The sequence below is a fragment of the Pseudomonas sp. MB-090624 genome (genome assembly GCF_003205245.1).
In the GTDB taxonomy this organism is placed as follows: domain Bacteria; phylum Pseudomonadota; class Gammaproteobacteria; order Pseudomonadales; family Pseudomonadaceae; genus Aquipseudomonas; species Aquipseudomonas juntendi.
The window spans coordinates 1-43,500 of sequence record NZ_QJRK01000058.1 but is presented as its reverse complement, the minus strand read 5'-3'; the positions used below and the strand labels follow the sequence as shown (position 1 = coordinate 43,500).

Genomic DNA, 43,500 nt, shown 5'->3' with positions numbered 1-43,500 from the left:
AAACAAACGTAGGAGCGAGCGCAGCTCGCGATTGCGCCGCGCGGGCGGCGCTCGATCTCACAGGCGCTGAAGATGCTGCGGCTACCCTTGCCAGAAACCATAGAATCTCCCACAGGGATCGTATCAGGGCTGACCAAGGCTGAAGCCTCACTGGCCAACCCCCGCCATCGACCGCTCGACAAAACGAATACTGTCCCGCCCACCCCGCTTGGACTGATACAACGCCACATCACCCTGCTCGATCAGTGCCGCCAGACTCGCCGGCGGCTGGTCGAACAGGTTGGCGCCAATACTGAGCGTCACCGCCTCCGGCGTCGGCACCGTCTTGCCCGCATACAGCTGGAACTGCTCCCGCAAGATCCCACCCAGGTCCAACACCCGCTCATTGCTGGTGCCACTGAGCAATATGACAAACTCGTCCCCGCCCAAACGCGCCGCCAACGAGCGCTCCGGCAGCACCGTACGGATCATCTCGCTCAGGGCGACCAGCAACCGATCCCCGGCAATATGCCCATGCAGGTCATTGACCAGCTTGAAATTGTCGATGTCGATCAGCAGCAATGCACCAGGCTGGGTTGGGCTGACGTCCTTGAAAAAAGGTGCTGCCCGCACTTCCAGGGCCCGCCGGTTGTACAGCGCGGTCAGCGGGTCGCGTGCCGCCAGCCGGGCAATTCGCTCCTCGCGTCGGTAACGCACGGTGCCAGTCATCGACAAGGCAATCAGCATGATCGCCATCGCCCCCTCCACTAGCGAAACCTGAATGATCAGCCCGCCAAACGTGGCCAGGTCGATCAAGGTACCCGGTGCAATCGCAATGATTGCCTTGACCACGTAGAACACACCATGGAGCAACAGCACGTAGCGCAGCTGCACCGCGCCAACGCTCAACGACTTGCCATGGGGCCGCAACAGGAAGCTCGCCTTGAGGGTCAGCGCCGCTACCAGCAACGAGTTGACCATCAACATCACCTTCGACCACTGCGGCCCCACGGGCAACAGCAGCAGGGCGAACCAGACCAGCACGATGACCAGCCAGGCCCGTGACAAACGCTCCTGGGTAAAGCGCAGCACACCCCACAAGAAGAACCCATGGGCCACTACCAGCAAGCCATTGGCGAACCAAATGCCGATGAACAGCAAACCGATCCCGCGCAGCAAGGCCAGCACGCAACCGACCGTGATGGTGGCGAAGCCTGCGCTCCAGAACAGTAGCGAGGACTCGCGGACACTGCGCCACTCAATTGCCAAATACAGGGCAGCCGCTGCTGCCAGGGCAACCGAAATGGTCAGCATCGTAGGTGGATCTAGCGCCATATACGCTTTGGCCTATCTGGTTAACAAGGAAAAGGGCGCGATTGTATGCGCTTGTGATGACTTTTCAGAGGGGCCCTGGTCGGGAGCCCGTAAATCATAGCTCAACCGCAGGAACGCCTGCGGCAGCACCGATATCATATTGATATCATCGCAAGCTGAACAGCTGACCTGACGATCAGTCAGCTTCCCTTCATGAGGCACTCGGTCAGGCCCAGGCAGCCATTTCCTTGCGCCAGATCGTTGCGCTACCGCGCCGTGCTTCAGCCGGTGTCACAACACCCGCTTGATCAACGGTTCCAGGCGGCTGTAGCGCAACCGCCGCAGGAACCGGCGCACTTCCTTGGGGTGTTCGGCCTTCACCCCCAGGGCCTCCAGCGAATCGATCGGCGGTGCGAAATGGCGCAACCCGTCGAGCTCCGCTTCACGCGGCGCCAACCATTGCCCATGCGGGTCGTCGATCAGCAAGCCGTTCTCCAGGTCCAGGTTGAACCCCCGCGGGTTCAGGTTGTTGCCGGTCAGCAGCGAATAACGCTGATCGACCCACACCCCCTTGGCATGAAACGTATGCCCCGGGTCGTTCCAGATGCGCACTTGTAGCTGCCCGCTGACTATCGCCGCCTGGCGGCGACGAACGAAGGCGCGCAAGGTGTCCTCGTACAGGTAAGGCAACGCGCCACTGGCGCTGAACGGTTCGCCTGGGGGGATATAGAAGTCGTTCGCTGTGCGGTCGCCGACAATCAACTCAACCCGCACTCCACGTGCCAACGCCTGGTCAAGCTCGCGCATCACGACACGTGGCGGGTTGAAATACGGCGTACTGATGATGATCTGCGCCTGCGCCGCCGCCAGCAGCGCGCACACGGCCCGGTTCAACCGGTTGCCTCGGCCCACGCCCAGCAGCGGTATGACCCGCAGGCCCTGCCCTGGCTCAGGGGCCGGGGCCTGATAGGCCATGCGCCGCAACCGCGCGCGCAGGCGCCGGATGTCACCGCGCAGGCTACGGGTAGAAGGTGGCGCCGGCAGATCGAGACGCGGCGTGGCGGCCGGATGCAGCAGGCGCTGCACCAGGTCGGCCATGGCGTCCGCCAGTGCCGGTGACTGGAACAGGTGATAGCGGTCCAGGCGGTAGCGATCGAAACGGTGCAGGTACACGTTGTTCAGGCTGGCACCGGTATAGATCACACAGTCGTCGATGATGCTGCCCTTGAGGTGCAACACCCCAAACAGCTCGCGGGTCTGCACCGGCACCCCATGGATGGCGATCTCCAGCCCGTGCAACTGGCGCTGGGCCTGGTACCAGGCCGCATTGCCCGGCTGACGCCCGGCCCCCAGCAGCCCGCGGCGGGCGCGGAACCAGTCGACCACGACGGTGATTTGCAGGCCTGGGCGCGCGGCCTTGGCCTGGTACAAGGCGTCCAGTACTTCCTGGCCTGCCTCGTCTTCCTGCAGGTACAGGGCCACGATGACAATGCGCCGGGTGGCCATGCCGATACGCTCGAGCAGGCAGGCACGGTAGGCCTTGGCATCGGGCAGCACCTGAATCGAGTCGGGTGCGATAGCGTAGCCTGGCAGGCTTGCCAGCAAGGTTTCGGGGTTCACTGACAATCACCTTCTCTATGCGATCACTGTCGGCCCTGCCAACGGGCAGAGCCATTCCTGGCCGCTGCGCCCTGGGTGTAAGATCGACCCGGCAACGACCTATAACAACAAGCACCACGCGAGGCCCTGTTTTCTCACTGCCCCTGACAAACCACGGCTCAGCTTGCACAGGTACAGCGCAATGGTCCACCCCGTTTCTGCAAACCCGCCGCTTTCAAGTGTAAAGCGTTGTTCGGTCAAGACCTTCGGCTTTCTGATTTTGCCCAATTTCACCACGATCGGCCTGGCATCGGCCGTCGAAACCCTGCGCATGGCCAACCTGGCCGCACATCAAGCGTTGTTTCGCAGTGTGTTGATTGCGGCGGATGAGGCACCGGTGGTGGCCAGCAACGGCATGCGCGTACTGCCCGACTACAGCATCGCCAACGCCCCAGCCCTGGACACGCTGCTGGTGGTAGGCGCCAACCCGATCGACCGTGGCCGCGGCAACCGCCCGCTGATCGAATGGCTGCGCCACCTGGCACGGCAACACCTGCCCCTGGGCGGTATCTGCACCGGCAGTTACCTGCTGGCCAGGGCCGAGCTGCTCACCGGCTACCGCTGTACCATCCACTGGGAAGACCTGCCAACCCTGCAAGCGCATTTTCCCGGCATCGTCATCTCCAGCCAGCTGTTCGAGCTGGACCGCGACCGTTACACCTGCTCGGGCGGGGTGGCGGCGATGGACATGATGCTGCAACTGGTAGCCCGCGAGCCCGGAGGCCAGGCTATCGCCGCCAAGGCCGCCGAACTGCTGCTGTGTGATCGCGTGCGTGGCGAGCGCGACCGCCAACGGGTGCCGTTGCGCACCCTGCTCGGCAGTGCCCAGCCCAAACTCAGCCAGGTGGTGGCGATCATGGAGGCCAACCTCGAGGAACCGCTGAAACTCGAAGAGCTGGCCAGCCTCAACGAGGTGACCGTGCGCCAGCTCGAAAGGCTGTTCCACAAATACCTGCAACGCACCCCCAGCCAGTACTACCTGGAACTGCGCCTGTCACACGCACGGGAGCTGCTGCTGCGCAGCGATGTGCAGGTGCGCGAAGTGGCGCTGGCGTGCGGGTTCAGTTCGCCAGCGCATTTCTCCAAGAGCTACAGCCGGTTCTTCGGGTTGTCACCACTGGGCGAGCGGCGGCAGGCCTCGTTGCACTGACCGGGGTCATGGGCTAGGTCAGGTTCGCACCCTTTGCGCGATGTGGGGGCCAGGTGATTCAATCTTCCAGCACAGCGTGGGCTGTTTCCCGGCACATCAGCATGGCCACCAGCGCCACCAGTGCCGCTGCCAGCAAGTAACCCGCCGGCGCCAGTTTGCTGCCGGTCACCTGGATCAGCCAAGTGGCAATGAACGGTGCAGTGCCGCCAAACAGCGCATTGGCCGCATTGAAGCTCAAAGCAAAACCGCTGAAGCGCACCCGCGTGGGAAACAGCTCTGCCAGCAAGCACGGCAAGGTCCCGTCGTTCATCGCCAGCATCGCACCGAACAGGATTTGTATCGCCAGGATCACCAGCAGCGGTTGCCCGTCCAGCAGGCTGAACAGCGGCACGGTCAGGCCCAGGAACAACAGCGATGCCACCACCAGCATGGTTTTGCGTCCAAACAGGTCAGACAGCCGCCCCATCAGGAAAACCAGGCCGATATAGGTGGCCAGCGACACCGTCGACGCAATGAATGAATCCCGCTCGCTCATGCCCATTTCAGTGGACAGATAGGTCGGCATGTAGCTGAGCAGCAAATAGAACGCCACCGCGTTCAGGCAGGTAACCCCCATGCCGATAGCCAGGCTGCGGCGATGCTGGCCGAGCAGTTCGCGCAAGGGCGCCGGAGCCATGCCGGCCTTGGCTTCCAGGCGCTGCTCCATTTCCAGGAACTTGGGCGTGTCCTGCAAACTGATGCGGATGTAGCGCCCCACCAGGCCAAACGGCGCCGCCAGCAGGAACGGCAGGCGCCAGCCCCAGCTGTGCAGGGCTTCATTGCTGAGCGCTTCATGCAACAGCGCGACGAACGCTGCCCCGAACAACAGGCCCGCCGCGATACTGGCCGGCACAATGCTGGTGTACAAGCCACGCCGGCCCGGCGGCGCGTACTCGGCCAGGAACGCTGCTGCACCGGCATACTCACCCGAAGCGGAAAACCCCTGCACCAGGCGAATCAGCAACAGCAGCGCCGGCGCCCATAGGCCGATCTGGGCGTAGCCGGGTAGCAAGCCTATGCAGAAGGTGGACAGCGACATGATCAGGATCGACCACGACAGCGCCGTGCGCCGGCCATACCGGTCGCCGAAATGGCCCCAGACGATGCCGCCCAATGGGCGTACCAGAAACGACAGGGCGAACACTGCAAAGGTTGCCAACAGGCTGGTGGCCTTGTCGGCCTGCGGGAAGAAGGTGGCGGCGATGATGGTGGCCAGGTAGCCATAGGCTGCGTAGTCGAACCATTCGACGAAGTTGCCCATGAAACTGGCCCGGGCAGCCCTGCGCAGGGCTTGGCGTTCGGCGCTGTGCGAAACGCCAGCGACGGCGGATGGGTCAAGGGTGGTGCTGGACATGACGGGTACCCCATGGTTGTTCTAATTGGAGGCAGGGTGTGGTGGTCATACGGGATATTGTTGTTGTGTGTAGTGGCTTTGGCGCCGACACACCGGCGCCCACAGGGCGCTGGCGTGCCGGCGATGAAGCCGGCATCAGTCTTATTTGCGAATGATGTTGTGCTCCGGCCCATACGGGAACCGGGTGATGTTTTCGGCACCGCTGTCGTTGACGATCAGGATGTCATGCTCGCGATAGCCACCGGCCCCAGGCCGGCCTTCGGGCAGCATGATCATCGGCTCGATCGACACCACCATGCCCGGTTCCAGCACTGTGTCGATGTCTTCACGCAGTTCAAGCCCGGCCTCGCGGCCGTAGTAATGGCTCAAGGTGCCGAATGAGTGGCCATAGCCGAAGGTGCGGTATTGCAGCAGGTCATGGCGCAGGAAAATGTCATTCAGTTCACGGGCAATGTCGCTGCAGCGCATGCCTGGGCGCACCAGTTTCAGCCCGGCTTCGTGCACCTCGACGTTGGCCTGCCATAACCGCAGGTGCGCGTCCGGGCAGTGGTCGAGGAACAGCGTACGCTCCAGGGCGGTGTAGTAGCCGGCGATCATCGGGAAGCAGTTGAGGCTCAGGATCTCCCCCTTGCCGACCCGGCGGCTGGTGACCGGGTTGTGTGCACCGTCGGTGTTGAGCCCGGACTGGAACCAGGTCCAGGTGTCCATCAGTTCGGCATCCGGAAAGCGTCGGGCAATCTCGCGCACCATCGCCTGGGTCGCGTGCAGCGCCACCTCGTACTCCGGCACCTGGTCACGCAGTGCCTCGACCACCGCAGCCCCGCCGATATCGGCTACCTGAGCACCGTGGCGGATCAGCGCCTGTTCCTCGGCCGACTTGATCATGCGCATGCGCATGCAGGGCGCGCCGATATCGACCAGTTCCGCTTTCGGATAGCAGGCCGCGAACTTGGCGTGGTTCTGCAGGTTGAGGTGGTCGTACTCCACCCCGATGCGCGAGGCCAGGGGCAACGCCTGCTGGATCGCGACGAAGTAGTTGTCACGTTGCCAGTCGGTGTAGACGATGTTGTCCGTACCGACCGTACGCCGCCACGGTTGCCCGCCATCGATATTGGCGCTGACTGAGACGACCTTGTCCTGGGTAACGACCAGCGCATAGGGGCGGCCGAACGAGCAATAGAGGAAGTCGCTGTAATAGTTGACGTTGTGGTACGAGGTGAAAATGGCCGCTTCGATGTCGTGTTCCGCCATGTAGGCCCGCAGCCGGGCGTGGCGGGCGGCATATTCCTGGGCAGAAAAGGTCGGCTGCACCTTGTTGCCGTTGCGGATGTTCAGGGTCTTGGGCATTTGCATGGTCGGGTTTCCTTGTCGTTGTGAGCACGCTGTTCAGGCCGGCCGCCTGAGAAGCATTGCAACAGAACCGACAAGGGCACTTTTGTATCTATCCGACCTGGAATTGGCGGGATCGCCAATGGCAACGGGGGCTGCCCAGCAGCCCCCGCAGGTTCCTCACTTCAGGTCAAAACGGTCCAGTTCCATGACCTTCTCCCAGGCGGCAACGAAATCGCGCGCGAACTTGGCGCCGCCATCACTGCTGCCGTACACCTCGCTCAACGCCCGCAATTGCGCATGCGACCCAAACACCAGGTCGACGCGGCTTGCGCTCCATTTCACTTGCCCGCTCTTGCGGTCGCGGCCTTCGAACGCTTCGTTGTCTGCCGAAGTTGGCTTCCACTCCACGCCCATGTCCAGCAGGTTGCGGAAGAAATCGTTGCTCAGGGTACCGACCTTGTCGGTGAACACGCCCTGTTGACTCCCCGCATGGTTGGCACCCAACACGCGCAGCCCGCCGATCAGTACGGTCATTTCCGGCGCGGTCAAGGTCAACAGCTGCGCCTTGTCCAGCAACAACTTCTCGGCTTTGACGCTGTAGCGGCCCTTGCTGAAATTTCGGAAGCCGTCTGCCAGCGGCTCCAGCACGGCGAACGATTCCACGTCGGTCTGTGCCTGCGTAGCATCGGCACGGCCCGGGCGAAACGCCACGCTCAGGTCATGACCGGCGTCCTTGGCGGCCTTCTCCACGGCAGCGGCACCGGCCAGCACGATCAAGTCGGCCAGGGAAATGTGCTTGCCGCTGGCAGCGAACTCGGCCTGGATGTGCTCAAGCGCGGCAACGACCTTGCCGGTGCCCTGGTTGGCCACCCAGTCTTTTTGCGGTGCCAGGCGCAAGCGACCACCGTTGGCACCGCCGCGCTTGTCAGAGCCCCGGAAGGTCGATGCTGCAGCCCAGGCCGTGGCCACCAGCTCGCCCACGCTCAGGCCCGTGGCCAGCACCTTGGCCTTGAGCGCGGCAATGTCCTGCTCGCCCACCAGCGGGTGGTCGACTGGCGGGATCGGGTCTTGCCACAGCAGCTCTTCATTGGGCATTTCCGGGCCCAGGTAGCGCGCCAGCGGGCCCATGTCGCGGTGGATCAGCTTGTACCAGGCGCGGGCGAAAGCATCTTCCAGTTGCTCAGGGTTGTCCTTGAAGCGCTTGGCGATAGGCCCATAGACCGGGTCGAAACGCAGCGCCAGGTCGGACGTGAGCATCGACGGCGCGTGGCGTTTGGCCGGGTCGTGGGCATCCGGTACGGTGCCCGCGCCTTTGCCTTCTTTCGGTGTCCACTGGTGGGCACCTGCGGGGCTTTTGGTCAGCTCCCACTCGAAGTCGAACAGGTTGTTCAGGTACTCGTTGCTCCACTTCGTCGGCGTCGAAGTCCAGGTCACTTCAAGGCCGCTGGTGATGGTGTCGCCGCCCTTGCCGGTACCCAACCTGTTGGCCCAGCCCAGGCCCTGCAGTTCCAGCCCAGCGGCTTCCGGCTCGGGGCCGACATTGTCGGCCGGGCCGGCACCGTGGGTCTTGCCGAAGGCATGGCCGCCGGCGATCAGCGCCACCGTTTCTTCATCGTTCATGGCCATGCGGCCAAAGGTTTCACGGATGTCCCTGCCCGAGGCGACCGGGTCGGGGTTGCCCTCCGGCCCTTCCGGGTTTACGTAGATCAGGCCCATCTGCACGGCCGCCAGCGGGTTCTCTAGGTTACGCTCGCCACCGAGGTCTCGGCTTTGTTCCTGCGGGTGCTTGGCGGGCTCTGCCACCAGGTCCCCTTGCCCGGGCGGCTGGGCCTTGACCTGCTCCTTGCCATAGCGGGTATCGCCACCCAGCCAGACCTTTTCCGAGCCCCAGTAGACATCTTCGTCCGGCTCCCACACATCGGCGCGGCCGCCAGAGAAGCCGAAGGTCTTGAAGCCCATCGACTCAAGCGCCACATTGCCCGTGAGCACGATCAGGTCGGCCCAGGAAATCTTGTTGCCATACTTTTGCTTGATCGGCCACAGCAGGCGCCGTGCCTTGTCCAGGCTGACGTTGTCTGGCCAGCTGTTGAGCGGTGCGAAGCGTTGCTGGCCAGAGCCTGCGCCACCGCGGCCATCGGCAATGCGGTAGGTGCCGGCGCTGTGCCAGGCCATGCGGATGAACAGCGGGCCGTAGTGGCCGAAATCGGCCGGCCACCAGTCCTGCGAATCGGTCATCAACGCGGTCAGGTCTTGCTTCAGGGCCTGGAAGTCCAGGCTTTTGAAGGCCTTGGCATAGTCGAAGTCCGGCTCCATCGGGTCAGACTTCGACGAGTGCTGGTGCAGGATTCTGAGGTTGAGCTGGTCAGGCCACCAGTCACGGTTGGTGGTGCCGCCACCTGCGGTTTGATGGAACGGGCATTTCGATTCGTTCGACATCTGCGGGTACCTTTAGGTCGATTATCCAGATTTCCGGTCTATGCCAGATGTTCGCTCAGCCGAGCAGGCGCGCGTGCCATGCCTGATCAGGTGGAAACGGGGGCTTGCGAAGCTGTCACACCAGGTGGGTGCGGTCTTGCACGGGGGTGCTGCCCCCACCGGTGCGCGGAATTCGCGGGGCCAGGAGAAAGACTAGCCGAGCCTGGGCGCAGGTCTAATAGAGCGGTTGTTTGGCCGCGATAGGTTGGCTCTTTCAGCGCCGCAGCTTCAGCCACCAGGCCGCCGGCACATCCATACAAGGCACGACGCGGCGGCCCATGCTTCAATACAGCGCAAATCCTTTAGCTCCGGAACCCAAGCCTCATGAACCGCAACGACCTGCGCCGCGTCGACATGAACCTGCTGGTGCTGTTCGAAGCCTTGATGATCGAACGCAACCTCACCCGCGTTGGTGAAAAGCTGTTCATCACCCAGTCCACCGTCAGCGCCGCCCTCGCCCGCCTGCGCGAACTGTTCGACGACCCCCTGCTGATCCGCAGCGGGCGCGCCATGGAGCCCACGCCACGGGCGATGCAGATCTTCGCGGAGCTGGGCCCGGCCATGGATGTGATTTCCGCGGCCATCAGCCGCGCCCGCGAGTTCGACCCGGCCAGCAGTTGCAACGTCTTCCGCCTCGGGCTGTCGGACGATGCCGAGTTCGGCCTGTTTCCAGCCTTGCTGCAAGCCCTGCGTGAAGAGGCGCCGGACATCAGCGTGGTGGTGCGGCGGGCCAACTTTCTGCTGATGCCAGGCTTGCTGGCCAGCGGTGAGATCTCGGTGGGCGTGAGCTACACCACTGACCTGCCGGCAACCGCCAAGCGCCGCAAGCTGCGCGATATCGGCGTGCGGGTGCTGCGCGCCGACGATCGCCCGGGGCCGCTGACACTCGACGAATACTGTGCCCGGCCGCATGTGATGGTGTCGTTCTCCGGTGACATGAGCGGCAACATCGACCTCGACCTGGCGCGGATCGGTCGATCCCGCAAAGTGGTGCTGGCGGTGCCGCAGTTCGGCAGCCTGCGCGCCCTGCTGCGCAACACCGAACTGATCGCCACGGTACCTGACTACGCTGCCAGTGCACTGGTCGAGGACAGTTGTCTACGCGCCGACCCTGCACCGTTCGAGATCACCGAGGCCGAGCTGTCGATGGTCTGGAGCGGTGCCCAGGACAACGACCCGGCCGAGCGCTGGCTGCGTGAGCGCATCATCCAATTCATGGCCAGCCAGCCTTGACGATGGCCAGGCTTACTTGCCCCGCTGCATCCACGCCGCCCCCAGGCCGCTGAGGCAGATCACCGCGATACCCACCAGGCTCAAGGTATCCGGTACCTGGCTGTACACCACCAGGCCAAGCAAGCCGGCGAACACGATCTGGCAATAGCTGAACGGTGCCAGCAACGCGGGTGCCGCATGGCGGAATGCCTGGGTCAGCAACAGGTGCGCGGTCATGCCGAAACCGCCCAGCGCCAACATCAGCAAGGCATGGTCCCAGCGCGGCACTTCCCAGAAGAACGGCACCAGCGCACTCATCGCCAGCGTATTGCACAGCCCCGCATAGAAGTTGCTGGTGGTGGGGCTGTCATGCGCGGCCAGAATACGCGTCAGCAACTGATAGAAGCAGAAGCCCAACGCCGAGCCGAACGGGTACAGAATCGCCGGGGTGAACATGGCCCCACCCGGGTGCACCACCACCAGCACGCCGATGAAACCCAGCACCACCGCCACCCACTGCGCCACGGTAACCCGCTCTTTGAGCAATGGCGCCGACAGTGCGGTGACCAGCACCGGGGCCAGGAAGTTGACCGCCGTTGCCTCGGCCAGTGGCAGGTACTGCAAGCCCGTGGTGAACAGCAGGCTGGTGCTCAGCAGGCTCAAGGCACGCAGGGTCTGCAACAGCGGGCGGCGGGTACGCAGCACGTTCAGGCCGGCCTTGGGCAGGAAAATGCCGGCCATCAGCAGGGTATGCACCACATAGCGCGCCCATACCACCATCACGATCGGGTACAGGCCGCCGAGGAATTTGGACAAGGCATCGTGGCTGGCGAACAGGAACGTCGCAACCACCACCAGGGCGATGCCACGCAAGGGTTTGTTGACGCCGGACAACGGTGTACTGGAACTCATGGCTCTCTCGATGACGACGCCGCCATAGGCCGCGCCAGGGGGATGACCGCGCAGGCGGAGCCTGGCGGATGCAACAGCTGGGATTCTAGAAGAGATGCCGCAACATAAGGAAGTTCATTTGCCGCAGGCCGGGGCCGAACGCATTTTCCGTTCGCTGATCGACCACTTTGCGCGCCGCGCGCATGGCCCGTGCCGCACTGATCATCGACCATGGAGCCTCACCCGGCACACTGTACAAGGAATTGACATGCAAAGGCTCACAACCCGTAACGGCCTGGAACTGCCTGCCCTGGGCCTGGGCACCTGGCCAATGACCGGCAGCGCGTGCACCCAGGCCGTGCGCCAGGCACTGGAGTTAGGCTACCGGCACATCGACACGGCCACCGCCTACGAGAACGAAGCCGCCGTCGGCCAGGCCCTGCGCGACAGCGACGTCCCGCGCGAGCAGGTCCACCTGACCACCAAGGTCTGGTGGGACCGGCTGCAACCCAAGGCCATGCGCGCGTCGCTGGAAGCCAGCCTGCGGGCACTGGGCACCGAGCAGGTGGACCTGTTCCATATTCACTGGCCCGGCCAGCATGAAGACCTGGCCCGCAGTATCGAGACCTTGGTGGCCCTGCGTGAAGAAGGCAAGGCACGCCACATTGGTGTGGCCAACTTCCCCTTGGGCTTGCTACGCGAGGTCGTGGAACAGCACGGGGCGCCGTTGTCGGCGATCCAGGTGGAGTACCACGTGCTGCTCTCCCAGCAGCCGCTGCTCGATTATGCCCGTAGGCATGATCTGCTGCTCACCGCCTATACCCCGCTGGCCCGCGGCCAGGCGGCGGCGCACCCGGTGATCCAGGCGATTGCCGGCAAGCACGGCGTACTGCCCAGCCAGGTGGCGCTCAAATGGCTACTGGACCAGGACGGTGTGGCGGCGATCCCCAAGGCCAGCAGCCGCGAAAACCAGTTGGCCAACCTGGCGGCGCTGAACGTGCAACTGGATGACGAGGACCGCGCTGCGATTGCCGAGCTGCCGAAAGACCAGCGAGTGGTCAGCCCGCCCTTTGCCCCGGACTGGAATAGCTGACCGGGGGCCGCGCCGGTGGCGCTCAGTGCCGGGCGCCACTCACCAGATAATTGAGCAATGCGGGCTCATCTGCCAGGTCAATGGCCCGCACTGGGCGGTGCCGTCAATCCTGCTCGGCAAACGCCTGCCCGGCATCCCAGCCACCGCCTAGCGCGGCCACCAGTTGCACACTGGCCACCAGGCGCCCTTGCAGCAGGTTCAGCACACTGCGCTCGTTACTCAGCGCCGTGGCCTGCACATTGACGACGTCCAGGTAACCGATCAAGCCTGCGCGGTACTGGTTTTCGGTCAGGCGCAGCGACTCACGGGCGGCATCCAGCGCCTCCTGGCGCACCACCGCTTCATCACCGTAGACCTTCAACTGCACCAGCAGGTTTTCCACTTCCTTGAAGCTGTCCAGCACGGTCTGCCGGTACTGCGCCACGGTCTGGTCATACACCGCCACGGTGCGGTCAACCTCGGCACTGCGCTTGCCGGCGTCGAACAGGGTCAGCGCCAGTTGCGGCCCCACCGACCAGTAGCGGTTGGGCAATTCGATCCAGTTGTTGAAACTGCTGCTGGAATACCCCCCATTCATGCTCAGGCTGAGGTCCGGGAAGTACGCCGCCCGCGCCACGCCGATATTGGCGTTGGCAGCCATTACATTGCGCTCGGCCGCAGCAATGTCTGGCCGACGCTCGAGCAATTGCGAAGGCAGTGACACCGGAATGCGCGGCAGCGCGGGGATAGCCTTGCTGTCGGCCAGGTTGAAGTCGGCCGGGGGCTTGCCCAGCAACACCGCAATGGCGTTCTCGAACTGCGCACGCTGCCAGATCAGGTCGATCAGGTCAGCCTGGGTGCTTTTCAGCTGGGTGCGCGCCTGGGCAACCGCATCGGGGCCGGCAACGCCGGCGCGGTACTGGTTTTCATTCATCCGCAACGAACGCTGGTAAGCGGCCACGGTCGCCTCGAGCAAGCGCTTCTGCTCGTCGATCACCCGCAGTTGCAGGTAGTTCTGCACCAGTTCCGACTGCTGGCTCAAGCGGATCGAGGCGAGGTCGGCGAGGCTGGCTTGGGCACTGGCCTGGTTGGCACTCAGGGTTTCCCGCAACTTGCCCCACAGGTCGATTTCCCAGCTCACGCCCAACTGCGCATTGTAGGTGTCGCGTATGCCGCTGCTGTTGTTGGACAGGCTGGAGCTGGAGCTGCCAGTACCCTGCGCCGAGCGGTTCTTGCTGGCACTCAGGTCAAGGCTGGGGAACAGCGACGCACGGCTGCTGCGCACCAGCGCCTGGGCCTGGCGGTACTGGGCTTCGGACTGCGCCACGGTCTGGTTGCTGCGGTTCAGTTCCTCGACCAGCGCATTGAGCCCGGCGTCGCCATAGATTTCCCACCAGGCGCCACGGGCGATGGCATCGGACGGTGTGGCCTGGGTCCAGCCCTCGGCGTGTTTGAACTGCGCCGCCGTGCTGTCCAGCGCCGGGCGCTGGTAGTCCGGGCTCAGGGTGCAGGCACTGAGCATGGCCACGCACAACCCGGCGCTGAGCAGGCGCGAGCCACGCCCGCGGGTCAACGCCTGCAGGCCACGGTGCAGTGGGGAGTGGGCAAATGTCATAGCGGGGTTTCCATGGCGGCGTCGGTGCGCACACCGCGCCAACGGTTGAAGCGGTGGCGCAGGCGGTCGAGGTACAGATAGACCACCGGCGTCGTGTAAAGGGTCAGGATCTGGCTGAACACCAGGCCACCGATGATGGTCAGGCCCAGCGGCTGGCGCATTTCGGCGCCTTCGGCCTGGCTCAGCAGCAGCGGCAAGGCACCGAGGATGGCCGCCAAGGTGGTCATCAGGATGGGCCGCAGGCGCAGCAGGCACGCGCGGCGAATCGACTCCTCCGGAGACAGGCCCTGATGACGCTCAAGCTGCAGGGCCAGGTCGATCATCAGGATGGCGTTCTTCTTCACCACACCAATCAGCAGGAACAACCCCAGCAGCGAGATCAGGCTGAACTCGCCACCGGTCAGGTACAGCGCCAGCAAGGCACCGACGCCGGCCGACGGCAACGTGGAGAGAATGGTCAGCGGGTGAATGTAGCTTTCATACAGAATACCCAGCACCAGGTACACCAGCAGCAATGCACCCAGGATCATGAACGGCTGGCCCTGCTGGGTCTTGGCAAAGGCATCGGCGCTGCCGCCGAGCTTGGCGATCACCCCCTCCGGCAGGCCCAGGGTCGCCACTGCTCGCTCCACGGCGGCCAGGGCCTGGTCGGGGCTATAGCCTTCGGCAATGTCGAAGGCGATGTCTTCGGCAGCGAACTGGCCTTCGTGGCTGACCCTGTCGTTGGCCAGGGTATTTTCGTAGTGGGCGATGGTCGACAACGGCACCCGGGCACCGTCCGCGGTGATCACCTGCACTTGTTCGAGGGTACTGGGGTCCCAGGCGTATTTCGGGTTGATTTCCAGCACCACCTGGTACTGGTTGAGGCTGTCGTAGATGGTGGAAATCTGGCGCTGGCTGTAGGCGTTGTTCAGCACCGTGGTGACCATGTCCATGTCGATCCCCAGCCGCTTGGCCTGGTCGCGGTCCACCACCAGCGTCACCTGCTGGGTGCCACCCCCATCGCGGGCGTCGATGGCAGTCAGCTGCGGCAGCGCGCGCAGCGCAGCGACCACCTTCGGGAACCACTCGCGCAACGCCGCCAGGTCGCCGCTTTGCAGGGTGTACAGGTACTGCGACGAGGTCTGGTCACGCCCGCCGCCCCCCAATTGCAAGTCCTGGTCGGCCATCAGGAACAGCCGCCCACCCGGCACCTTGGGCATCTCTTTGCGCAGGCGCTCGATCACTTTTTGCGCGTCCAGCTTGCGCTCGCTGATCGGCTTCAGGCGCACCAGTATCATGGCATTGTTGGTGCCGCTGTTGCCGCCGATGAAGCCGGCAACGCTCTGCACCGCAGGGTCGGCGAGCAAGGCGCGACGGTAGGTTTCCATCTTCGGCTGCATCACGCTGAACGACAGGCCATCGTCACCGCGGATAAAGCCCATCAGTTGGCCGGTGTCCTGCTGGGGCATCAGCGTCTTGGGCACCACCACGTACAACGCGATATTCAGGCCAATGGTCGCCAGCAGGCTGAACAGGGTCAGGCGCTTGTGGCGCAGGGCCCAACCCAGGCTGCGGTCATAGGCGTCGACCATGCGCAGGTGGAGCTTGTCGCTCCAGCGTTGCAGGCGGGTCTGCTCGGCGTTGTGCGGCCTGAGCCAGCGCGCGCAGAGCATCGGCGTAAGGGTCAACGACACCACCAGCGACACGATGATTGCCGCCGCCAAAGTGATGGAAAATTCCTGGAACAGGTTGCGCACGATGCCGCCCATGAACAGGATGGAAACGAACACCGCCACCAGCGAGACGTTCATCGACAGCAAGGTGAAGCCCACTTCCCTGGCGCCCAGGAAGGCCGCCTTCATGGGCGGCTGGCCGTCTTCAATGTGCCGGGAGATGTTCTCCAGCACCACGATGGCATCGTCCACCACCAGGCCGGTGGCAAGAATCAGCGCCATCAATGACAGGTTGTTGAGCGAAAAACCACACAGGTACATGACAGCGAAAGTACCCACCAGCGATACCGGCACCGCCAGGCTGGGGATCAGCGAGGCGCGCAGGCTGCCGAGGAACAGGTAGACCACCAGAATCACCAGCACCACCGCGATCAGCAGGGTGTGCTCGGCCTCCTTGAGGCTGGCATTGATGACCGGCGACCGGTCCATGGCCACGTTCAACTGCACGCTGGCGGGCAGCAGCGACTGCAGGGCCGGCAGCTGCGCCTTGATCTGCCCGACTGTCTCGATGATGTTGGCGCCAGCCTGGCGGTTGACCACCAGCAGCACCGCCGACTGGTCGTTGAAGAAGCCACTGTTATAGCGGTTCTCGACCCCGTCGGTAATCGCAGCCACGTCGGACAGACGCAGGATGGTCCCGTTCTGCTGGCGAATGACGATGGGCTCGTAGTCCTTGGCCTTCTCCAACTGGTCATTGGCGCGCACCTGCCAGTTGCGCTCGGCGTCTTCGACAAAGCCCATGGGCCGGCGCTGGTTGGCGTTGGCCACCGCGGTGCGCACTTCGTCCAGTGACAGGCCGTACTGGTTGAGCAATTGCGGTTCGACGGCAATGCGCACCGCCGGCAACGAGCTGCCGCCGATCTGCACCTCCCCTACCCCGGACACCTGGGCCAGGCTCTGCGACAGAATGGTGTCGGCCAGGTCGTACAGCTGCCCCTTCTGCAACACGTCCGAGGTCAGCGAAAGCACCATGACCGGCGCCTGCGACGGGTTGATCTTCTTGTAGGTAGGCATGCTGCGCATGCCGCTGGGCAGCAGGTTGCGGGTGGCATTGATGGCCGCCTGCACTTCACGCGCCGCACCGTCGATATCACGGCCTATCTCGAAACCGATGATCACCCGCGTCGAGCCCTGGTTGGAGCTGCTGGTCAGGGTGGTCACGCCGGCGATGCTGCCCAGCTTGCGCTCCAGTGGCGTGGCCACGGTAGAGGCCATGACCTCGGGGCTGGCACCGGACAGGTTGGCCGACACCACGATCACCGGGAAGTCCATTTCCGGCAGTGGCGCAACCGGCAGCAGCTTGAAGCTGACCCCGCCCAGCAGCATGATCGCCAGGCTCAGCAGCATCGTCGCCACCGGGCGACGAATGAACGGCCCCGACAGGTTCATGCTTCGGCCTGCTTCGCGCTATCGGCCGGGCGCCAGCGGCGCGCCAGGCGGTCGAAGTACAGGTAGATGACCGGGGTGGTGAACAACGTCAGCACCTGGCTGACCAGCAAGCCACCGACCATCACCAGGCCCAGCGGCTGTCGCAGCTCGGCGCCGGAGCCTGTGGCCAGCATCAGTGGCACGGCCCCGAACAGCGCCGCCAGGGTGGTCATCAGGATTGGCCGGAAGCGCAACAGCGCCGCCTGGTAGATGGCGTCCCGGGGGCTCATGCCTTGATGGCGTTCGGCTTCGAGGGCGAAATCGATCATCATGATCGCGTTCTTCTTGACGATGCCGATCAGCAGGATGATGCCGATGATCGCGATCATGCCCAGGTCGTTGCCGCTGATGAGCAAGGCCAGCAAGGCGCCGACGGCCGCCGACGGCAGCGTCGAGAGGATGGTCACCGGGTGGATGTAGCTCTCGTACAGCACGCCCAGCACGATGTACATGGTGACCACCGCTGCCAGAATCAGCAGCAAGGTGCTCGACAGCGAGGCCTGGAAGGCCTCCGCCGCCCCCTGGAAGCGGGTTTGCACCCCCAGCGGCATGCCGATGTCCTGCTGTACCTGCTCGATCACTTGCACCGCTTCACCCAGTGACGCGCCATGGGCCAGGTTGAAAGACAGGGTCACGGCCGGGAACTGGCCAATGTGCGAGATCGCCAATTGGGCCTGGCGCTGCTCGATGCGCGCCAATGCCGACAGGCGTACCTGGCCGCCATCGGCAGCCTTGACGTGGACCGATTCCAGCGCCTGCGGGCCGATGACCGCGGCATCTTTGGCCTGCAGCACCACGCGGTACTGGCTGGCCTGGGTGTAGATGGTCGAGATCTGCCGCTGGCCAAACGCGTCGTACAAGGCGTTGGTGACCTGCGACACGGTGATGCCCAAACGGCTGGCCATGTCGCGGTCGATGACCAGGTAGACCTGCAGGCCTTTGTCCTGCAGGTCACTGGCCACATCCGCCAGCTCGGGGCGCTGCTGCAGCGCCTGCACCAGTGTGCCGCTCCATTGCGCCAACAGGTCGGCATCGGGCGACGACAGGCTGAACTGGTACTGGGTGCGGCTGACGCGGTCTTCGATGCTCAGGTCCTGCACCGGTTGCATGAACAGGCGAATGCCCACCAGGCGGTCGACTTGCGGCTGCAGCCGGCTGATCACTTCGCTGGCCGTGACGTCGCGTTCGCCGTGGGGCTTGAGGTTGATCAGCAAGCGGCCGCTGTTGAGCGTGGCGTTGTCACCATCGACACCAATATAGGACGACAGGCTTTGTACGGCCGGGTCCTGCAGGATCACCTTGCTCAAGGCCTGCTGGCGCTCGCTCATGGCGGCGAACGAAGTGGACTGCGGCGCTTCGGAGATGCCTTGGATGACCCCGGTGTCCTGCACCGGGAAGAAGCCCTTGGGCACCACCATGTAGAGGAACACCGTTAACGCCAGGCTTGCCACCGCCACCAGCAACGTCAGCGGCTGGTGCCTGAGCACCCATTGCAGGGCGCTGCCGTAGTGTTTGATCAGCCAGTCGATCCAGGCGCCACTGGCACGGTAGAACCGGCCCTGCTCTTCTTCCTTGGGTTCACGTTTGAGCAGGCGCGCGCACATCATTGGCGTCAGGGTCAGCGACACCACCAGGGAAATCAGGATGGCCACCGCCAGGGTGATGGCGAACTCGCGGAACAGGCGGCCGACCACGTCGGCCATGAACAGCAGCGGGATCAGTACCGCAATCAGCGAGAAGGTCAGCGATATCAGGGTGAAGCCAATTTGCCGGGCGCCCTTGAGCGCGGCCTGCATGGGCGTTTCGCCCTCTTCGATATGGCGGGAAATGTTCTCCAGCATGACGATGGCGTCGTCGACCACGAAGCCGGTGGCGATGGTCAGCGCCATCAGCGTGAGGTTGTTGACCGAGAAGCCGGCCAGGTACATCACGCCGAAGGTGCCGATCAGCGACAGCGGTACCGCGATGGACGGAATGAGGGTGGCGCTGGCCCGGCGCAGGAAGACGAACGTGACCATGACCACCAGCACGATGGCGATCAGCAGTTCGTGCTGGACATCCTTGACCGCGGCACGAATGGTCTGGGTGCGATCGGTGAGCACCGACACATCCAGGCCCGCAGGCAGGTTGTCGGTGATCGACGGCAGCAGCGCCTTGATGCGGTCTACCACTTCGATCACGTTGGCACCCGGCTGGCGCTGGATGTTCAGCAGTACCGCATGGTTTTCGTTGGCCCAGGCTGCCAGGCGCTCGTTCTCGGCACCGTCGACGATTTCGGCCACGTCCTTCAGGCGCAGCGGCGCACCGTTGTTATAGGCCAGGATCAGGTTGGCGTATTCCTCGGGGGAGCGCAGCTGGTCGTTGGCGTCGAGCATCGACACGCGGGTGGGCCCGTCGAAGTTACCCTTGGGCTGGTTGACGTTGGACGCGCCGATCAGCGTGCGGACATCTTCAAGGTTCAGGCCATTGGCCGCCAAGGCATCGACATTGACCTTGATCCGCACCGCCTGGCGCTGGCCCCCGGCGATGCTCACCATGCCCACGCCGCTGATCTGCGCAAGCCTCTGCGCCACCCGGGTATCGACCAGGTCGTTGAGCTTGGGCAGCGGCATGGTCTTGCTGGAAATGGCCAAGGTCAGCACCGGCGTGTCGGCCGGGTTGACCTTGTTGTACACCGGCGGCGCCGGCAGGTCGCTGGGCAGCAGGTTGCTGGCGGCGTTGATCGCGGCCTGTACCTGCTGCTCGGCAACGTCCATGTTCATGTCCAGGTTGAAACGCAGGGTGAGCACCGATGCGCCGCCGGAGCTGGTCGAGGCCATTTGCTCAAGCCCGGGCATCTGGCCGAACTGGCGCTCCAGTGGCGCGGTCACCGCGCTGGTCATGACCTCCGGGCTGGCGCCGGGGTACAGGGTCATGACGCGGATGGTCGGGTAGTCCACCTGCGGCAAGGCAGAAACCGGCAGCAGCTTGTAGGCGATCAGGCCGGCCAGCACGATGGCCAGCATGCTCAGCGTGGTGGCGACCGGCCGCAGGATGAACAGGCGCGAGAGGTTCATGCGCCCGCCTTGCCTGCTGCGGCACCAGGCTGCGCTTGCCCTGGCTGGCCCTCACCGGCATGTGCCGACCCTTTGGCATCCTGGCCCTGCAGTTTCTGGCCTGGGGTCGTCGGCACCTGCGAGCTGTTTTCGACCACCTCGACCTTGGTGCCCTCGCGCAGGCGGTCGGTACCTTCCAGTACCAGGCGGTCGCCGGCCTTCAGGCCATCGAGGATGACGCTGTGCTCGCCATCACTGGCGCCGACCTTGAGCTTGCGTACATTGACCGTGCTCTGGTCGTTGACGACGTAGGCGAACGTGCCGTCGTTACCGAACTGAATGGCTGCCGCCGGGGCCATGACCACCTGCTTGAGGGTGTCGGCCAGCAGACGCACGTTGACGAACTGGTTGGGGAACAGGGCCAGGTCCTTGTTCTCGAAGCGGCCCTTGAATTTCAGGGTGCCGGTGGTGGTGTCGATCTGGTTGTCGATACTGGCCAGTACCCCCTTGGACTGCAGCTTGCTGTCACTGCGGTCCCAGGCCTCGACCGGCAGGCTGGCGCCGCTGCGGTAACGCTGCAGTACGGTGTCCAGTTCGGTTTCCGGCAAGGTGAAGGCAACGCTGATGGGCTCGGTCTGGGTGATGACCACCAGGGCATTGGTGTCGTTGGCCGCTACCAGGTTCCCCAGATCGAGCTGGCGCAGGCCCACCCGGCCGTTGATCGGGGCGCGGATCTGGGTGAACTCCAGGTTTAGCCGGGCATCGTTGACTTGCGCCTGGTTGGTCTTGACCAGGCCCTGAAACTGCGCCACCTGCGCCTCGGCCGTGTCGAGGGTCTGCTTGGCGATACTGTCTTCGGCGTACAAGCCTTTGTAGCGGGCCAGGTCGACCTGGGCGTTCTTCAACTGCGCCTGGTTCTGTGCCAGCGTGCCTTCGGCCTGCTGCAGCGCGATTCGGTAGGTGCGCGGGTCGATTTCGGCGAGCAGGTCGCCGGCCTTGACCTGCTGGCCTTCCTTGAAGTGGATTTTGACCAGCTCGCCTGCCACGCGGCTGCGTACGTTGACCGTGTTGGTCGCAGTCACTGTACCCAGCGCCTTGTAATACAGCGGGAAGTCACCCACGGTCACGGGTTCGACGCGCACAGGCACCGGGTCGGTTGAACCACCGAAGCCCGGGCGGCCGCCCATGCCCATGCCTTTGCCACCACGCCCGCCGCTGGCGTCCTTATGCCCAGGCGTTGCTGCAGGCCACAGCCACCAGGCCAGCGCAGCCACCAGCAGCAGGATCAGCAGGCCGAGCAGCCAGCGACGAGGGGAACGGGAATTGGACGCTTGCATGGGTTGAACGAACCTTGTTCGGAATGACGGCTTGGGGAGGGTGAACGATAAGCACTGGCATCGTTTTAGCAAAGGGCCTTTACCAGAGGTTTACCTTTGGCTGACGTTGCCAAGATGCGGAATTTTAAATGAAAACGGCCCGGAACGTGTTCCAGGCCGTTACAGGGTGTTGCTTGGAGCGCGCTGAGGGCTGCGGGGTTCCACAGAACGAGCGCCGCCCGCGCGGCGCATCGCGAGCTGCGCTCGCTCCTACGTTTGTTTCGGGCCAGTATTGCCTGGGCCAGGCGCGCGCGACCGCCTTGTTCGCACGGCGCTATATCGAGCCATGCCCCAAGGCGTTCGCGCGCAAATCACACAGGCATAATTGGCGCGAAACAAACGTAGGAGCTCGCGATGCGCCGCGCGGGCGGCGCTCGATCTCACAAGCGCTAAAGATGCCACGGCGAGCACTGACAACCCTGCAGAGCAGAGCTGCACTCTTTCCTACAGGGCTATCACGACATCAAAGCGCTCCGCGACAGGCGCGCTGCTTACTTCAGTACCGCCAGTGCAGCCTCGTAGTCCGGTTCTTCAGCGATTTCGCCGACCAGCTCGCTGTGCAGCACTTTATCGTTCTCGTCCAGCACCACCACGGCGCGGGCGGCCAGGCCAGCCAGCGGGCCATCGGCGATGGCCACGCCGTAGTTTTCGAGGAACTCGCGGCCGCGCAGGGTCGACAGGTTCTTCACGTTCTCCAGGCCCTCGGCGCCGCAGAAACGTGCCTGCGCAAACGGCAGGTCGGCGGAGATGCACAGCACCACGGTGTTGGCTACATCGTTGGCCTGGGCGTTGAACTTGCGCACCGAAGTGGCACAGGTTGGGGTGTCGACGCTCGGGAAGATGTTCAGCACCTTGCGCTTGCCGGCGTAGTCTTTCAGCGACTTGTCAGCCAGGCCTTCACCCACCAGGGAAAAAGCCGGAGCCTGGGCGCCGGCCTGTGGCAGGTTGCCGTTGACCTGAACCGGGTTGCCTTTGAGAGTCACTTGAGCCATGACGAAATCCTTATGCGGGGTTTGAAAAGGACACCGAGTTAAGCATGAAGGCGGCCTAGTGCCTATGGGGGCGGGTGAATTTGTTCTATTCCCGGATAATGTTTGTGAACAAACTTCCGGCTTTCTCGCCCCTTGCCGGGTGAGTTTCACGCGCAAAAAACCCGGGCGGCGCCAGCCAACCCGGGCTTGTTTCATAGCCAGCCGTGACTCAGCCCAGCAGGCCGTACACCACCGAAGTCAGCGCAACCAAGCCCACCACTACCACGAATACATTGGACGCCGCGCCGCTGTACTTGCGCATGGACGGTACACGGCGGATGGCGTACATCGGCATCAGGAACAGCAGCACCGCAAGGATCGGGCCGCCGAGCGATTCGATCATGCCGAGGATGCTCGGGTTGAGGGTGGCGACGATCCAGCACACTACCAGCATCAACCCTGCAACCACCCGGTCCAGGGCCTTGGCGCCCGGGCGTGCGCCGGTCTTGGCGATAATGCCCTTGAGGCCTTCACTGGCACCGATGTAGTGGCCGAGGAACGACTTGGCGATGGCCACGAAGGCAATCAGCGGCGCGGCAAACGCGATGGTGGGGTTGCTGAAGTGGTTGGCCAGGTACGACAGGATCGACAGGTTCTGCGCCTTGGCTTCAGCCAGCTGCGCGCTGCTCAGGGTCAGCACGCAGCTGAACACGAAGAACAGCACCATCACCACCATCAACAGGTGGGCACGGCGCAGAATCTGCCCGCTGCGCTCATCTGCGTGGTCGCCGTAGCGGCGTTTCTGGTCCACGGCGAAGGCCGAGATGATCGGCGAGTGGTTGAAGGAAAACACCATCACCGGAATGGCCAGCCACAAGGTGTGCAGGAAGGCCGAGGCCGGTGGCACCTGGGTGGCGCTATCGAGGATACCACCGGTCCAGTGCGGTACCAGGTACAGGCCCAGCAGCGCCAGGGCAACGATGAACGGGTACACCAGCAGGCTCATGACCTTGACCGTGGCCTGCTCGCCGCAGCGCACGATGGCCAGCAGGCCAAGAATCAGCACGAACGACAGCATGGCCCGTGGCGGTGGCTGCAGGTGCAACTGGTGCTCGATGAAGCTGGACACGGTGTTGGTCAGCGCCACGCTGTAGATCAGCAGGATCGGGAAGATGGCGAAGAAGTACAGCACGGTGATCGAGGTGCCCGCAGTGCTGCCGAAATGCTCCTTGACCACCTCGGTGATATCACCACCGGTGCGCCCGGAAAGCACGAAGCGGGTCAGCCCACGGTGGGCGAAATAGGTCATCGGGAATGCCAGCACGGCCAGGACCAGCAGCGGCCAGAAGCCGCCAAGGCCGGCGTTGATCGGCAGGAAAAGGGTGCCAGCACCGATGGCGGTGCCGAACAGGCCCAGCATCCAGGTGGTGTCGTGCCGCGCCCAGTTACCGAGGGTGGCGGGGGTCGATTCTGCAAAGCGTTGTTCAACGCTTGGGGCCTGCTCATTCATTCCGGGTGAAGCTCCACTCGCAAGACTGCAACAGGCTGAGAATGGCGAAACAGTGCGTTCGCCCAACTCAACCGGAAAAGAGGGGCGCGATTGTGCACGGAAAGGTTGCACTTGCGAAGCCCTTTTCCGAGGGGCGGCTGCACTTGTCTTTACAAGTGGCAGGCATCGCGGGTGTTGCGCGGTGGATGCAAGAGCGGCCTTGCAGCGCGAACGGGGTGCTCAGCACCCCGATGCAGGGTTACTTCTGCACGGCAGCAAACGCCTCGGCTACCCGTTGAAGGTTGGCCGGGCGCAGGCCGGACATGCACACGCGGCCGCTATCGATCAGGTACACGCCAAATTCGTCGCGCAGGCGGCGGACCTGCTCGACGCTGAAGCCGGTGTAGCTGAACATGCCACGCTGGCGCAGGAAGAACTGGAAGTCCTGGCCTGGAAGCAGCACGGCCAGGGCATCGACCAGCGCCTGGCGCATATCCAGAATGCGCTTGCGCATCACTTCGACTTCCTCGGCCCACTGGGCATTCAGGCCGGCATCGCCGAGCACCCCAGCCACCAGTTGGGCACCGAAGTTGGGCGGGCTGGAATAGTTGCGGCGCACGGTGGCCTTGAGCTGGCCCAGCACGCTCTGTGCGGTGGCCGCGTCGTCGCACACCACTGACAAGCCACCGACCCGCTCGCCATACAGCGAGAAGATTTTCGAGAACGAGTTGCTGACCAGGCACGGTACGCCGGCACGGGCCATTTCGCGGATGGCGTAGGCGTCTTCGACCAGGCCCTCGGCAAAGCCCTGGTAGGCGATGTCGAGGAACGGGATCAACTGGCGGGCCTTGACCACTTCGACCACCTGCTGCCACTGGTTCTGGGCCAGGTCGGCACCGGTCGGGTTATGGCAGCACGGGTGCAGCAGGACCACGCTATTGGCCGGCAGCGCTTGCAGGGTGGCCAGCATGCCGTCGAAGTCGACGCCGCGAGTGGCCTGATCGAAGTACGGGTAGGTGTGCACCTTGAAGCCGGCACCCTCGAAGATGGCGCGGTGGTTGTCCCAGGTCGGGTTGCTGACCCAGACTTCCGACTGCGGGAAGTAGCGCTTGAGGAAGTCGGCGCCGACCTTCAACGCGCCAGAGCCACCCACGGTCTGCACCGTGGCCACGCGCCCACCCGTCACGGCCGGGTGATCGGCGCCGAACAGCAGCGCCTGAATCGCCTGACGGTAGCTGGCCAGGCCTTCCATAGGCAGGTACAGGGACGCTTCATGGTCCTGGCCGGCGATGCGCTTTTCCACCGCATCCACCGCCGCCAATTGCGGCACCACGCCGGCCTCATCGTAATACAGGCCGATGCTCAGGTTGACCTTGTCGGCGCGCGGGTCGGCCTTGAAAGTTTCCATCAACGAGAGGATCGGGTCGCCGGCATAGGCATCGACATGTTTGAACACAGCGTGCAGCTCCTTGGATCAGGACAGTACGAAAAGTCAGCCCTGAGCATACCCGCACACACGGCTCAGGAACATCCACTAATGTGCAAGGTTGTCTATGCAACATTGCATGGCCAGGGTTTTATGCTGGCAGTGATGGCCTAATCGCCGGCAAGCCAGCTCCCACAGGGATCGCCTTAGGGCTGACAGGTGTTTGCCACAAGATATGCAGCGCCTGTGAGAGCGAGCGCCGCCCGCGCGGCGCAATCGCGAGCTGCGCTCGCTCCTACGTTTGTTTCGGGCCAATTATTCCTGTGGGATTCGCGCGCGAACGCCTTGGTGCATGCCTCAATATCGCGGCGTACAAACAAGGCGGCCGCGCGCGCCTGTCACAGGCGTTACTGGCCCGAAACAAACGTAGGAGCGAGCGCAGCTCGCGATTGCGCCGCGCGGGCGGCGCTCGATCTCACAGGCGCTGATGATGCTCCGGCTACCCTTGCCAGGAACCCTAGAATCTCCCACTGCGGGAGCTGGCCTGCCGGCGATTAGGCCGGATCAACCAAGCAACGCTTTCAGGTCTTGCAATTCCTGCTCGGTCAGCGCCACCCCCTCCTCGTCTGCCACCTCGCGCTCGCGGTAACGCCGTTCACCCGGCATGCGCGTCAACCCTGCCGCCTGCATCTGCTCCACCAGATCGCGACTGCGCTGGGCAAAACGCTCGCCCTCGGCCTTGCTCGGGTCGATGACGATGATCAGTTGCCCGGTCCATGGCGTTTTCGCCCCCGGGTGCTCCGACCAGTCGAACTCCCAGGAGAAATGCCCGCCTGTCAGCGCCGCCGCCAGCAATTCGACCATCATCGACAGCGCCGAGCCCTTGTGCCCGCCAAATGGCAGCAAGGCACCGCCCTCGAGAATCGCCTTGGGCTCGGTGGTTGGTTCGCCATTGGCATCGACACCCATGCCTTCGGGAAGCGGCTGGCCGGCACGCGCGGCAATCTGCACGTCGCCGTGGGCCATGGCGCTGGTGGCCATGTCGAAGACGATCGGGTCATGCTCGGCGCAGGGTGCTGCAAAGGCGATAGGGTTGGTGCCGAACAGAGGCTTGCGGGCCCCATGCGGCACCACACAGGTCATGCTGTTGACCACGCTGAGGGCCACCAGGCCCTCTTCAGCGAACGGCTCCACGTCTGGCCACAAGGCGGCGAAATGGTGCGAGTTGTGGATCGCCAGCACGGCAATGCCGGCGTTGCGCGCCTTGGCCACCAACAGGTCGCGGGCCGCCGCCAGTGCGGGCTGGGCGAACCCGCCAGCGGCATCGACGCTGACATAGCCGGCGGCAAGGTCACTGACCTTGGCCACGGCCCGCCCATCGACCCAGCCGCTGTTCAGCGTGGACACGTACCCCGGCATGCGGAACACCCCATGGCTATGGGCACCATCGCGCTGGGCGCTCGCACAATTGTGGGCCAGCACCCTGGCCACGCTGTCGCTGCAGCCATGGCGCTGGAAGATAGCCTGCAGCAGGCCTTGCAGCTCGGTAAACGGCACGCGCACGACGGTGCCGGTGGACGGTGCGGACATCTGAAGCTCCTTGTTGATTTTGGAGTGGCTACAGCGTTGCAACGGCAAAACTTTCCCGCGAGTGACAGCTATCTGTCAAATGTTGACTTAATGGCAGAAAACATTCATTTTCTTCCCAAGCCTTACCTTCTGGAGCCCCAGCATGAGCCAACCGATCAAGCAACGCCTGGAAGCCAGCCTCGACGGGGCCGCAGCGTCAGGCCGCAAGATCGCCACCTACATGCTCGCCAACCTGCACGAACTGCCGTTCCAGACCTCGGCCAGCATCGCCGCCAAGCTGGGCGTCAGCGAATCCAGTGTCGGGCGGTTTTGCCGCTCCCTGGGTTATGCCCACCTCAAGGCACTTAAGCAAGACCTGCAGAGCGACCTGGGCGATGGCCCGTGGCTGATGGGCGACCGCTTGCACGATTACCGCCAGCGCCAGGACGCCAGCGACAACGGCGGCAGCCTGGAACTGGAAATGGCCGCCCTGGTGCGCGTGCACGAGTACCGCCAAGGCCCGGCCTGGCACAACGTGGCCCAACGCCTGGCGAGCAAGCGCCGGGTCTTTGTTGCAGGTTTTCAGACCGAGCGCGGCCTGGCCATGTGCATGGGCCACTTGCTGCAATACCTGCGCGATGGGGTGCAACTGGTCGACCTCAGTGCCGGGCACTTTGCCGACGTGCTGCTCGGTAACGCCGCAGACAGCGCCCTGGTGGTGTTCGAGGCGCGCCGTTATTCCCGCCATGCCCTGTTGCTGTGCCAAAAGGCGCGCGAGGCGGGCATTGCGGTCACCTTGGTGACCGACACTTTCTGTGACTGGGCCGATGCCAACGCCGACGAGGTGTTCCGCATACCCACCGAATTCAATCTGTTCTGGGAATCCACCTCGGCCATGCTGTCGTGGGTACACCTGATGGTCAACGAGGTCTGCAAGAAACTCGGGCCGGATGTTGAAAAGCGCTTGGAAGCAACTGCCGCTCTACATAACGAGTTCGTCGGCTACACCACGTGGTCGGCGGGCAAACAACAATAGCAAGAGTGCAATGAGGTGCGAGATGAACAAGTCCATGGCCTTGCTGGGTGCGTGCGCCCTGCTGCTGGCGGGTGCTGCCAGTGCCGAAACCCTGCGCTTCGCCACCGAGGGTGCCTACCCGCCGTTCAACTATGTCGACGCCGATAACCAGTTGCATGGCTTCGACGTCGACATTACCCATGCCCTGTGCGAACAGATGAAGGTCGAGTGCACGCTGGTGGCTCAGGACTGGGAAGGCATCATCCCGGCGCTGATGGCGCGCAAGTACGACGCTGTGGTGGCCTCGATGATCGACACCGAGGAGCGGCGCAAGAAAATTGCCTTCACCGACCATTACTACCGTACCCCGTTGACCGTGGCCGTGGCCAAGGACAGCAAGATCACCGATGCCCAAACCCACTTCGACGGCTACACGGTTGGCGCCCAGTCGTCGTCTACCCAGGCCATTTATGCCGAGGACGTTTACGCCAAGGCCGGCGCTGACGTGAAGCTGTACCCGACCATGGACGAAGCCAACGCGGACCTGGCCGCCGGCCGCCTGGACGGGGTGATTGCCGACAAATTTCCGCTTCAGGAATGGATCAGCAAGAACGGCGGTGACTGCTGCAAGATTCTGGGTGATGTAGCCAACACCAAGGCCGATGCCGCCATTGCCGTGCGCAAGGATGATGAAGCCTTGCGCCAACGCTTGAACACCGCGTTGCAACAGATCGTGGCCAACGGCACCTATCAGAAGATCGCCAGTAAGTACTTTGCATTCGATATCTACAACTGATCTTCAAGCCATCATTGCCTGACCGGGCCCTATCGCCGGCAAGCCAGCTCCCACAGGTTGCCCACAGACCTGAAGAACAGCGGTTTACCTGTGCGAGCTGGCTTGCCGGCGATGAGGCCGGTGAGGTCAACACAAGGTGTTCGTCATGCTCGATCAATTGTCCTTGCTGTCCTTGGCCAGCGGTGGCTGGGGCCAGGCGCTGCTGGCCGGCGCGCTGGTCACTGTGTCACTGGCCCTGGCCTGCCTGCCCATCGGCCTGCCGCTGGGCCTGGTAGTCGCCCTGGCGGCCCGCTCGCGCAAACGCCTGCCACGGGCCTGGGCCACCACGTTTTCCACCGTGTTCCGCGGCTTGCCCGAGCTGCTGACACTGCTGATCATTTATTACGGCTGCCAGATCGCCGCGCAGAAGGTCCTTGCCGCCCTGGGCTATGAAGGTGAGTTCCTGATCAATACCTTCGTGGCCGCCATGATCGCGTTCAGTCTGGTGTTTGCCGCATTTTCCAGCGAGATCTGGCTGGCCGCTTTCAAGACCTTGCCCAAAGGCCAGTGGGAGGCCTGTTCGGCCTTGGGGCTGAGCAAACGCACCGGGTTCTTCAAGGTGCTGCTGCCGCAGTTGACCCGCATTGCCCTGCCCGGCTTGTCCAACAACTGGCTGTCGTTGCTCAAGGACACCTCGCTGGTGTCGACCATCTCGCTGGTCGACCTGATGCGCCAGACCAACCTGGCCGTCAGCGTGACCAAAGAGCCCATGTTCTTCTATGGCGTGGCGTGCCTGGGCTACTTGCTGTTCGCGGCATTGTCCGGGCGCGTGTTCGCCTACATCGAGCGGCGGAGCAACCGCCACCTGCAAGGAGCGCGCGCATGAGCCTCGACCAATTGCTGGCGCTGGTGCTCGACCCTGACCTGCTGCAGCGTTACGGCCCGCGCTTTGTCGACGGCCTGCTGGTCACTGCCAAGCTGGTCGCCATTTCCTTCAGCCTGGGCGCGCTGCTGGGCCTGCTGCTGGCGCTGGCGCGCCTGTCGCACAACCTGCTGTTGCAACGCCTGGCGGCAGGTTATGTGTACTTCTTCCGCGGCTCGCCATTGCTGGCCCAGTTGTTCCTGCTGTACTACGGCCTGGGCTCGTTCAAGAGCTTCTGGCAGGACGTGGGCCTGTGGTGGTTCTTCCGCGAGGCGTGGTTCTGCACCTTGCTGGCGTTCACCTTGAACACCGCCGCCTACCAGGCCGAGATCTTCCGCGGCAGCCTGATGGCCGTCGCCCCGGGCCAGTATGAGGCGGCGCGGGCCTTGAACCTGAAGCGCTCGACGACCTTCTTCAAGGTGATCCTGCCGCAGTCGCTGCTGGTTGCCATCGGCCCGCTGGGCAACGAATTGATCCTGATGATCAAAGCCAGCGCCATTGCCTCGCTGGTGACCATCTACGACCTGATGGGCGTGACCAAACTGGCCTTTTCGCGCAGCTTCGACTTCCAGATCTACCTGTGGGCCGCAGTGCTCTACCTGGTGATCGTCGAGGTGGTGCGGCGCCTGCTGAAACACCTGGAAGCCCGCCTGGGCCGCCACCTGAACTGACCGAAGGATACGTTCCATGCATTGCCAGACCTTAGTCCTGGGCGCCGGCATCGTCGGCGTCAGCACCGCCCTGCACTTGCAAGCCCGCGGGCGCCAGGTGGTACTGCTCGACCGCGACGAACCGGGCAGCGGTACCAGCCACGGCAACGCCGGGCTCATCGAGCGCTCCAGCGTCATCCCCTATGCCTTCCCACGGCAACTGGGCGCCCTGCTGCGCTACGGCCTGAACCGCCAGCCCGACGTGCGCTACAGCCTGGCGCATCTGCCCAAGGCGGCACCGTGGCTGTGGCGCTACTGGCGCCAGTCCGCCCCCGGGCGCCTGGCAGGTGCCGCCGCCGATATGCTGCCATTGGTGCAGCGCTGCGTGGAGGAACACGACGTGCTGATCGCAGCTGCCGGCCTGCAAGGGCTGGTGCAGGCCAAAGGCTGGATCGAGGTGTTCCGCGATCCGACGCTGTTCAGCCAGGCCAAGGCCGATGCCAAGGGCCTGAGCCGTTACGGCCTGCAGTTCGAAATACTGGAATGCGGCCAGTTGCAGGCCCGCGAACACCAGCTGGATGCCACCGTGGTCGGCGGTATCCACTGGCTTGACCCAAAAACCGTCATCAACCCCGGCGCCCTCACCCGTGGGTATGCAGCCTTGTTCCAGCAACGCGGCGGGCAGTTCCTGCATGGCGATGCGCGCAGCCTGCGTCAGCACCACGGCAAGTGGCAGGTCGACAGCCGCCGTGGCCCGATCACTGCCGACGAGGTTGTCGCCTGCCTGGGCCCCCAGTCGGCCGACCTGTTCAGCGGCCTGGGCTACCAGATACCGCTGGCGATCAAGCGCGGCTATCACATGCACTACGGCACCCGTGGCGGCGCGCAACTGGAGCACGCGATCTGCGACACCCAGGGCGGTTATGTGCTGGCACCGATGGCGCGCGGCGTGCGCTTGACCACCGGTATCGAGTTCGATGCCGCCAATGCGCCCGCCAACCAGATCCAGCTGGACCGTTGCGAAGCCCTGGCGCGCAAGCTGTTCCCCGCGCTGGGCGAGCGCCTGGACGACGCACCGTGGCTGGGACGGCGCCCGTGCCTGCCCGACATGCGCCCGGTCATTGGCCCGGCGCCACGCCACCCAGGGCTGTGGTTCAACTTTGGTCACGCCCACCATGGCCTCACCCTTGGCCCGGTCAGCGGCCGCCTGCTGGCCGAACTGGTGACCGGGGAACGCCCCTTCACCGACCCCGCGCCTTATAGCGCAACCCGTTTCGACTGACCCCCGCGGGAGCACAACACGATGACCGCACTCTTGAGCCATGCCACCGCTACCCCTGAAACCGACCCGCGCCCGGTGCTGATCCGCATTGAAGGCTTGAACAAGCACTACGGGGCGTTCCATGTCTTGCGCGACATCGACCTGCAGGTACGCGAAGGCGAACGTATCGTCCTGTGCGGGCCTTCCGGCTCGGGCAAGTCGACGCTGATCCGCTGCATCAACCGCCTGGAAATCGCCCAGCAGGGCACTATCGAGGTCGCCGGCGTCGACCTTGCGACCAACACCCGGGAGGCGGCGCAGGTACGCAGCGACATTGGCATGGTGTTCCAGCACTTCAACCTGTTCCCGCACATGAGCGTGCTCGACAACTGCCTGCTCGCCCCCACGAGCGTGCGTGGGCTATCGCGCAAGGATGCCGAGGAGCGGGCGCGCATGTACCTGACCAAAGTGGGCATCGTAAGCCAAGCGCACAAGTACCCCAGCCAGTTGTCCGGCGGGCAGCAGCAGCGCGTGGCAATTGCCCGCGCGCTGTGCATGAAACCGCGGATCATGCTGTTCGACGAGCCTACGTCGGCACTGGACCCTGAAATGGTCGCTGAAGTGCTGGATGTGCTGGTGCAACTGGCCGGCACGGGCATGACCATGCTTTGCGTCACCCACGAAATGGGCTTTGCCCGGCAGGTGGCCGAGCGGGTGCTGTTCCTGGAGGGTGGGCAGATCATCGAGGACAGCCCGCCGCAGGTGTTCTTCAACCACCCGCGCACCGAGCGGGCCAAGGGGTTCCTGGCGCAGATCCTGCACTGATTGCAGACCTGTCACTGAACTTGTGGGAGCGGCCTTGTGTCGCGAAAGGGCCGCAAAGCGGCCCCCGGTTTTTCAGCACTGCTGCATATATTGCCGGGGCTGCTGTGCAGCCCTTTCGCGACACAAGGCCGCTCCCACAACGACCGCGTTGACTTCAAGCCACCTATTTCATTGCACGGCTGCAAAGACCCGACTGCGTCGTTAAATATTATTGACCGAACCTCCCGCCAAACCCACGCCGCCACAGGCCCGCATCGGTTCAACCCACCCGAAACCGGCGCATTTCCCGCCTTGCAGCCCCTTTCAGTCGTTTGACATATCGAACGGCTCTGGCAAGCTATCTACAGGCCCCGACCGGCATCGTCAGCTCGACGAGCCGGCAGTGCTCGGGGCTCCAGGCGCCACTCAGAGCCCCGCGCCGTGCGCCTGCACAACAACGACAGGTCGAACCTGTCCCAAGGTGACATATGTCCAACAGCAACATTGGCAACAAGCAACCTTCCCTGCGCAAACCCGTCGTCCTGATGACCATGGGCAGCCAAGAGCGCAAAGGCCATGACTACCAGGTCATGACCCACAAATACATCACCCCGCTGGTCGAGTTCGCCGATTGTGTCCCGGTGCTGGTGCCCACCTGCTGCGGCATTGACGACCTCGAGACCTATCTGGACATGGCCGACGGCGTTTACCTGACCGGCGCTGGCAGCAACATCGACCCGGCGCTGTACGGCCAGGAAAACCAGACCCCAGGCAAAGGCCAGGACCAGAACCGCGACCTGTTCGACATTCCGCTGGTCAAGGCGGCGCTCAAGCGTGGCCTGCCCATCTTCGGCATCTGCCGGGGCATGCAGGAAATCAACGTGGCCCTGGGTGGCGACATCTACCAGAAGGTGTACGCCGAACCGGGTTTCAACGACCACCGGGAAAACCCGGAAGATCCGGTCGAAGTGCAGTACGCCCAGGTTCACAGCGTGAAAATCAAGCCAGGCAGCTGGCTGCGCGACACTTTGGGTTGCGACGAAATCCGCGTCAACTCGCTGCACGGCCAGGGCCTGCACACGCTCGGCGCCGGCATCGAGGCCATCGCGCATGCGGAAGACGGCCTGGTCGAGGCCATTCATGCGCCAAGCATTTCGCCGTTCCTGTTCGCCGTGCAATGGCACCCAGAATGGCAAGCCGCGCAGAACCCCGACTCGATCAAGATCTTCCAGGCGTTCGGTGACGCGTGCCGCGCCCAGGTTCGCAAGGCGCAGGTCAAGCGCGCTGCCTGACCTACAGTTTCCCCTGCTTTGATCGCGGGGCGGCGCAAGGCCGCCCCCGCCTCCCCCGGTCACCCTCTGCTGGTCCCAGAATATCTGCCGTGGAATCGGGCGGCGGGTTTTTGCCTGTCTTAGCGATCGTTTTTTCTTTAGGCCTTTAGAGATACGATGACTACCGGGTGGTGGTCGTCGGTTTTTCAGCGCCTGTGAGATCGAGCGCCGCCCGCGCGGCGCATCGCGAGCTGCGCTCGATCTGCAACCCACCACACATATCGAGGCGGGCACCTCGACGCGTACACCCTCGCGGAAAACAAAATTCCAAGAAAGCACTGGTCATTGCTGAGGTTGTACGATAACTTACCTCCAACGCAAAACAACACCTCCACCCAAGCGCCACAGGATGCCAACAACAATGAACCCACAAGAACTCAAATCCATCCTCTCCCACGGCCTGCTGTCTTTCCCGGTCACCGACTTCAACGCCCAGGGCGACTTCAACCCGGCGGGCTACATCAAGCGCCTGGAGTGGCTGGCCCCGTATGGCGCCAGTGCCCTGTTCGCCGCCGGTGGTACGGGTGAGTTCTTCTCCCTGGCTGCCAGCGAATACAGCCAGGTCATCAAGACCGCAGTCGATACCTGCGCCACTTCGGTACCGATCCTCGCCGGCGTGGGTGGCTCCACCCGCCAGGCCATCGAATATGCGCAAGAAGCCGAGCGCCTGGGCGCCAAGGGCCTGCTGCTGCTGCCGCACTACCTGACCGAAGCCAGCCAGGACGGTGTTGCCGCCCACGTGGAAGCCGTCTGCAAGTCGGTGAAGATCGGCGTGGTGGTGTACAACCGCAATGTCTGCCGCCTGAACGCCGACCTGCTGGAGAAACTGGCCGAACGCTGCCCTAACCTGATCGGCTACAAGGACGGCCTGGGTGATATCGAGCTGATGGTGTCGATCCGCCGCCGCCTGGGTGATCGCTTCAGCTACCTGGGCGGCCTGCCAACCGCCGAAGTGTATGCTGCTGCCTACAAGGCCCTGGGCGTACCGGTCTACTCCTCGGCAGTGTTCAACTTTGTGCCGAAGACTGCGATGGACTTCTACAACGCCATCGCCCGCGACGACCACGCTGCCGTGGCCAAGCTGATCGATGATTTCTTCCTGCCCTACCTGGACATCCGCAACCGCAAGGCTGGCTACGCCGTGAGCATCGTCAAGGCCGGCGCCAAGCTGGCCGGTTACGACGCAGGCCCGGTGCGTACCCCGCTGACCGACCTCACCGCCGAAGAGTACGAAATGCTCGCCGCGCTGATGGACAAGATGGGCCCGCAGTAAGCGCCGCCTGCGGCCTGCCATATGCCGCGCCCGGAGTGGGCCTGCCCCGCTCCGGTTACCATTCGTGAGCCCGCACAAAAATAACTAGTGGGAGTACAACCAGCATGCAAGCGACTAAAAAGACGCATGTGCGCTACCTGATCCTGTTCATGCTGTTCCTGGTGACCACGATCAACTATGCCGACCGCGCGACCATTGCAATCGCAGGCTCCAGCCTGCAGAAAGACCTCGGCATTGACGCCGTAACCCTCGGTTATATCTTCTCCGCCTTCGGATGGGCTTACGTGGCTGGCCAGATTCCTGGTGGCTGGCTGCTCGACCGCTTCGGTTCCAAGAACGTCTACGCCTTCAGCATCTTCACCTGGTCGCTGTTCACCCTGTTGCAGGGCTTTGTCGGCGGCCTGCCGGTTGCCTGGGCAGTCGTGACCCTGTTCACCTTGCGCTTCCTCGTCGGCTTTGCCGAAGCCCCTTCGTTCCCGGGTAACGCCCGTATCGTCGCGGCCTGGTTCCCGACCCAGGAACGCGGCACCGCCTCGGCCATCTTCAACTCCGCGCAGTACTTCGCCACCGCCCTGTTCGCACCGATCATGGGCTGGATCGTGTTCAGCTTCGGCTGGGAGCACGTGTTCGTGGTGATGGGGGCGCTGGGCATCATCTTCTCGATGGTGTGGCTGAAAACCATCTACAACCCGCGCCAGCATCCACGCATCAGCCCGGCCGAGCTCGAACACATCGAGCAGAACGGCGGCCTGGTCGACATGGACCACAAGCGCGGCAACGATGGCCCGAAATGGGGTTACATCAAGCAGCTGCTGACCAGCCGCATGCTGCTGGGCGTGTACCTGGGCCAGTATTGCATCAACGCCATCACCTACTTCTTCCTGACCTGGTTCCCGGTATACCTGGTGCAGGAACGCGGCATGACCATCCTCAAGGCCGGCTTCATCGCCTCGCTGCCGGCGGTCTGCGGCTTTATCGGCGGCGTGCTGGGCGGGGTGATCTCGGACTGGCTGCTGCGCCGTGGCAACTCGTTGACCTTCTCGCGCAAGCTGCCGATCGTCTGCGGCCTGATGCTGTCGACCACCATGGTGTTCTGCAATTACGTAGACGCCGAGTGGATGGTCGTCGGTTTCATGACCCTGGCCTTCTTCGGCAAAGGCATCGGCGCGCTGGGCTGGGCGGTAGTGGCAGACACCTCGCCGAAGCAGATCGCCGGCCTGTCGGGCGGCCTGTTCAACACCTTCGGCAACATCGCCTCGATCACTACGCCTATCGTCATCGGCTACATCATCAGCGCCACGGGGTCGTTCAAGTGGGCCCTGGTCTACGTAGGCGCCAACGCCCTGGTAGCGGTGTTCAGCTACCTGGTGATCGTTGGCCCGATCAAGCGTATCGAATTGCGCGACGACGCCCCGAAGCCACAGGCTGAGCCTGCTGCCAACGGCGAACTGGCCAGCTCGCGTCATTGAGTGACACGCCCGCCCCGGCTCGTTCGGTGCGGGCGGATGTACAAAAAAGCCTGAGAACCTGACAAGTAGGGCCCAAACATGCAGTTGATCGAACATTCCGACTCGCCCCGCTACGTGCGCCTGCACGACGATGACAACGTCGTGGTCGTGGTCAATGACGGCGGCCTGGGCGAAGGTGCCCGTTTTGCCGACGGCCTGACCCTGGTCGAGGGCGTACCGCAAAGCCACAAGGTTGCCACCGTGACCATCGCCAAGGGCGAGCCGGTGCGCCGCTACGGGCAAATCATCGGTTATGCGCTGGAAGACCTGCGCCAGGGCAGCTGGGTACAGGAAAGCCAGCTGGCCATGCCCGCTGCCCCGGAACTGGACAGCCTGCCACGCTGCGATGCCGTGCCACAGCCGCTGCCGCCACTGGAAGGTTTCACCTTCGAAGGCTACCGCAACGCCGACGGCACGGTCGGCACGCGCAATATCCTTGGCATCACCACCACCGTGCAGTGCGTGACCGGCGTGCTGGAGCACGCGGTCAAGCGCATCCGCAGCGAACTGCTGCCCCAATACCCCAACGTCGATGACGTGGTAGCCATCACCCACAGCTACGGCTGCGGCGTGGCCATCAACGCCCGCGACGCCTATATCCCGATCCGCACCGTGCGCAACTTGGCGCGCAACCCCAACCTGGGCGGCGAAGCGCTGGTCATCAGCCTGGGCTGCGAAAAGCTGCAGGCCGGCCAGGTGATGCACGACAACGACCCGTCGGTAGATCTCAGCGACCCGTGGCTGTACCGCCTGCAGGACGCCAGCCTGGGCTTTGTGGAAATGATCGAGCAGATCATGGCGCTGGCCGACACCCGCCTGAAGAAACTCGACCAGCGTCGACGCGAAAGCGTACCGGCCAGCGAGCTGATCCTGGGCATGCAGTGCGGTGGCAGCGACGCCTTTTCGGGCATTACCGCCAACCCGGCGCTGGGTTATGCCGCCGACCTGCTGGTACGTGCCGGTGCCACCGTGCTGTTCTCGGAAGTGACCGAGGTTCGCGACGCCATCTACATGCTGACTTCGCGCGCGCAAAACCAGGCGGTGGCCGACGCGCTGGTCAGCGAAATGGACTGGTATGACCGCTACCTGCAGCAAGGCGCCGCCGACCGCAGCGCCAATACCACACCCGGCAACAAGAAAGGCGGCCTGTCGAATATCGTCGAAAAGTCGCTGGGTTCGATCGTCAAGTCCGGCAGCGGGGCCATCCAGGGCGTGCTTGGCCCAGGCGAGCGGGTCAAGGGCAAGGGCCTGATCTTTTGCGCCACCCCGGCCAGCGACTTTGTCTGTGGCACCCTGCAACTGGCCGCAGGCATGAACCTTCATGTCTTCACCACGGGCCGCGGCACACCGTATGGCCTGGCCATGGCGCCCGTGGTCAAGGTGTGCACCCGCAGCGAGCTGGCGCAGCGCTGGCCCGATTTGATCGACATCGACGCCGGGCGCATCGCCAGCGGCCGCGCGACCATCGAGGAACTGGGTTGGGAGCTGTTCCACTACTACCTCGACGTTGCCAGTGGCCGCAAGCAGACCTGGGCCGAGCAGCACCGCTTGCACAACGACATCACCCTGTTCAATCCGGCGCCAATTACCTGATGCCCTGGGCAGGCTCGCCCAGTACTCTTCATTCAGCCACCCTCACAGGAGCACACCATGCCTGAAATCCTCGGCCACAACTTCATCGCCGGCCAGCGCAGCGCCGCTGGCGCACAGCGCCTGCAGAGCCTGGACGCGAGCACCGGCGAAGCCCTGCCGTACAACTTTGCCCAGGCTACCGAGGGCGAAGTCGACCAAGCCGCCAAAGCCGCGGCCGCCGCTTTCGCCGAATTCCGCCAACTGGCCCCGGCGCGCCGCGCCGAATTTCTGGATGCCATCGCCGCCGAACTGGACGAGCTGGACGATGCCTTCATCGCTATCGTCTGCCGCGAAACCGCACTGCCCGCCGCACGTATCCAGGGTGAGCGCGGCCGTACCAGCGGCCAGATGCACCTGTTCGCCCAGGTGTTGCGCCGTGGCGACTACCTGGGCGCACGCATCGACCTCGCCCTGCCCGAACGCCAGCCACTGCCACGCGTGGACCTGCGCCAGATGCGCATTGGCGTTGGCCCGGTCGCGGTGTTCGGCGCCAGTAACTTCCCGCTGGCGTTCTCCACCGCAGGTGGCGACACCGCCGCGGCGCTGGCCGCCGGCTGCCCGGTGGTGTTCAAGGCACACAGCGGCCACATGGCAACCGCCGACCTGGTCGGCTGCGCCATCACCCGGGCAGCCGAGCGTACCGGCATGCCCAAGGGGGTGTTCAACATGGTGTTCGGTGGCGGCGTGGGCGAGTGGCTGGTCAAGCACCCGGCCATCCAGGCTGTAGGTTTCACCGGTTCGCTGAAGGGCGGCGACGCCCTGTGCCGCATGGCCGCAGAGCGCCCCCAGCCGATTCCGGTGTTCGCCGAGATGTCCAGCATCAACCCGGTGATCATCCTGCCGGGCGCCCTGGCCAAGCGTGGCGACGCCATCGCCCGTGAGCTGGCCGGTTCGGTGTGCCTGGGCGCAGGGCAGTTCTGCACCAACCCGGGCCTGGTCATCGGGCTGCAATCGCCACCGTACAGCCAGCTGTTGGCTGAGCTGGGTCAGCACCTGGGCCAGCAGGCCGGCCAGGTCATGCTCAACGCCGGCGGCCTACGCAGTTATGTCGCTGGCCTGGAGCACCTGCACGCCCATGCCGGTATCGAGCACCTGGCCGGCCAGGCACAGCAAGGCAGCCAGGCCCACGCCCAGTTGTTCAAGGCCGATGCCCGGTTGCTGGTCGAGTCCGACCCATTGCTGCAGGAGGAAGTGTTCGGCCCCACCACCGTGGCCGTGGAAGTTCAGGATAACGACCAGTTGCGCGCTGCCGTGCTTGGCCTGCGCGGCCAGCTGACCGCCACACTGATCGGCGAGCCTGAGGACTTTGAAGCCTTTGCCTGGCTGGTACCACTGCTGGAAGAGAAAGTCGGGCGGATTCTGCTCAATGGTTACCCGACAGGTGTCGAGGTGTGCGATGCCATGGTCCACGGCGGGCCGTACCCGGCAACTTCCGACGCCCGCGGAACCTCGGTCGGCACCCTGGCTATCGACCGCTTCCTGCGCCCCGTGTGCTACCAGAACTACCCGCAGGCGCTGTTGCCCGAAGCCCTGCGTGACAGCAACCCGCTGGGGCTGCGGCGGTTGGTGAATGGGCAGTGGCGCGACGGGGCGATCTGACGCCCCTTTGCGGCACGGGCCTCAGGCCCCTTGCGCCTCAGCCTCTTCATGCACCTGACGCAAACGCTCACGGCTATTGCTCAGGTGCATGCGCATGGCCATTTTGGCCCCTTCGCTGTCTCGCCGTGCAATGGCTTCATAGATGGCTTCATGCTCATGGCGCAGCCGGCTCATGTAATGGGCCTGGTCATCACGCGCCAACCGCGCTGAATTCAACCGGGTCCGGGGGATGATGCTGGTGCCCAGGTGGTTGAGGATGTCGGCGAAGTAATGGTTGCCACTAGCCTGGGCAATGCGCAGGTGAAACTGGAAGTCGGCCGACACGGCATCGGTGGCGTGGGCCGCCCCCTCGTTCAGCTCATCCAGCGCCGCGCGCATGCCGGCCAGCTCGTCATCGCTGCGGCGTTGTGCGGCAAGCCCCGCCGATTCGATCTCCAGGGCAATGCGCAACTCCAGCACCGCCAGCACCTCACGCAGGGTAACGACGGTAGCCGGGTCGATCCGGAAGCCCCCGGTCGCCGGCGCATCCAGCACGAACGTACCGATGCCGTGGCGGGTTTCCACCTGCCCGGCGGCTTGCAGCCGCGAAATGGCCTCACGCACCACCGTGCGGCTGACGCCCTCTTCGACCATGATCTGCGATTCGGTCGGCAGCTTGTCGCCGCGCTTGAGCTGGCCGCTGCGAATACGCTCGGTCAGCACCGTAACCAGTTCCTGGGCCAGACTGCGTGGCTTGCGCCGGGTCCTTGCCTGTACCTGCTGCTCTGTCATCGCCCTGTGTTTCACCTTGAAAGACAGCGCTTATCATAGCGCAAGCAGTTGTACGATCACATATGCCGCGTGCGGATTTCATTGCCTGCCTGGGGCTGCACCTACCCGACAACACCTGGAAGTGCTGGCACAGAGCCTGCGCTGCAAGATACTGTGCGTTTCCACCTCACGCATCCATGGAAGGAACTGCCCGCATGAAAACCTATGACCGCCTTTTGCTCGGCTGCGGCTTACTGATCCCCTTGTGGCTGTTGGGCGGGGTCTGGCTCACTGCACTGGCGTACTCCGGCTACGACCATTTCCAACAAGCCATGAGCCAGCTCGGCGCGGTTGGCTCGCCCGTGCAGCGCTGGTCGCCATGGGTCAACAATTATCCTCTCGCGGTCTTGTTCATCTTGTTTGCCTTGGGCCTGGCGCGGCGCTGGCACGGCTCGAAGGTGGCGTTGTCGAGTGCAGCCCTGGTATTGGTGCACGGCCTCGGTAGCCTGGGCACAGGCTGGTTCGCTTGCGACCCAGGCTGCGCTCCGGCGCAACCTTCCAGCTCACAGCTGCTACACAACCTGTCGGGGTTGCTGATGTTCCTTTCACTGACCCTGGCGAGCGCCCTGTGGGCGTGGCTCGGGACGCGTCTGGCCGGCAGCCAGGCCGTCGCGCTGCTGTCCGCCATCAGCCTGATACTTGCTATCGTCACCGTCGCACTCATGGCCCAGGCGGCACAAAGCGGGCAACTGTTCGGCTTGTACCAGCGCCTCAACTACGGGGTGTCGGTACTGTGGATCGCCTGCCTTGCCTGGGCTAGCCTGCGCAACCCGGCTGCTGGGGCATTGCACAGGGCCACCCGCTGACGGCAATTTGCTGGCCCCCTACCTTTGTAAGTGAGGGCAAACTTCGTTCCCCTTCAATTGCTTAGGACAGCAATATGCGAGTACTTCTAGCTACGATGGCCGGCTGCCTGCTAGCCACATTCGCTTTCGGCGCCCAGGCCAGGGCGCTCAGCCAGAATGATCGCCACACCTGCCAGTGGGGTGCGCAAATAGCCGGTGAAGCCCAGCAGGCCAAGCTTGCCGGGGTCACCCTGTACGCTACGCGCAAAAAGCTTCAGGTGCGAAAGTTCGCCAAACCGTGGATGCGCATGACCGCCTTCGGCATTACAGAACAAACCTATAACAGCCGCTCCAGGCTCAAGCCTGCGGCGATCCGGCAGACCTATTACGAGCAGTGCGTGCACCATGCAATCGCGAAGAGATAGGTGTTTTATTTCAAGCGCTTATGGATCAAATCTAAAGTACTTTATGGACTGAAAAGCGCCGCCACCGGGCCCCTGCCATGAAGCAAGCTTCCAGCAGCCCCGCACGGCGCCCAGTGCGGAATCAGCAGCCGCTCAGCACCGCCGGGCGGCGTTCCCCGGCAAAGAACAGTGGGCGCAAGCGCACCCCGATCAGGTTGCCGGCGTAAGCCGCCACCAGCCACAGCCAGCCATGCACGCTCCCCGACGCAATACCGCTGAAGTACGCTCCGATATTGCAGCCATAGGCCAGGCGCGAACCATAGCCCAGCAGCAGCCCGCCAATCACCGCAGCCAGCAATGACGGCAGCGGAATTTTCAGGCTGGGCGCAAAACGCCCGGCCAACCCTGCTGCCAGTAGCGCACCGAGCACGATGCCCAGGTCCATGACCGTGGTGATGTCTTGCCACAACGGCGAAGCCAGCGCCTTGGCGTTGGCCGGTGCCTGCCAGAACACCCAACTGGCGACATTCACACCCAGCCCTTCAAGCACCTTGGCGCCCCACAAGGCGAAGGCCGAGGTGATGCCCCACGGCCGTCCCGCCAGGGCCAGTGTCGCGAAGTTCAACACGGCCAAAGCGATGGCGCCCCACAGCAGCGGCCAGGGGCCCCGCAGCAATCGCCGCAAGCCGCGCTGCGCACTGACGACAGGCGCCTCCAACCCGCCATGCCGGCGCTTTTCCAGCACCACGCTGGCCCACGCGATCAGGCCAAATACGCCCAGGCTCACCAGCAGCGCCGGCGCCACCCCCCACGCCTGCACGATCGAGGTGGCCGGGAACGACGGTAAGGCGAACCACCAGTCGGCGTGGTGGGTAGCGCTGACCGAACCGATGATGAAGAACAGCAAGGTCACCAGCATGCGTGCATTACCCCCGCCAACGGTGAACAGCGTGCCCGAGGCACAACCGCCGCCCAGTTGCATGCCGATGCCGAAAATGAACGCACCGAACACCACCGAAACACCGGCCGGGGCCACAAGGCCGGTCACGGGTGAGCCAAACAGGCTACCTGCCGACAGCGCCGGGAAGAACAACAGCACCGCCAGCGCCAGCATGAACATCTGCGCGCGCAGGCCCGCGCCCCGGCGTTCGTTGATGAACACCCGCCAGGCTGAGGTGAAACCAAAGGCCGCGTGGTACAAGGTCAGGCCAAGTGCGGCGCCGACCATGAGCAGCAAGGCCTGCTTGAAGCCGGCGTTGAGGTTCAGGAACCAGGCACCAGCCAGCAGCAGAAGCAAGGCGACAAGGGGCGCGCCGAAGCGGCGCGGTGCGGGTGTTGCGATTGCGGAAAGACCCATCGAAATACTCGGATAACAGTGAAACGGTTGGCGAGTATACCCGCAACTGTCAACCGGGGCTGCGTATGGCCAGGGCATTTGTTAAGCCGTTCAAAGCTGCCAGCTCTCACATACTGCACAGCACTCAAGCCATGCGCCGTACCTGAGGGAGATTCTATGGTTCCTGGCAAGGGTAGCCGGAGCATCTTCAGCGCCTGTGAGATCGAGCGCCGCCCGCGCGGCGCAATCGCGAGCTGCGCTCGCTCCTACGTTTGTTTCGGGCCAGTAACGCCT

Annotated in this window: 32 protein-coding genes; 16 read left to right on the top strand and 16 right to left on the bottom strand. The window is 64.0% G+C overall.

The features are described from left to right. Positions 1–147: 147 nt before the first annotated feature. Positions 148–1,293: a GGDEF domain-containing protein gene (locus tag DMX12_RS25570; protein WP_054913754.1), complete on the bottom strand. Its 1,146-nt coding sequence runs from the start codon at positions 1,291–1,293 to the stop codon at positions 148–150. A gap of 291 nt (positions 1,294–1,584) precedes the next feature. Continuing rightward, a complete protein-coding gene (gene pssA / locus DMX12_RS25565; protein ID WP_110679806.1) occupies positions 1,585–2,913 on the bottom strand; it encodes a CDP-diacylglycerol--serine O-phosphatidyltransferase in 1,329 nt (442 codons plus the stop codon). A 181-nt stretch (positions 2,914–3,094) separates the two neighbouring features. Here pssA and DMX12_RS25560 point away from each other — a divergent pair, with 181 nt between their 5' ends. Then, positions 3,095–4,102 (top strand): GlxA family transcriptional regulator, encoded by a 1,008-nt coding sequence (locus DMX12_RS25560; protein ID WP_110679805.1) that lies wholly within the window; start codon positions 3,095–3,097, stop codon positions 4,100–4,102. 58 nt (positions 4,103–4,160) lie between these two features. Here the strand turns inward: DMX12_RS25560 and DMX12_RS25555 are convergent, their stop codons facing one another. From DMX12_RS25555 to katG, 3 genes are all read right to left on the bottom strand, one after another. Then, positions 4,161–5,495: an MFS transporter gene (locus tag DMX12_RS25555; protein WP_110679804.1), complete on the bottom strand. Its 1,335-nt coding sequence runs from the start codon at positions 5,493–5,495 to the stop codon at positions 4,161–4,163. Between the two features lie 141 nt (positions 5,496–5,636). Then, positions 5,637–6,848, bottom strand: coding sequence for a M24 family metallopeptidase (locus DMX12_RS25550; protein ID WP_110679803.1), 1,212 nt, complete (start codon positions 6,846–6,848; stop codon positions 5,637–5,639). Positions 6,849–7,004: 156 nt separating this feature from the next. Next, positions 7,005–9,263 (bottom strand): catalase/peroxidase HPI, encoded by a 2,259-nt coding sequence (gene katG / locus DMX12_RS25545; protein WP_110679802.1) that lies wholly within the window; start codon positions 9,261–9,263, stop codon positions 7,005–7,007. Positions 9,264–9,626: 363 nt separating this feature from the next. Here katG and DMX12_RS25540 point away from each other — a divergent pair, with 363 nt between their 5' ends. Continuing rightward, positions 9,627–10,535: a LysR family transcriptional regulator gene (locus DMX12_RS25540; protein WP_110679801.1), complete on the top strand. Its 909-nt coding sequence runs from the start codon at positions 9,627–9,629 to the stop codon at positions 10,533–10,535. 12 nt (positions 10,536–10,547) lie between these two features. On the opposite strand, the gene DMX12_RS25535 is transcribed toward DMX12_RS25540, so the two are convergent. Next, positions 10,548–11,426 carry a DMT family transporter gene (locus tag DMX12_RS25535; RefSeq protein WP_009682408.1) on the bottom strand — a complete coding sequence of 293 codons (879 nt, stop codon included), beginning with the start codon at positions 11,424–11,426 and terminating at the stop codon, positions 10,548–10,550. 247 nt (positions 11,427–11,673) lie between these two features. On the opposite strand from DMX12_RS25535, the gene DMX12_RS25530 reads away from it, so the two are divergent. Further along, on the top strand, positions 11,674–12,498 hold the full coding sequence (locus tag DMX12_RS25530; protein ID WP_110679800.1) for an aldo/keto reductase: 825 nt from the start codon (positions 11,674–11,676) through the stop codon (positions 12,496–12,498). Positions 12,499–12,601: 103 nt separating this feature from the next. Here the strand turns inward: DMX12_RS25530 and DMX12_RS25525 are convergent, their stop codons facing one another. The 8 genes from DMX12_RS25525 to DMX12_RS25490 all read right to left on the bottom strand — a co-directional run bounded on the left by DMX12_RS25525 (position 12,602) and on the right by DMX12_RS25490 (position 27,122). Further along, positions 12,602–14,092, bottom strand: a complete 1,491-nt coding sequence (locus tag DMX12_RS25525; RefSeq protein WP_110679799.1) for an efflux transporter outer membrane subunit — start codon at positions 14,090–14,092, stop codon at positions 12,602–12,604. Beyond that, positions 14,089–17,196 (bottom strand): efflux RND transporter permease subunit, encoded by a 3,108-nt coding sequence (locus DMX12_RS25520; protein ID WP_110679798.1) that lies wholly within the window; start codon positions 17,194–17,196, stop codon positions 14,089–14,091. The genes DMX12_RS25525 and DMX12_RS25520 overlap by 4 nt, the downstream gene beginning before the upstream one ends. After that, positions 17,193–20,291, bottom strand: a complete 3,099-nt coding sequence (locus tag DMX12_RS25515) for an MdtB/MuxB family multidrug efflux RND transporter permease subunit (protein WP_110679797.1) — start codon at positions 20,289–20,291, stop codon at positions 17,193–17,195. Before DMX12_RS25515 ends, DMX12_RS25520 begins: the two co-directional genes overlap by 4 nt. Further along, positions 20,288–21,607 (bottom strand): MdtA/MuxA family multidrug efflux RND transporter periplasmic adaptor subunit, encoded by a 1,320-nt coding sequence (locus DMX12_RS25510; RefSeq protein ID WP_110679796.1) that lies wholly within the window; start codon positions 21,605–21,607, stop codon positions 20,288–20,290. Before DMX12_RS25510 ends, DMX12_RS25515 begins: the two co-directional genes overlap by 4 nt. A gap of 530 nt (positions 21,608–22,137) precedes the next feature. Beyond that, entirely contained in the window at positions 22,138–22,638 is a 501-nt protein-coding gene (tpx, locus tag DMX12_RS25505) for a thiol peroxidase (protein WP_054881982.1), read from the bottom strand. Between the two features lie 208 nt (positions 22,639–22,846). Then, a complete protein-coding gene (locus DMX12_RS25500) occupies positions 22,847–24,127 on the bottom strand; it encodes a serine/threonine transporter (protein ID WP_029887942.1) in 1,281 nt (426 codons plus the stop codon). A 238-nt stretch (positions 24,128–24,365) separates the two neighbouring features. Next, positions 24,366–25,562, bottom strand: a complete 1,197-nt coding sequence (locus DMX12_RS25495; protein WP_054912301.1) for an amino acid aminotransferase — start codon at positions 25,560–25,562, stop codon at positions 24,366–24,368. Between the two features lie 534 nt (positions 25,563–26,096). Beyond that, positions 26,097–27,122 carry an Ldh family oxidoreductase gene (locus DMX12_RS25490; RefSeq protein ID WP_110679795.1) on the bottom strand — a complete coding sequence of 342 codons (1,026 nt, stop codon included), beginning with the start codon at positions 27,120–27,122 and terminating at the stop codon, positions 26,097–26,099. 142 nt (positions 27,123–27,264) lie between these two features. On the opposite strand from DMX12_RS25490, the gene DMX12_RS25485 reads away from it, so the two are divergent. The 11 genes from DMX12_RS25485 (at position 27,265) to DMX12_RS25430 (ending at position 39,871) form a co-directional block, all read left to right on the top strand. Next, positions 27,265–28,137: a MurR/RpiR family transcriptional regulator gene (locus tag DMX12_RS25485; RefSeq protein WP_110679794.1), complete on the top strand. Its 873-nt coding sequence runs from the start codon at positions 27,265–27,267 to the stop codon at positions 28,135–28,137. 22 nt (positions 28,138–28,159) lie between these two features. After that, entirely contained in the window at positions 28,160–28,912 is a 753-nt protein-coding gene (locus DMX12_RS25480; RefSeq protein WP_009687025.1) for a transporter substrate-binding domain-containing protein, read from the top strand. Between the two features lie 145 nt (positions 28,913–29,057). After that, a complete protein-coding gene (locus DMX12_RS25470) occupies positions 29,058–29,777 on the top strand; it encodes an ABC transporter permease (protein ID WP_009687024.1) in 720 nt (239 codons plus the stop codon). After that, on the top strand, positions 29,774–30,484 hold the full coding sequence (locus DMX12_RS25465) for an ABC transporter permease (RefSeq protein ID WP_054906136.1): 711 nt from the start codon (positions 29,774–29,776) through the stop codon (positions 30,482–30,484). Before DMX12_RS25470 ends, DMX12_RS25465 begins: the two co-directional genes overlap by 4 nt. A gap of 16 nt (positions 30,485–30,500) precedes the next feature. Further along, the gene (locus DMX12_RS25460; RefSeq protein WP_054906137.1) at positions 30,501–31,745 is read left to right on the top strand and encodes an FAD-binding oxidoreductase; all 1,245 of its coding nucleotides are present in this window, start codon (positions 30,501–30,503) and stop codon (positions 31,743–31,745) included. Between the two features lie 21 nt (positions 31,746–31,766). Then, a complete protein-coding gene (locus DMX12_RS25455; protein WP_110679793.1) occupies positions 31,767–32,549 on the top strand; it encodes an amino acid ABC transporter ATP-binding protein in 783 nt (260 codons plus the stop codon). Between the two features lie 467 nt (positions 32,550–33,016). After that, the gene (locus DMX12_RS25450; RefSeq protein WP_009687019.1) at positions 33,017–33,820 is read left to right on the top strand and encodes a gamma-glutamyl-gamma-aminobutyrate hydrolase family protein; all 804 of its coding nucleotides are present in this window, start codon (positions 33,017–33,019) and stop codon (positions 33,818–33,820) included. Positions 33,821–34,220: 400 nt separating this feature from the next. Continuing rightward, a complete protein-coding gene (gene kdgD, locus DMX12_RS25445; RefSeq protein ID WP_110679792.1) occupies positions 34,221–35,132 on the top strand; it encodes a 5-dehydro-4-deoxyglucarate dehydratase in 912 nt (303 codons plus the stop codon). 104 nt (positions 35,133–35,236) lie between these two features. Beyond that, positions 35,237–36,601 carry an MFS transporter gene (locus DMX12_RS25440; protein ID WP_009687017.1) on the top strand — a complete coding sequence of 455 codons (1,365 nt, stop codon included), beginning with the start codon at positions 35,237–35,239 and terminating at the stop codon, positions 36,599–36,601. A gap of 78 nt (positions 36,602–36,679) precedes the next feature. Beyond that, entirely contained in the window at positions 36,680–38,233 is a 1,554-nt protein-coding gene (gene garD / locus DMX12_RS25435) for a galactarate dehydratase (RefSeq protein WP_054912305.1), read from the top strand. A 57-nt stretch (positions 38,234–38,290) separates the two neighbouring features. Then, positions 38,291–39,871, top strand: a complete 1,581-nt coding sequence (locus DMX12_RS25430) for an aldehyde dehydrogenase (NADP(+)) (RefSeq protein WP_110679791.1) — start codon at positions 38,291–38,293, stop codon at positions 39,869–39,871. Between the two features lie 21 nt (positions 39,872–39,892). Here DMX12_RS25430 and DMX12_RS25425 read toward each other — a convergent pair whose 3' ends face one another. Continuing rightward, the gene (locus tag DMX12_RS25425) at positions 39,893–40,642 is read right to left on the bottom strand and encodes a FadR/GntR family transcriptional regulator (RefSeq protein ID WP_009687013.1); all 750 of its coding nucleotides are present in this window, start codon (positions 40,640–40,642) and stop codon (positions 39,893–39,895) included. Between the two features lie 194 nt (positions 40,643–40,836). On the opposite strand from DMX12_RS25425, the gene DMX12_RS25420 reads away from it, so the two are divergent. Together DMX12_RS25420 and DMX12_RS25415 are read left to right on the top strand one after the other, a co-directional pair. After that, a complete protein-coding gene (locus DMX12_RS25420) occupies positions 40,837–41,487 on the top strand; it encodes a DUF998 domain-containing protein (RefSeq protein ID WP_110679790.1) in 651 nt (216 codons plus the stop codon). Between the two features lie 74 nt (positions 41,488–41,561). After that, positions 41,562–41,891 (top strand): hypothetical protein, encoded by a 330-nt coding sequence (locus DMX12_RS25415; RefSeq protein WP_110679789.1) that lies wholly within the window; start codon positions 41,562–41,564, stop codon positions 41,889–41,891. 121 nt (positions 41,892–42,012) lie between these two features. Here DMX12_RS25415 and DMX12_RS25410 read toward each other — a convergent pair whose 3' ends face one another. Then, positions 42,013–43,227, bottom strand: a complete 1,215-nt coding sequence (locus DMX12_RS25410) for a YeeE/YedE family protein (protein ID WP_110679788.1) — start codon at positions 43,225–43,227, stop codon at positions 42,013–42,015. Between the last annotated feature and the right edge of the window lie 273 nt (positions 43,228–43,500).

What these genes read in the sequence shown, in the direction of transcription:
- DMX12_RS25520 (WP_110679798.1), bottom strand. Translation starts at nt 17,196, where the DNA reads ATGAACCTGTCGGGGCCGTTCATTCGTCGCCCGGTGGCGACGATGCTG.
- DMX12_RS25465 (WP_054906136.1), top strand. Translation starts at nt 29,774, where the DNA reads ATGAGCCTCGACCAATTGCTGGCGCTGGTGCTCGACCCTGACCTGCTG.
- DMX12_RS25515 (WP_110679797.1), bottom strand. Translation starts at nt 20,291, where the DNA reads ATGAACCTCTCGCGCCTGTTCATCCTGCGGCCGGTCGCCACCACGCTG.
- katG (WP_110679802.1), bottom strand. Translation starts at nt 9,263, where the DNA reads ATGTCGAACGAATCGAAATGCCCGTTCCATCAAACCGCAGGTGGCGGC.
- DMX12_RS25470 (WP_009687024.1), top strand. Translation starts at nt 29,058, where the DNA reads ATGCTCGATCAATTGTCCTTGCTGTCCTTGGCCAGCGGTGGCTGGGGC.
- DMX12_RS25485 (WP_110679794.1), top strand. Translation starts at nt 27,265, where the DNA reads ATGAGCCAACCGATCAAGCAACGCCTGGAAGCCAGCCTCGACGGGGCC.
- DMX12_RS25480 (WP_009687025.1), top strand. Translation starts at nt 28,160, where the DNA reads ATGAACAAGTCCATGGCCTTGCTGGGTGCGTGCGCCCTGCTGCTGGCG.
- DMX12_RS25430 (WP_110679791.1), top strand. Translation starts at nt 38,291, where the DNA reads ATGCCTGAAATCCTCGGCCACAACTTCATCGCCGGCCAGCGCAGCGCC.
- DMX12_RS25530 (WP_110679800.1), top strand. Translation starts at nt 11,674, where the DNA reads ATGCAAAGGCTCACAACCCGTAACGGCCTGGAACTGCCTGCCCTGGGC.
- DMX12_RS25540 (WP_110679801.1), top strand. Translation starts at nt 9,627, where the DNA reads ATGAACCGCAACGACCTGCGCCGCGTCGACATGAACCTGCTGGTGCTG.
- DMX12_RS25415 (WP_110679789.1), top strand. Translation starts at nt 41,562, where the DNA reads ATGCGAGTACTTCTAGCTACGATGGCCGGCTGCCTGCTAGCCACATTC.
- DMX12_RS25425 (WP_009687013.1), bottom strand. Translation starts at nt 40,642, where the DNA reads ATGACAGAGCAGCAGGTACAGGCAAGGACCCGGCGCAAGCCACGCAGT.
- DMX12_RS25550 (WP_110679803.1), bottom strand. Translation starts at nt 6,848, where the DNA reads ATGCAAATGCCCAAGACCCTGAACATCCGCAACGGCAACAAGGTGCAG.
- DMX12_RS25460 (WP_054906137.1), top strand. Translation starts at nt 30,501, where the DNA reads ATGCATTGCCAGACCTTAGTCCTGGGCGCCGGCATCGTCGGCGTCAGC.
- DMX12_RS25410 (WP_110679788.1), bottom strand. Translation starts at nt 43,227, where the DNA reads ATGGGTCTTTCCGCAATCGCAACACCCGCACCGCGCCGCTTCGGCGCG.
- DMX12_RS25440 (WP_009687017.1), top strand. Translation starts at nt 35,237, where the DNA reads ATGCAAGCGACTAAAAAGACGCATGTGCGCTACCTGATCCTGTTCATG.
- DMX12_RS25510 (WP_110679796.1), bottom strand. Translation starts at nt 21,607, where the DNA reads ATGCAAGCGTCCAATTCCCGTTCCCCTCGTCGCTGGCTGCTCGGCCTG.
- DMX12_RS25525 (WP_110679799.1), bottom strand. Translation starts at nt 14,092, where the DNA reads ATGACATTTGCCCACTCCCCACTGCACCGTGGCCTGCAGGCGTTGACC.
- DMX12_RS25535 (WP_009682408.1), bottom strand. Translation starts at nt 11,426, where the DNA reads ATGAGTTCCAGTACACCGTTGTCCGGCGTCAACAAACCCTTGCGTGGC.
- kdgD (WP_110679792.1), top strand. Translation starts at nt 34,221, where the DNA reads ATGAACCCACAAGAACTCAAATCCATCCTCTCCCACGGCCTGCTGTCT.
- DMX12_RS25490 (WP_110679795.1), bottom strand. Translation starts at nt 27,122, where the DNA reads ATGTCCGCACCGTCCACCGGCACCGTCGTGCGCGTGCCGTTTACCGAG.
- garD (WP_054912305.1), top strand. Translation starts at nt 36,680, where the DNA reads ATGCAGTTGATCGAACATTCCGACTCGCCCCGCTACGTGCGCCTGCAC.
- DMX12_RS25450 (WP_009687019.1), top strand. Translation starts at nt 33,017, where the DNA reads ATGTCCAACAGCAACATTGGCAACAAGCAACCTTCCCTGCGCAAACCC.
- DMX12_RS25420 (WP_110679790.1), top strand. Translation starts at nt 40,837, where the DNA reads ATGAAAACCTATGACCGCCTTTTGCTCGGCTGCGGCTTACTGATCCCC.
- tpx (WP_054881982.1), bottom strand. Translation starts at nt 22,638, where the DNA reads ATGGCTCAAGTGACTCTCAAAGGCAACCCGGTTCAGGTCAACGGCAAC.
- DMX12_RS25560 (WP_110679805.1), top strand. Translation starts at nt 3,095, where the DNA reads ATGGTCCACCCCGTTTCTGCAAACCCGCCGCTTTCAAGTGTAAAGCGT.
- DMX12_RS25500 (WP_029887942.1), bottom strand. Translation starts at nt 24,127, where the DNA reads ATGAATGAGCAGGCCCCAAGCGTTGAACAACGCTTTGCAGAATCGACC.
- DMX12_RS25455 (WP_110679793.1), top strand. Translation starts at nt 31,767, where the DNA reads ATGACCGCACTCTTGAGCCATGCCACCGCTACCCCTGAAACCGACCCG.
- DMX12_RS25555 (WP_110679804.1), bottom strand. Translation starts at nt 5,495, where the DNA reads ATGTCCAGCACCACCCTTGACCCATCCGCCGTCGCTGGCGTTTCGCAC.
- DMX12_RS25570 (WP_054913754.1), bottom strand. Translation starts at nt 1,293, where the DNA reads ATGCTGACCATTTCGGTTGCCCTGGCAGCAGCGGCTGCCCTGTATTTG.